Here is a 57,671-nt window from a genome sequence, read left to right as displayed (position 1 = left end):
GTCGGAATCGTGTTGGCGGTGTAGCCGAACTTGCCCAGGTCGAAGTAACCACCCTCCAGCGCAAAGTGGGGACTGAACTGGTACCCGCCAAACAGCTTGAAGCCGGTGGATCGGTCCCGGTCGTTGATGGAAGTGGTTGTGAATCCCTGCGCCTGCAAGCCGCTGGTGATGCGGGGGTCATCGATTTCTGCACCGGTGCGACCTGCGTTGGCGCCGGCATACCAGCCGGTTGATTGAGCGGTGGCCAGCGGATGGGCGAAAAAGGCGAGTGTCAGCAGGCTCAGGGCGCCTGCGCTGGTGTTGAGTGTGGGTTTCATGGTGTTTCCGGGGAGTGTGTGGAGCGCGTGATGTCTCAAGGCGCAGGTACGTTGATCACGGTGTTCACCATGGTGACCGACGCGTCCAGCGACAGCGCGCGGCCATTGAGGGTGGTGATGGCCACGTTGCCCGCGGTGGAGAAGCTCACGCCGGTGCGCGCGATGATGGTGCCTTCCATGGTGCCGCCGCCACCGGCGTTGATGGTGGCCGCGCTGCCGACCTGCCAGTACACGTTCCGCGCCTGCGCGCCGCCAGTCAAAAGCACGCTTTGCGGGAATGCCGCACCCGGGCCGCCCACCGTCAGGGTTTGGGCCATCTGGAACACCCAGACCGCATTCGGGTTGCCCTGCGCGTCCAGGGTCAGATTGCCACCCTGGATCATGAAGGTGCCACCGGCGGCCTTGTAGATGCCGGGGGCCAGCGTGAGGTTGGCCAGGTTGCCAGCGCCCGCATCCACACCACCCGGCAAACCGGCCAGCGTGTTGAACGCCACGAGTGCATCGGCCCGGGCCGCCAGTGCGATGGCCTCCGTGGCGGCCGTGCCCTCGGACAGGCAAGCCCCCGTGGGAGGCGGCGGCGCGGTGTTGATGTTGCCGGACACCACGCCTTCGTTCACGCCCGCCACCACGGTGTAGGTGCACCCGGGTTTGTTGTTGCGAAAGCCTGTGATGGCCGTCGACACAGCCGTCGTCCCGATGTCGCCATTGATGACTGTGAACGGGCCGTCGTTGGTCATGCCGGCCGAGCCACCGAAAGCGCCAAAGGTGGAAGCAACCCCCAGCGGAACAAAGGAGCCGCCGGGCGGTGCGACAGGTGTCACCGAGACGAACGGCGTGGTTCCCGAGCCGTCAATGCCGAGGACGGGGTCACCTCCGCCGCACGCGGCCACCAGGGTGCTGATCATCAAGGGGGCTAGCCACTTCCAGGGGAGGTGGCGGGTGTGTGTGTGTGTCATGGGGGGTTCTCAGTCAGGGGTTCTTGGGACCAGGCCCACGCGCCGCTCTCCCGGCGGTGGACACCTTGGGCAGACGCGCCATGCCGAAAGGCTTGCACGTGCCTGCTGCAACCAAGCATGGATATCCCGTGCATGAGCGTCTGTTGGGCAACGCACTCTCGTGAACGAACGTCGTGAGCCGACGGCTTCGCGCGTGCAAATCACCACAGACAACGAGGACTCTTTTGCTGCTGACAGAATGGTCCGTTCGTTCACTTGCCGCCGTCTGGAGTTTTCATGTCCACCACCGCCCGTTTCGCGCACCCCTTTGCCAACACCGTCAAAGCCTTCAAGACCGCATCGGGCAAGAGCGGGCGGCTGTATTCGCTGCCGGCGCTGGCCAAACAATTTCCCGACATCCAGCGCCTGCCGGTGTCGCTGCGCATCGTGCTGGAGAGCGTGCTGCGCCATTGCGACGGTGAGCGCGTGATGCCCGAACACGTGGCCCAGCTCGCGCAGTGGAAGCCCAACGGCGAGCGCACGCAGGAGATCCCGTTCACCGTGGCGCGTGTGGTGCTGCAGGACTTCACCGGTGTGCCGCTGCTGGCCGATCTGGCCGCCATGCGCAGCGTGGCCGAGCGCCTGGGCAAGGACCCCAAGAAGATCGAGCCGCTGGTGCCGGTGGACCTGGTGGTGGACCACTCGGTGATGGTGGACCACTACGGCACCAAGAGCGCACTCGACCTCAACATGAAGCTGGAGTTCCAGCGCAACAACGAGCGTTACCAGTTCATGAAGTGGGGCATGCAGGCCTTCGACACCTTCGGCGTGGTGCCGCCGGGCTTCGGCATCGTGCACCAGGTGAACCTGGAGTACCTGGCGCGCGGCGTGCACATGAAGGGCGGCCTGTACTACCCCGACACGTTGGTGGGCACCGACAGCCACACCACCATGATCAACGGCATCGGTGTGGTGGGCTGGGGCGTGGGCGGCATCGAGGCCGAGGCCGCCATGCTGGGCCAGCCGGTGTATTTCCTCATGCCCGACGTGGTGGGCTTTGAGCTCACCGGGCGCCTGCGCGAAGGCGTGACCGCGACCGACCTGGTACTCACCGTCACCGAGATCCTGCGCCAGCACAAAGTGGTGGGCAAGTTCGTCGAATTCTTTGGCGAGGGCACGGCATCACTCGCACTGCCCGACCGCGCCACCATCGCCAACATGGCGCCCGAGTACGGCGCCACCATGGGTTTCTTTCCAGTGGACGGCAAGACCCTCGATTACTTCCGCGGCACCGGCCGCAGCAAGGCGGAGATCGAGGCCTTCGAGGCCTACTTCCGTGCTCAGGGCATCTTCGGCGTGCCGGGTGCGCCGGGGGCATCCATCAAGGCCGGCGAGATCGACTATTCGCAAGTGGTCACGCTCGATCTCGGTCAGGTCACGCCCAGTCTGGCCGGCCCCAAGCGCCCGCAAGACCGCATCGAGCTGGGTAACGTGGCCCGGCAGTTTGCCGAGCTGTTCAGCAAGCCCAATGCGCAGAACGGCTTCAACCGGCCTGCGGCCTTGCTGCACACGCGCCACCAGCCGCGCAGCGCCGACGAGGTGGACCCGGCGGCGCCTGGCGATGAGCCGGCCATCCCACCAGGCGCGCCGCGCTTCGTGGCCGAAATGGAGGCCAACAAGCCCGCGCTGGCCACCGCCGCCGCAGTGGCAGAGCCCACACCGGTCGAGGCCAGCAAAGGCAGCAAGCTGAGCATCGGCAACGGCGACGTGCTGATCGCTGCCATCACGAGCTGCACCAACACCTCCAACCCCGGCGTGCTGCTGGCCGCCGGCCTGCTGGCCAAGAAAGCGGTGGAGGCGGGCCTGAAGGTCAAGCCGCACATCAAGACATCGCTCGCCCCCGGCTCGCGCATCGTCACCGAATACCTCACGCAGACCGGCCTGCTGCCCTACCTGGAGAAGCTGGGCTTCGCACTCGCGGGCTACGGCTGCACCACCTGCATTGGCAACGCGGGCGACCTCACGCCCGAGCTCAACGAGGTGATCACCAGCAACGACCTGATCTGCGCGGCCGTGCTCTCTGGCAACCGCAACTTCGAAGCGCGCATCCACCCCAACCTGAAAGCCAACTTCCTCGCCAGCCCGCCGCTGGTGGTGGCCTACGCGATCGCCGGCAACGTGATGACCGACCTGATGACCGAGCCCCTGGGCAAGGGCAAGGGTGGCAAACCGGTGTACCTGGGCGACATCTGGCCGACCAGCGACGAGATCTACGACCTGATGAAGTTCGCCATGAACGGACGCGCCTACCGCGAGAACTACGCGCGTGTGAAGGCCGAGCCCGGCAAGCTGTGGGAGCGCATCAAGGGCGTGAGCGGCAACGCCTACACCTGGCCCGAAAGCTCCTACATTGCCGAGCCACCGTTCTTTGACTCGTTCGAGCTGGCCATGCCTGCGGCCACCGAGCCGCCCGCAGTGAAGGGGGCTCGCGTCATGGCGCTGTTTGGCGACTCCATCACCACCGACCACATCTCGCCCGCCGGCAACATCGCCGAGAACTCTCCGGCTGGCCAGTGGCTGCTGGCGCGTGGCGTTCTCAAGGCCGACTTCAACAGCTACGGCGCGCGCCGCGGTCACCACGACGTGATGATGCGCGGCACCTTCGCCAATGTGCGCATCAAGAACCTGATGCTGGCGACGGGGGCCGACGGTTCGCGCGAAGAAGGCGGCTGGACGGTGTACCAGCAGGAAGGCGTGGGCCACGGCCAGAAGATGAGCATCTTCGACGCCGCCATGCGTTACCAGGCCGCGAACATTCCCACGGTGATCTTTGCCGGCGAGGAATACGGCACCGGCTCCAGCCGCGACTGGGCCGCCAAGGGCACGCAGCTGCTGGGCATCAAGGCTGTGGTGGCGCGCAGCTTCGAGCGCATCCACCGCTCCAACCTGGTGGGCATGGGCGTGTTGCCGCTGCAGTTCAAGGCCGGCGACTCGTGGGAGAGCCTGGGCCTGCGCGGCGACGAAACCATCGATGTGCTGCCGCATCCCGAACTCACGCCCCAAAGTGATGCGCAACTGGTGATCACGCGCACCGATGGGTCGCGCAAGACGGTAAGCCTGACCCTGCGCATCGACACACCGGTGGAAGTGAACTATTACCGCGAGGGCGGAATCCTCCCCTACGTGCTCAGGCAATTGTTGAGCGCTTGAGCCGGATGCCGCAAAGCGGCATGATGTGTTTTCAGCCGCAACAGGAGCCGCCATGCGAAAGCCTGCCTTGTACAGCCCGTCACGCCGAGCAGGCACCGCGCAGCCCGACGCGGACGCTCGCGCAGGTGGGCAGGCCCCGGTGGTGGACGTTGTGGCGCCCCCGCCCGCGGGCCGATTCAGGCGCTTGCGGGCCGCATCGTCCAGCGCTGCTTCGAAGCCGCGCGTCATGTGGTCGGCCATGGCTGTGCTCGCGGCGCTGCTGGCCGCCAGCGTGTGGCAAGGCGGCGTGAACGGCCCCAAGGCGCTCACGCAAAAGGACATCGACGCGGCCGTGCTGCGCACCCTCACCACACAAAACCTGCCCTCACGCGCCGCGCGCGCCGCCGAAAAGATCCGTCCGGCCGTGGTGCGTGTCATGTCCTACGGCAAGAACGCCGAGGGCAAGGAGGTGGAGCAGGGCGTGGGCACCGGCGTGGTCATCACCGACAAGGGCATCATCCTGACCAACCTGCACGTGGTGCAAACCGCCATGAGCGTCAGGATCGTGTATGCCGACGGCTCCGAGTCGCCCGCCACCGTGACCGGCGCGCAGCCGCAGAACGACCTGGCCGTGTTGCAGGCGCAGATCATTCCCGACGACCTCATCGCCGCCACCATGCGCTCCACCAACGATCTGGTGCCGGGCGAGGACGTGGTGGCCGTGGGTTTTCCCTTTGGGATCGGCCCCTCGGTGTCGTCCGGCGTCATCTCGGGCTTTGACCGCGCGTTCAAGTCGCCCGAGGGCGTGCAGGAAATCGGCAACCTGATCCAGTTCGACGCGGCGGCCAATCCCGGCAATTCGGGCGGCCCTCTGGTCACCATGGACGGTGAAGTCATCGGCATCGTCACCGGCATCCTCAACCCCACCAGCCACCGCACCTTCGTTGGCATCGGATTTGCAGTGCCCATCGAGAGTGCAGCGTCCGCCGCCGGTTTGCCACCCTTCTGAATTTTTCTTCACCGTCACAGGAGCTTCCATGGACCAGAACGCCGCCCCCGACACCGCCCAACTCATGGAGCAGATCCTGTACGAAGTGAAACGCGTGGTGGTGGGGCAGGACCGGTTCCTGGAACGGGTGATGGTGGCCATGCTGGCCCAGGGCCACCTGCTGGTTGAAGGCGTGCCGGGCCTGGCCAAGACGCTTACCGTGAAGACCCTGGCCAATGTGGTGCAGGGTCAGTTCAAGCGGATCCAGTTCACGCCCGATCTGGTGCCTGCCGACCTGGTGGGCACGCGCATCTACAACCAGAAGACCGGTGACTTCAGCACCTCGCTGGGCCCGGTGTTCGCCAACCTGCTGCTGGCCGACGAGATCAACCGCGCGCCGGCCAAGGTGCAGAGCGCGCTGCTGGAGGTGATGCAGGAGCGGCAGGTGACCATCGCCGGCGAATCGCACAAGGTGCCCAGCCCGTTCCTCGTGATGGCGACGCAGAACCCGATCGAGACCGAGGGCACCTACCCGCTGCCCGAGGCACAGGTCGACCGTTTCATGATGAAGGTGCTGGTGGACTACCCCACCGACGAAGAAGAGTACGTGATCGTCGAGCGCGTCACCGGCCCCGCCGTGCAAGTCAATGCCGTGGCCACCACCGATCAGCTCGCGGTGCTGCAGGCGCAATGCCGCCAGGTCTATGTGGACCCTTCGCTGGTGCAGTACGCGGTGAAGCTGGTGTCGGCCACGCGCACACCCGAGAAGCACGGCCTGAAGGATCTGGCGCGCTTCATCACCTTCGGCGCCAGCCCGCGCGCGACCATTGGCCTGGTGGAGGGCGCACGCGCGCTGGCCATGTTGCGTGGTCGCAGTTATGCGCTGCCCGAAGACATGACCGACCTGGTGCCCGACGTGTTGCGCCACCGCGTGGTGCTGTCCTACGAAGGCCTGTCCGAAGGCCTCACCTCCGAATCGCTGATTGCAAAAATCATGAAACAGATCGCGCCGCCGGCCCGCCCGCTGGAACACGAACAGCGCGCCGCCTGAACCCGAGCACCGCACCATGTTCTTCAAGCGCCTGTTCGGATCCGATCGCACCCCGGCGGGTGCGCAGGCCAAAGCCGCAGGCATCGCGCTGGCCACACCGGTCACGCAACGCGCCGACGCCTTGCTGCGCCGGCTCGAATGGACCGTGTTGCGCAAGCTCGACGGCCTGCTGCAGGGCGACTACAAAACACTCATGCGCGGCTCGGGTCTGGATCTGGCCGACCTGCGCGAATACCAGCTGCACGACGACGTGCGGCACATCGACTGGAACGTGACCGCGCGCCTGCAGCAGCCGCACGTGCGCGTGTTCACCGAAGACCGCGAGATGGCAGCGTGGTTCTTGCTCGACCTCAGTCCTTCGGTGGACTTCGGTTCGGGCAACCAGCGCAAGAGCCAGGTGCTGCTCGACTTCACCGCCGTGCTCGCGCGCTTGATCGGGCGTCACGGCAATCGCGTGGGCGCGGTGCTGTATGGATCGCGCGGCCAACCCGTGGTGGACGCGGTACTGCCTGCGCGCGGCGGCCGCACCCAGGTGCTGCGGCTGATGCAGATGGTGCTGCAGCCACCGAAGAAAGACGCCACCGTGAAGGACGGTGTGACCCAGCTCTCCGACCTGCTCAAGGCCGCAGTGCACACCGTGCGCCAGCGCGCCACCGTGTTCGTGGTGTCCGACTTCATCAGCGAGCCCGGCTGGGAAAAGCCGCTGGGTGAACTCGCGCGCCGCCACGACGTGGTGGCTGTTCGCCTGCTCGACCCGCTGGAGCTCAACCTGCCCGACCTCGGGCTGATCCCGATCCGCGACGCCGAGACCGGCGAACAGCTGATGGTCGACACGCACGACGCGGGCTTTCGCCAGCGCTTCGCGCGCATCGCCGCACAACGCGAGGCGCAGTTGCGCGAGAGCCTGGCGCGCGCCGGGGTCGACACGCTGGAGCTCTCCACCGACGACGACCTGGCCGAAGCGGTGGTGCGGTTCATCGACCTGCGCAAGCGCCGCCTGCGCGTCGGAAAACACGCGCAGGCCGGCCGCAGCATGCCGACCCAGATGCCCAGCCGCGACCGCGGCAGCTTCAGCATTCCCCGTGAAGGAACACGACCATGAACATCCCCGTCACCTTCCTGTGGCCGCAGCTGCTCTGGCTGCTGCTGACCTTGCCTCTGCTGGTGCTGTTGTATGTGTGGCTGCTGCGTCGGCGCAAGCAGGCTGCGGTGCGTTTTGCCAGCCTGGCGATCGTGCGCGAAGCCATGGGCAAGGGCCCGGGCTGGCGCCGCCATGTGCCGCCGGTGCTGCTGCTGCTGGCCATTGCCACCATGTTGCTGGCCTCGGCACGCCCCATGGCGAGCATCGTGTTGCCGTCGCAGGAGCAGACCATCATCCTGGCCATGGACGTGTCGGGCAGCATGCGCGCCGAAGACGTGCAGCCCAACCGCCTGGTGGCCTCGCAAAACGCCGCCAAGGCCTTCCTCGCCGAGCTCCCGCGACATGTGAAGGTCGGCATCGTGGCGTTTGCCGGCTCGGCCCAGGTGGTGCAGCCCGTGACCCTCAGCCGCGAAGACCTCGTGACCGCGATCGACAAGTTCCAGCTGCAACGCGCCACCGCCATCGGCAGCGCCATCGTGGTCTCGCTCTCCGAGCTGTTCCCGGGCCAGGGCTTCGACATCGGTGCCATGACCTACAACCGCAACAGCGACCCGTTTGCCCCCCAGGGCCGCGCCATCGACCAGCCCAAGACCGAACCCAAGGCCTTTGTGCCGGTGGCGCCGGGCTCGTACAGCTCGGCCGCCATCATCCTGCTCACCGACGGCCAGCGCACCACCGGCGTGGACACCGCAGAAGCCGCCAAGATGGCCGCCGACCGCGGGGTGCGCGTCTACACCGTGGGCGTGGGTACGGTGGACGGCGAAATCATCGGGTTCGAGGGCTGGTCCATGCGCGTGCGGCTGGACGAGGACAGCCTGAAGGAAGTGGCCCGCACCACGCAGGCCGAGTACTACTACGCCGGCACAGCCGACAACCTGAAGAAGGTCTACGAGACCTTGAGCTCGCGCCTGACGGTCGAGAAAAAGGAAACCGAAATCGCCGGCCTGCTCGCACTGGTGGCGTCCATCCTCGCGCTGTTCGCGGCGGGGCTGTCGGTGTTGTGGTTCAACCGGATTCTGTGAGGGCGCCGCCGGGCGGCACCGGCACAATCCCCGCATGAACCAACAAGTGATCGTCGCCGGTGGGGGCATCGGTGGACTGGGCTGTGCCTTGGCGCTGGCACGTCAGGGTGTGCCGACCGTGCTGCTGGAGCAGGCGGCGGCGTTTGGCGAGGTGGGGGCGGGGCTGCAGCTCGGGCCCAATGCCACGCGGGTGCTGGCCGACTGGGGTCTCTCCGATGCGTTGCAGGCCACTGCGGCTTTTCCCGAGGCGCTTCGGGTGCGTGACGCCCACCGGGGCAACGAGCTTGGGCAACTGCGTCTGGGCGCTATGGCGATCGCTCGCCATGGACAGCCTTACGCCACGTTGCACCGGGCCGATTTGCATGCGCTGCTGCTGGCTGCCGTGCAAGCGCACGAACTCACAGAACTGCGTTTGAACACGCGGCTCACGGCATTCGACGAAACCTCGGGCGGTGTGTTTGCCACGCTGGACGACGGCAGCACGCTGTCCGGCGAAGCCCTGCTGGGCTGCGACGGTTTGTGGAGCCGCGTGCGCTCGCAGTTGCTCGGCGCCCAGCCGGTGCGCGCCAGTGGTCACCTGGCCTACCGCGGCATGGTGCGCGCGGCCGACCTGCCCGCCGCGCTGCGGGCCAACGTGGTCACCGCCTGGCTCGGGCCGCGCATGCACGTGGTGCACTACCCCGTGCGTGGTGGCGAATGGGTGAATGTGGTGGCGGTGGTGCACGGCGTGCTCGGGCAGGGCCATGGCGGTGAGCCGGGATCGGACCCGCAGAGCTGGACGCACGAAGCCCGGGCTGCCGACCTCCAGCGCTCACTCGGCCCGGCCTGTGCGGACCTGCTGTCCATGATCGACGCTGCGCCCGCGTGGTCGCTCTGGGCCTTGAACGACCGCCCTGCCATGAACGGAGCGCACGAGCACGCGCAGGGCCGGGTGGCCCTGGTGGGCGACGCAGCGCATCCACTGCGGCCCTACCTGGCGCAGGGTGCGGCGATGGCGATCGAGGACGCATGGACGATCGGACGCCTGTTGCAGCCAGCGCCGGCCCCCATCAACTGGCCGTCCGTGCTGTCCCGTTTTGCCGAGACCCGCTGGCAACGCAATGCACGTGTGCAGCAGCATTCGCAGCGCAACGGCCGCATCTTTCACGCCACCGGCCTGGTGCGCTTCGGACGCGACACGGCCATGCGTTGGCTGGGCGAAGCTTTGCTGGACAATCCGTGGCTCTACGACGGGCCGCCCGAGCCCGAGCAAGACCCCGCTCCTTCACCCCGTTCCAAGAGGAAGACATGACCCTGAAGTCCACCACCAACAGCGGAATCACCCGCCGCCACGCCCTGGCCACTGCCACAGCCCTGGTGGCTGCCACCGTGTTGCCCACCGCGCATGCGCAAGCCACCTGGCCCAGCCGGCCGCTCAAGATCGTGGTGGGTTTCCCCGGCGGGTCCTCGCCCGATCTCATGGCGCGCCTGCTGGCCGAGCCGCTGTCGCAGGCGCTGGGCCAGCCGGTGGTGATCGAGAACCGGCCCGGTGCCGGCGGCAACATCGCCGCAGCGCAGGTGGCCCGTGCCACCGACGACCACACCATCGGTTTGATGATCAACGGCAACATGACGATCGCCAAGATCCTCAACCCCGACACCACCTACGACCCGCTGAAAGATCTCACGCCGGTCTCGTTGATCGCGGTGGCGCCGCTGGTGCTCAGCGCACCCGCTGGCAGCCCCAGTGGCGCCGCTTTCTTTGCCGCGGCGAAGCAGTCGGGCACCAGCTGGAACTACGGCACGCCCGGTGTGGGCACCGTGGCCCACCTCGGCATGGAGTTGCTCAAGAGCCGCGCCGGCATTGCGCCCGTGCACGTGCCGTACCCCGGCAATCCGCAGGTGATCACGGCCCTTCTGGGCAACCAGATCCAGATGTCGATGCTGCCCCCAGGCCTGGCCATGGCTCAGGTGCGCGCGGGCAAGCTCAACGCGATTGGTGTCACCTCGGCCGGTCGCAGCAGCGTGGTGCCCGAACTGCCCAGCCTGGCGGAAGCGGGCGTGAAAAACCTGCAGCTGGAAATCTGGAACGCGGTGGCCGCGCCCAACAGCCTGCCCAAGGCCCACGTGGACCGCCTGGCCACGCTGCTCACGGACATCGTTCGCCGCGAAGACATCCGCCAGAAGATCTTTGCGCAGGGCTGGCAGGTGGCAGGCACCTCGCCCGAAGGCCTGCGCCGTCGCATTGAAAGCGACACAGCCGTGATGGCCGACGTGATCCAGCGCAACAACATCCGGCCCTGAACGGGACTGAACGGGCTCGCGCCCGGATGCAAACAGGCGGCTTCGGCCGCATGTTTGCATTTGTAAATCCGTCGACAAAAACGTAGTTGTTCGTCTCCTTTGAACCAACAGGCGTTATAAAAACGTCAAATAAATCACACCTAAGTTGTAACAAAACGACAAGGTAGTGATCTTAAAAGGTTCATTGTCATAACGGTTTGACGACTTCTGGGGAGGGGGCGGCATGCGTCGTTCACAGGGCTACCTGCCCGCGTTTTCTGCCGGTTTCGGGACGTGACGCCATGGCCAACGTGCTGGCGATCCATTCGGTCTGCAGTTCGATTGCGACCTTCCTGAACAACACATACCCGGTGGCCACCAATGGCATGACCATGCCGTCTTGCGACTTCGTGGTGTTGTCTTCGCAGGAGATGGCCAACCCGCCGACCGAGGGCAACCGGGTCAGCCTCTACCTCTACCGCGCCACGGTCAACGAACACAGCCGTCAGCAGCGACCCTCACGCGCGCCGCAGGCCCGGCCTGCGCCGCTGAGCCTGGATCTGCACGTGTTGCTCTCGGCCTGGGGCGACACCGCCCTGGACGAGCACATCCTGATGGCCTGGGCCATGCGGCAGTTGCACCTGTTCCCGCTGCTCGATGCCTCGTCGCTCACCCCCGAGCCCGCCTGGGACGCCGACGAGGTGATCCAGATCGTGCCCGCCGAGCTCTCCACCGAGGACATCATGCGCATCTGGGACGCGCTGGAGCCTTCGTACCGGCTCTCGGCGTCCTACATCGCACGCACCGTGCGGCTGGACCCCGACGACTTGCCCGAGGCGGTGCCGGTGGTCGCCAGCCGATTCGCCTACAGCGTGGGGGCAGCCTCATGACGCTGCTGCTCAACGCCCGCGAGGTTGAACGTGCCGAACGCCGCGTGCTGGGTGCCTTGCGCTGTGTGGACGCCACCACCGGCGCGGCGCTGGACCGGCCCTTGCGCGTGCAGGCAACCGACGGCGTGCGCGTCCAGCGCAACCGCAGTGGCCTGCTGGTCATCCAAGAATGGTTGCCGCTGGCCCACCACGCAACCGCCTTTGCCACGGCGCCCGATGACGTGGCGGTGGGCTCGCTGGCCTTGATGCTGACCGTCTCCGACCCGCAGGGCGACTACTTGCCTCGGCTGGTGCGTGTGGCGCTGCCGCGCGACGCCAATCCGGCCAACGCCGACCAGCCCGACTCGCTGTTTCGCCCGCTGACTGTGCCCATGTACCCCTCGTCCACGGGCCGGGTCGGCTCCAACTGGGCCTGCATCAGCGTGAGCGTGTTCGAACAAGGCAGCGGCGATGCGCTGGGTGGCGTGCTGCTGCGCGTGGTGACCGCGGGCGCGGTTCGCGCGCTCGGTTTGAGCGACTGGCGCGGCGAAGCGCTGGTGCCGGTGGCCGGTGTGCCTGTGACCACCTGGTCCACCGAGCCGGGCGCCGTGATCGTCACGCAGATCCCGGCCGAACTGCAGGCCGTGGCCGACCCCGCCAGTGTGGTGCGCACACCCCAGGCGGTCGTGCAACTCGGTCGCGTGCCTTCTGCCTTGCCGCTGGTGGACCCGGTGGCCATTGAAACAGCGCGCGCTGGCCTGCCGCAGGCCAGCGCCGTTGTCAGCCTGGCGGCCGGTCGACCGCTGCACATCTCCCTCGGGATCGACCTGCCCTGAGGACCTTCGCGATGTTCCCACCCGCACTTCACAAGGAGAAACACCATGCCTGAATACCTCGCGCCAGGCGTTTACGTCGAGGAAACCAGTTTCCGCGCCAAGAGCATCGAAGGGGTGGGCACCAGCACCACCGCGTTTGTCGGGCCCACCCGCAAGGGCCCGTACCGGGTGGACAACGACACCCCCGAGTCGCCCGAGTTGCTCACCAGCTACGGCGACTTCGAGCGCATTTACGGCGGGTTTGCCGATCTCTCGCTGGGCGATGGCGTGCCCGGCACCAACTACCTGGCGCATGCGGTGCGGGCGTTCTTCAACGAAGGCGGTTCGCGGTTGTACGTCTCGCGCGTGGTGGGGGCCGACCCGGAGGTCGCAACGGTGGAGATCATCGGAGGAGCAGATGAAGGTGTGCGCTTCATTGCGCGCTTTCCCGGGGCGGCGGGCAACGGCCAGGTGGTGGTGCGTGAAGCCTCCACGCCCGCGTCGGAAACCACCCTGGCCAACGCGCCTGCCGGCAGTCTGGTGCGCGCCACGTTGGCGGGCAACCCGGCCTTGCTGGTGCGCGTGGCCAACAGCTGGCGCCCGGCGGCCAATCTCGCGGGCGACGCGGTGGCGCAGGCCGACGTTCTCGCGGGCGCCCCGCATCTGATCACGGTCTCGGCGTTGACCATCGACGGTGACGGCAACAGTCTGAGCTTTGAAGACATGGGGCTGGCCAACACGCACCCGCGCTGGATCGGTCATGTGATGTCGGCCACACCGTCGCGACGCAGCGACCACCTGCAAAACTTCTATGCCGTCGACGTTGGATCCGCCGTCTCACCTTCGGAGCTGCACGCGGGTCTGTTCAATGGCGCGGCCAACAATGCTGCGGGCCAGCCCGAGCGCGTCTGGACGCTCACCGGGGGTGAAGATGGCGGCGAACCCACCTCGACCAACTACGCACTCGCGCTTGCCGAGATCGCCTCGCTGGAAGACGTGTCCATCGTCGCGGCGCCCGGCAGCTCGGCCTACGGCGTGGACGACGACGACAACCCTCAGGCCATTGCGAGCGCAGTGATCGCGCACGCCGAAGGCCGCCGCGCCTACCGCATCGCCGTGCTCGACACACCGCCGGAGCTGCTGCCCACCACGGCGCGCACCTGGCGCGGACTGTTCGACTCCAAGTACGGCGCCATGTACTACCCGTGGGTGGTGGTGTCCAACCCGCTGGCGCGCCCGGGCCGCGAAGACATTCCGAAAGAGATCGCGCTGCCGCCCTCGGGTTTTGTGAGCGGCATCTACGCGCGCAACGACGTGCAGCGCGGCGTTCACAAGGCGCCGGCCAACGAGGTGGTTCGCGGCGCGCTGCGGTTCGAGATCGACGTGAACTTTGCGCAGCAGGAGCTGCTCAACCCGGCCGGTGTGAACTGCCTGCGCTTCTTCAGCGGGCGCGGCAACCGTGTCTGGGGCGCGCGCCTGATCTCCAGCGACCCGGAGTGGAAATACGTGAGCGACCGGCGCTACTTCAACTACCTGGAGGCGTCGATCGACCGCAGCACGCAGTGGGCCGTGTTCGAACCCAATGGCGAGCGCCTGTGGGCCAACATCCGCCAGACCATTGCCGACTTTCTCTACAACGAGTGGCGCAGTGGTGCACTGCTCGGCACCTCGCCCGACGAGGCGTATTTCGTGCGCTGCGACCGCAGCACCATGACGCAGAACGACCTGGACAACGGTCGCCTCATCTGCCTGATCGGCGTGGCCATCATCAAGCCGGCCGAGTTCGTGATCTTCCGCATCGGCCAGAAAACGGCCGACGCCCGCGAGTGACATCCCGTCTCACACGACCCATCAGGAGCTGAACCATGGCCAACCGCACCACGCCCTACGGCGCCTTCAACTACCTCGTCAACTTCGATGGCGGCGAGGTCTTCGGCGGCTTCTCCGATGTCAGCGGCATCGGCACCGAAGTCACCGTGGCCGAGTACCGCAACGGCAACGACAAGGAAAACCACGTGCGCAAGGTCGCCGGCATCCACAAGGTGTCCGACGTGACCTTGAAGCGCGGCATCCTCAACAGCAAGACGCTGTTCGACTGGATCAGCCAGACCCGCACGCAGGGCCCGGCCGCGCAGCGCAACGTGACCATCACCCTGCTCGACGAAGCCCACACCCCCGTTCAGACCTGGGTGCTGCGCGGCGTGATCCCGATGAAATACACCGGGCCCACGCTGGCGGGCAAGGGCGGGGGCGACGTGGCGATGGAGGAAATCGCCTTGTCGGCCGAGGCCATGGAAATCACCGCCTGAACCAGGCCTGGCGGTACCCATGAGCCTCGTTTTCGAAACCGCGGCGCCCGCCCTGCGCACCGCACCGGAACGCACCGATGTGGCGTGTTTCGTGGGCTTCGTGGCGCGGCGGCGCGAGCAACCGCTGCCCATGTCGGTGGGCCGCCAGCTCATCGACGCGGGCTGGGTGAACGGGCCCTGGCGCAAGGGAACGGACGCGCTGGAAGCGCTGGACAACGTGCCGGTGGTGATCGACAGCTGGGCACTCTTTGACCGCCTCTTTGCCTGGGACGAGCGCCTGGTGGGCCGCGCGCCCGACGCGGTGAGCGGTGCGCCCTCGCTGTGCGCCACCTACCTCGGTGCGGCCGTGCGCAGCTTTTTCGCACGGGGCGGTCAGCGCGCGGTGGTGGTGAGGGTGGGCGATCCGTGGGCATTTCTGGAATCGGCGTCCAACCGCGCGGCCAAGCGGCGCGCCCGCCTGGCCCGGCTCATCCCCGGCTTCAGCGACCGCGACCCGGTGGGCGAGGTGTTCGAGCCCATGGACCCGCGCACCTGGCGCGGCATCGGCCATGTGGTCGGGCTCTCTGAAGCCAGCCTCTTGTGTTTGCCCGACCTGCCCGATGCGTGTTCGACCGAACCGCAGGCGCCGTCGATTTCCGTGCCGTTGCAGCCACCGGTCGAAGGCTTTGTGGAATGCAGTCCCGAGGAACCGGCACTGCCCAGAGACGCGGGCCTTCGTGCCCTGCGCGCGCCGCGCCTGGACGGTCCGGGATACGGCCCCTGGCGCGTGGCCGTCGCCAGCGTGCGCGCGTTCCTGGCGCAGCACCAGCGCGAAATGTTGTTCGTGGGTGCGTTGCCCTTGCCACGCGAAGACGCGCGCCGGCCGCTGAGCGACGGCGGTGTTCATGCGCACAACGACATGCTGGCGTTTCTGCGCCGCAGCGGTGTGCTGGAAGCCGAAGGCCGTGTGGACGCGAGCGGCCTGTCGATCGCCAGCGCCTTCGTGCAACTGGGCTACCCCTGGCTGGCCACACGCGCCGCACAGGATTTGCCCGAAGGCCTGGAGCCACCCGATGGCGCGCTGGCGGGTCTGATCGCCGGCAGTGCACTGGTGCGCGGCACCCATGCCAGCGTGGCCGGCGACACGTCCATGCCGGCGCTGCGTGACTTGCAAAGCGCTGTGCCCCTGCCCGGTTGGGGTGCGGGCCCGCAGTCGCCGAGTGCACAACTGGCCGGGCGCGTGTGCCTCTTCACCCAGCAGGCCGGTGGCTGGGCGCTGCAGTCGGACGTGACCACCACCCCGGATGCGGCCTGGCGCAGCGGCGGTGTGAGCCGCCTCATGGCCACGCTGCTGCGCGCGGCGCGCCTGCGGGGCCAGAGCGTTCTGTTCGACGGCAACGGCCCCGAGACCTGGACACGGCTGGAGCGCAGCCTTGAAGAACTGCTCAAGGGTTTCTGGCGGGTGGGCGCGCTGGCCGGCGCCACGCCGACGGATGCGTTCAGCGTGCGCTGCGACCGCAGCACCATGACGCAGAACGACATCGACAACGGGCGGCTCGTGACCGAGATCACCGTGTTGCCGGCGCACAGCATCGAGCGCATCACCGTGGTGCTGGCGCTCGCAGCGGCGGGTGTGAACCACGCCCGTGTGCGGGAGGCGGCGTGATGGCCATCGGTGCGGAATTTTCTGCCAGCGCCTCGGCCCAGGTGTCGATCGGCCTGGGCACGGGAGCCGGTGCGCCTGCGGGCGCCAAAGCCTCGGCGCCGCTGATCCCGTTCCGTTTTCAGTTGCGCTTTCGCCAGTCGGGCGCGGGGGCGGCGCAGGGCAACGAGGTCGACTTGTGCCAGGGCGCCTTTGCCGAATGCACGGGTCTCGAGGCCACCATGGAACCCAAGGTGATCCGCAGCGGCGGTGTGAACCATGCGGCCTTCCAGCGCGCGGGGCAGGTGACCCACGCCACCGTGATCCTCAAGCGCGGCATGACCGACAACCGCCACCTCTGGAAGTGGTTCGCCATGGTTTCGGGTGGCGACTACGCCGCGCGCATGGACGTGGACATTCACATGCTCGATGGCGCGGGCACCAAGGTGATGACCTGGTCGCTCGCACGCTGCATGCCGGTGAAATTCAAGGCCGCCGATCTCAATGCCCGCGCCACCGAGGTGGCGGTGGAAGAGCTGCACCTGGCCCACGAAGGCCTCACCCTCGGTTTTCCCAAGGCCTGAGCATGACCGAACGTGCCATTGCCGTTGCCGAATTCAAGACGCTGAGTCCGGCGCCCAAGCAGGTGGTGAAGGTGCACTTCAACCCGGCCTCGCTGCAGTACACCGTGTCCAACACGCTGGGCCCCGCCGGCCAGGGCGCGGGCAGCCGCCAGTACGTGAGCGCCACCGTGGCCAAGCTCACCATGGACCTGGTGTTCGACACCACCGCTGAAAACCTCAGCGGTGAGGTCAAAGGCGGGGAAGACGTGCGCAGCACCACCGACAAGATGGCGCAGATGCTCAAGCCCTTTGGCGGCGAGAACGAGAAGACGCCGCCTCGCGTGGAGTTCAGCTGGGGCGCTTACCGTTTCGTGGGCACGGTGGAGCAATACAAGGAAACGCTGGATCTGTTTTCGCACGACGGTGTGCCGCTGCGCGCGGGCATCAACCTCACGCTCTCCAGCGACGCGCCGAACTTCGAGAGTGCGAGTGCGCCGGCCTCGTCGGCAGACCGGAAGCCGAACTCCGCGATGGAGGTGCCCGGGGGTGCCGGGCCGTCGGGTGTGGCCGCAGCGGGTGGGGATCCGCGTGCGGCGCGCGCCGTGGCCAGCGCCAACGCCTCGGCCAGCTTGCGCTTTGGCGGCAGTGCATCGCTGCTGGTGGATGCGAACGTGTCGCTGGGCGCACCGGCTGCTTTTGCGTCGGGCTCGCTGTCGCTCGGGGCGGGCGCTGGTGTGGGCATCGGTGTAGGGATCGGGGTTGGCTTGGGGGCCAGCGCCGGCGCCGGTATCGGCGCCACGGCCGGGGTCGCGTTTGCCGGCCTGCGCGTGGGTACCGGGGCCGGCGCCAGCGCATCGTTGCCCAACGCCCAGGCCCTGTTGCCCGCTGGGCAGGTGAGCGTGGGTGCCACCGGATTTGCGCCGGGTGGCATGGCGCGCGGATCGGGCGCCGACAGCCTGGGCACCGACGTGGGGGCTGCAGCCGACCTGCAGGCCCGTATCGCCTTTGACTGAACGAACACGGGGAGACACACATGCCCATCACGTTTGAAGAAGTCACCGCCGAGGTGCCGGCCGAGAGGCCCAGTCCACCCACGGTCCAGGCCAACGAAGCCGCCTCACCCGACGACCCGCGTGCGCTGGAGGCGATGCAGCAGGCGCTGGATTTGCGCGCCGAGCGCATCTGGCGCCTGCACACCGACTGAGCTTCGCGCCATGACCGAAGCCGCTCTCAGCCGACAAGCCCTTTACAGCGCGCGCCCCACGCTGCGGATCGCGGGGCAGGCCGATGTGCGCTTGTCCAACCTGTTGATTGCCATGCGCATGGACGAAAGCGAGGGAGGCATGAGCCGGCTGGAGTTGCGCCTCTCGAACTGGGTGGGTACCACGGCGGGCGGCACCGAACAGGCCTTTGGCGCGCAGTCCGACCTGAAGCTGGGCGCCGATCTGGCGGTGTACGCCGGTGACGTGCAGGCACCCACGGAGGTGTTTCGCGGCAAGGTCAGCGCCATCGAGCTGCTGTTCAGCATGGGCGGCGCGCCCGAGATCACGGTGCTGGCCGAAGACGCGCTGCAGGCCGCGCGCCTGGCGCGGCGCAGCAAGGTCTACACCGACCTGTCGCCCGCTGATGTGGTGCGCGAGGTGGCCGGTGCGCTCAACCTGCGCCCCACCGTCACCGGCCTCACCAGCCCGGTGGACACCTGGGCGCAGATCAACGAAAGCGACCTGTCTTTCTTGCGCCGCCTGCTGGCGCGGTTTGACGCCGACCTTCAGATCGTGGGCGATGAGCTCCAGGTGTCGCCGCGCGGCGATGTGGCGCGTGGCGAGGTGGAGCTCGCGCTGTTCGGGCAGCTCATGCGCGCCCGCGTGATCGCCGACCTGTCGCAACAGGTCACCGCCACCAGCGCAGCGGGCTGGAACCCGGTGGACGGCAGCGCGGTCAGCCATGAGGCCACGCAGATCACGCACAGCGGGCCGGGCAGCGGGCGCAGCGGCTTGTCGTGGCTCGACGAAGCGTTGGGCTCGCGCCAGGAACACATCGGGCATCTCGCGGTGAGCAGCGACGCGGAGGCGCAAGCCGTGGCCACGGCGGCGCTGGACCAGCGCGCGCGCCGCTTTGTGCGCATCGAAGGACTGAGCGAAGGCAACCCTGCGATCCGCGTGGGCACCACGGTGTCGGTCACGGGCTTGTCGCCGCAGTTCGACAACCGCTACTTCGTGTGCGCCGCGTCGCATGTGTACGACCAGACGGCGGGATACCGCACCGAGTTCAGCGGCGAGTGCGCGTATTTGGGAGAAGGCACATGAAGCGCGACGGCCTGTTCGACCGACCCGCCGCCTGGCTTCAGGCCGGCGCGCTGGCGCAGGTGGTGTCGCTCGACGATCCCGCCGGCCGCAACCGCGTGCAGGTGCGCCTGTTGGCGCACGACGGCGTGGGCGACCAGGACGCGCCGCTGTGGGCGCGCGTGGTGGCGCCGTTTGCGGGCAACGACCGGGGATTTTTCTTCCTGCCCGATGTGGACGACGAGGTGCTGGTGATCTTCATGAACGGCGACGCACGCCACCCGCTCATCATCGGCGGACTGTGGAACGGCAACTCGCCATCGCCCGCCGATCTGGCCAACGGCCAGCACCGCACCAAGCGCCTGAAGTCGAAGAACGGCGTGGCCATCACCATCCTCGACGAAGATGGCCAGGAGACGTTGACGCTGGAGACCCCCGGCGGACAGACCGTGACGCTGCAGGACGGGCCGGGCACCATCACGCTGGAAGACGCCAATGGGAACCAGGTGGTGATGGAGGCGGCGGGCATCAGCGTCACGGCCTCGGCCAAGGTGAACGTGAGCGCCGCACAGGTGGACGTGACCGCGGGCATGGTCAAGGTGGACTCGGCCATCGCCGACTTCTCGGGCATCGTGAAGTGCGCCGTGTTGCAGACCAACGCCGTCATTTCCACCAGCTACACCCCGGGCGCCGGGAACGTGTGGTGATGCCATGGCACGCACGCTGACGCAACTTCCCCACGATGTGGCCCTGGGCGCGCCGCGCGGCGTGGCCCCGGGCGGTGCGCCGCTGCTGCTGCAGCGGTCTGACGGCGACTTCATCGACGCCGTGCTCGACGAGATCACCAGCACCGAGGGCCGCGCCAGGCTGCTGGCCACGCGCGCTGCGGCCCGCACCCAGCGCCAGGTGCTCAAACTCTTCCAGCCCATCCAGCGCCAGCACCACCTCGCCGTGCTGGAAGCCTGGTGCGACACGCCGGGCACACCGCGCCTGGACCCCGCGCGCGTGGAGTCGGCCGGCCTGGTGGTGCGCCGGGTGCGCCGCGCCGGCAGCGCCACCGAAGAAGGCTGGATGCGATCACGCGGGCGCCTGCGTGGCTGGTTGCCGGTGCAACGCATCGGTGGTGCATCCAACGACCCGGCGAGCCAGCTGCGGCTGCACAGCGGCCGCACCGGCGTGGCCGACATCGACCACGAGCTGATGCAACTGGCCCTGCAGCGCGAGGACACGCTGCTCGACGAGCACGTGGTGCCGATGTTCGTGGCACCGCCCGATGTCTGCAAGGCCGCGGGCAAGACGGTGTACTACGGCCTGGTGCCCACGGTGAGCGGCGAGCAGGCCGAGACCGCGCCGGTGTTCGACGAGGCCAACACCTTCGGGCCCGAGAGCGCCGATTTCCGCCACCACCTGGTGCAGGCCCTGCGCGGCGAGGCCATGGACTTCCCCCTGGACGGCGAGACCCTGAACCCGGTCTGGACCGAAGCCGCCGAGATCGCCACCACCGTGCGGCCCAACGGCCTGAGCACCGAGCACTGGAACCGCCTGCACCCCGGCGGTGGTTCGCGCAGCAGCATGCAGCGCTTCCTGCGTTTGTTGCGGCAGTTGGACAGCGAGTTCAACGCCTTTGCCGGCAACTCGGCGGCGGCACAGGCCTTGCGTCAGCAGCTCGCGGCCATCGCGCTGCCGCTGAAGCTGCGCGAAGGCGAGACGGTGGCGCGCACGGTGAACGCCGAGACCTTTTTGCGCCAGGCCGTGCAGGTGCTGGTGCAGCGCGACGAGCAGGTGGCGCGGCCCGAGATGCCCGTGCGCTGGCCTGCGCTGCCCGGCCACCAGGCGAGCGCCTTGCGACTGGCGCTCTCGCGCGCCTTGACCGAACGTTTTGCCCAACTCAACCTCGCGCCGGGCCGTTTTGACGACGCGGGCGCGCAGTACGTGGTGCGCGCCTTCGTGCGGCTCAAACCCGAGTGCGGTTGTCCGGCACGCATCGTCTGGAGCGAGGCCACGGAACCCTTTGTGATCGCACCCTGGTTCGAAGGATCGGGCGCGCCGCCGGTGCGCATCGACCTGCCCGACATCACCGCGCCCGGCCTGCTCGCCTCGCTCAAGCCCAACGTTTCGTTCGCTGTGCCAGCCGCCTTGCAGAACCTGTTGGGCGGCAACCCCAAAGACCTGATGGAAGGCAAGAAGCCGCCGGAGGGCGGCATCACCATCGGATGGATCTGCAGCTTCAGCCTGCCCGCGATCACGATCTGCGCCTTCATCGTGCTCAGCATCTTTCTCGGCCTGCTCAACCTGATCTTCAGCTGGCTGGCCTTCATCAAGATCTGCATTCCGTATCCGAAGAAGGGCGACTGATGAACGCGACCTCCGCTCCCATCGGATTTCCCTTCCTCGGCCTGCCCGACGAACACGGTCAGCTCGGCTGGCCGGCGCTGGAGAAAAGCGTGCGCGATGGCATCCGCATCGTGTTGAGCACGCGCCCGGGCGAGCAGCTCATGCGCCCCGAGTTCGGTGGCGGGCTCGACCGGTTGCTGCACGAGCCCAACACCCTGGCCACACGCCGGCGCATCCGCGATCTGGTGCAGGCCTCGCTCACGCGTTGGGAGCCACGCATCCTGCTCGACGCGGTGGAGGTGTGGGACGTGCCCGACGCCCCGAGCCACCTGCGGGTGGAGATCCAGTACCGGCTGGCGCGCACGGGCGCACCCAGCCGCATGAACGTGAACGTGCAGCTGGAGAACTAGATGCCGATCGTCCCGCCCAGCCTCGATGACCGCCGCTTCGACGACCTCGTTGAAGACCTGATCGCGCGCATTCCCGCGCACACACCCGAGTGGACCAACCCGCGCCAGGGCGACCCGGGGCGCACGCTGCTGGAGCTGTTTGCCTGGCTGGGTGATGCACTGCTGTACCGCGCCAACCTGATTCCCGAGCGCCAGCGCCTGGTGTTCCTCAAGCTGCTGGGCCAGGGTTTGCGCGCGGCGCAGCCGGCGCGCGGCATCGTGGGTCTGTCGTACGCGCAGCCGCTGGCCGATCTGCGCGCCAGTTCGCTGCTGTCCGGTGCGCGGATCAAGGGCGCGCAGCCTTTCGAGACCCTGGGTGAGACCACCGTGCTGCCGGTCACCGGCGAGGCCTACATCAAACGCAAACTCAGCGACGCGGAGGCAGCGCGCATGGCCGACGTGATCAGTGGCCTCTCGCGCGTGCACCGCATCAGCGGCGCGGTGCAAGGCTACGAAACGCTCGCGGTGTTTGGCGAAGGGCGCGCCGAGGTGGGTGGCTTCGATGTGTTCGAGCGCTCGACCGACCGCGCCTTGTGGATCGCCTTGCTCGCACCCGCTGCGTCCGCCCCGCTGGAGCAGGAAGCCGTGAACGACAGCGTGCGCACCGCGCTCGGCGGAGGTGACACCGGTGTGCCCTCGTTGCTCTCGCTGGGCATCGTGCCCGCGCTGCCCTTGCCTGCGTTGTTCGAAGAGGTGGGCCCACTGGCCGAGGTGCCGGTGATCTGGGAAATGGTCACGCGCCGGCCCGGTACGCAGGCGCTGGATTACCTCACGCTGGAGCCGCTGCCTGGCAGCGACACCTCGCGCGGGTTCACGCGTCCGGGCATGCTGCGCCTGCCGCTGCCCGGCGCCGACGACATCTGGGTGCCCTCCAACCAGGTGGGCGTGAACCCGCTGGCCGGTGTGGGCGACGCACCGCCCCGGCTGGACGACGCGGCGCGTGCCGCGCGCCTGGTGGCGTGGCTGCGCGTTCGTCCGCGCCCGGGCAGCCAGGTGCAGCGCCTGCCGCTCACCTGGCTGGGCATCAACGCCGCCGAGGTGGACCAGCGCGTGACGCTGCAAGGCCAGGTGCTGGGCACCAGCACGGGTGCTGCGGACCAGAGCTTTGCCTTGCCCGCCGCTTCGGTGGACCCACAGACGCTGGTGGTCGAGGTGGAAGAACCCGGCGGTCGCGGCTACCAGCCGTGGCAGCGCGTGGACGACCTGGCCGCCATCAGCGCAGACCCGATGGTGGCGCGTGAAGCCGGCGCATTTGAACTCGATGCCGAAGCCGGCACCCTGCGTTTTGGTGACGGCGTGCGCGGCCGCATTCCCGAGCGGCTCATGCGCGTGCGTCTGGCGCGCGGGCGCTTTGGCGGCGGGCGTGCGGGCAACCTCGCACCCGGCAGCCTGAGCGAGATCACCGCCACACTGATCAACGGCCAGCGCGCCCCGGCCATGAAGGTTCACCAGCCCTTGGCCATGGACGGTGGCGAAGACGCCGAGACGCTGCCCCAGGCCGAGCGGCGCATCCCGGCCACGCTGCGCCACCAGCAGCGCGCGGTGACCGCCGACGATTTCAAACGCCTCGCGCTGCAAACGCCCGCGGCCGACGTGGGCCGTGTGGAGGTGATGCCGCGCTTCAAGCCGCGCGACCGGCGTTTCAACGTGCCCGGCGTGGTGAGCGTGGTGGTGCTGCCGTCGGCCGCCCTCGCGCCTGCGCCCAATCCGCGCCCGGACCGGCCCTTCATCGAGCGTGTTCACGCCCACCTCTCGGCGCGTGTGCCGCTGGCCACCGAGCTCTACGTGATCGGCTGCGAATACGTGCCGCTGGGCCTGTCGGTGGCGCTGCGCCTGCGCGAAGGTTTTGCGCGCGACAAGCTGCTGTACGAGGTGCGCGAAGCCCTGCGCCGCCTGCTCTGGCCGCTTGCGCCCGGCGGGCTTGATGGAGAAGGCTGGGCGCTCGGGCGCCCGGTGCGCGAGCGTGAACTGGAGGTGGAGGTCTCGCGTGTGGCCGGCGTGGCCGAGGTCACCGGACTGCAGCTGTTTGCGCGCCACGGCGCGGCTGGTCAGCAGGACTGGGCGCTGCTGCCGCGCAACCAGGCCGGTGGCCAGCAAACCTTGAACCTGCAGCCCTGGCAGTTGCCCGAGTTGTTGTCCATCGTGGTGGTGGAGGGCGCGGAGGCGCCGACGAACCTGCGCGCCTTGCCCAACCCGTTTGCGCAGGCCAATGCCGTGGCCGTGCCGGTGGTGCCGGAGCTCTGCTGATGGACGCCAACGGCTCCCGCTTCTGGTCGCTGCACGCGCCTGCCCACTGGCCGACGCTGGGGCAGGGCCTGGGCCATGTGCGCTGGCATGGCGACTGCAGTGCGCTGTGTCTGGCCTCCGAGCGTGAACTGGAAGCGCCGCCGGACATGGCGGCCAGCCGAAGCGCCGCGCTGCTGGCCCTGAACGAGGTGCCGCGCGCGCTCGATGCGCAGGGCGTGGTGTGCAGCTGGCACGCGCCCAGCCAGGCCGTTGTGGTGCGCAGCGCCCACCTTGCGGAGGCCGCCATCGCGCTCCCGCTGGACGCCGTGCCCACCGACCTCTGCGTGGCCAGCGACGGTGTGCTCTACGTGGCCTTGCCCGGGCGTGTGCTCATGCACGACTTGCGGCGTCGCTGGGCCGATGCGGAGGTGTCCGAAGAAGGCTTTGCGCCCTGGCGCCTGGCCGCCCACCCCGAGGGGGGGGTGTGGGTGTTGGAGCGCGGCAGCGGCCGGTTGGCGCGATTGAAGGGCTACCCGCTGCCCAGCCAGACACCCGCCGCCGACGCCTGGGCGCCCGGCGTGTTCCGTCCCGACCCGGAGAACTGCCGTGCGCCCGCGATGGTGGTGGTGCACCCCGGCTGGGGTGGCGTGGCCGAGCCGTTCGCGCTGGCCTGCCACGCTTCGGGCGGCTTGCTGCTCATGGGCTGGAACACCGCCGGTCGGGCCTGGGTGCGGCGCTGGGATGAGGCGACCCGCACACCGGGCCCCATGCGCGCGCTGCGTGGCGCGGTGCATGCGCACGCGCTCACGTGGCTGACAAGCGAACGCATCGCGCTGCGCATGCCGGGCCGGGTGGACGCACCCGCGTTTGCCATCGACGACAGCCCCGCGGGCGAGCTGCCCGCGCTGGGAGAGGTCTTTCCGCTGGCGGGCGACCGGCGCGAGGCAGCGTTTGTGCACCGACCCGATGGCGTGGCGCACTACCCCGTGCGCGAGGACGCCGCCGAGCCGCTGTTTGCGCTGGCGCTGCCCAACCTGGCGCGCAGCGGCACAGCGGCCAGCTTCACCACCGAGGGTGGGCAACTGCTTGCGCAACTCATCGACAGCGGCACGCCCGCCACCACCTGGCACCGCATGTTCATGGAGGCCAGCATTCCGCCCGCCTGCGGCGTGGTGGTGTGGCTCGCCGCCACGAATGACCCGCAGCCACCCGCGCCCGAGCGGCTCGATGCCTGGCACCCGCACGCGTTTGGCCGCGATGTGCGGACCATCGACCCCGCCGCGTCCGGGCCGCATGTGCCGCACGCGGTGTGGGAGCGTGCGCCGAGCGAGTTGCCGGCGCACCCGGGACTCGCGCCGTGGCCACCGCAGCGCGGTTTGCGTGGCCTCTTTTCGGTGCTGGTGCAGAACGCCCGAACGGCGGTGCGTTCGCTCAGCGGCCGCTATCTGTGGGTGCGCCTGAGCCTGCACGGCGACGGCCGCGCAAGCCCCGAGGTGGTGGCGCTGCGTGCCTGGGCCAGCCGCTTCAATTACGCCGAGCAGTACCTGCCGCGCATTTACCGCGAGACCCTGTTTGGCGATGCCGCGCAGCTGCCCGGCGAGCGGCTGGACAGTGTGGACGAGGGCTACAGCCTGGGCCTGGATGTCGGTGGCGCACCCGAGGTGGCACTGTTGCTGCGCCTGGCCACCGCCGGCATCGTGCTGAGCGATGGCGCGCAGGTGGTGGTGGAGCACCCCGGGCGCAGTTGGCTGCTCAAGGACGGCGGCAGCGCACGCTGCTGGCGGCTTTTGCTCGACGGCCACGCCATCGGTGTGTACCGGCCACAGGCTTCAGCGGCCGATTTTCTGGCGCGCAGTCTGGCCAACGTGGAAGGGGTGCTCACGCAGCTCGAAGACCGCGTGGCCCACGCTCACCTGCTCACCGACCCGGCCAGCACGCCGGCCGAGCACCTGGACTGGCTCGCGAGCTGGGTCGGCCTGGCTTTTGACGCGGCCCTGCCCGAAGCGCGCCGCCGCGCCTGGTTGCAGGCCGCGCCCGAGCTGGCGCGCTGGCACGGCACGCGCCGCGGGCTCGCGCTCGCGCTGGACGTGGCCACCGGCGGCGGCGTGAGTGGTGGTGAGGTGGTGGTGCTGGAAGACTTCCGCCTGCGCCGCCTGCTCGCCACGCTGCTCGGTGTGGACCTCGCCGATGAAGACGACCCCTTGCTGCCGGGCCTGCAGGTCAGTGGCAATTCGGTGGTGGGCGACACGCTGGTGCTGGGCGACCAGGCGCGCGCCGAGCTCATGGCGCTGTACCGCGAGGAAGCCACCAGCGAGAGTGAGGACCAGAACATCGCCGACTTCTACGGCCGTCTGGCGCACCGCGCCACGGTGCTGGTGCACCGCGAGGTGGACGAGGTGGACATCGGACTCATCCGCCGCATCGTGGTCCTGGAGTCGCCCGCGCACGTGCAGGTGCGCGTGGCCACCGCGAGCTGGCCCTTCATGGTGGGCGTGGCCAGTCTGGTGGGGGTGGACACGTACCTGGCGCGCGCCGTGCCGCCGCGCCCGGTGCGCGCGCAGCGCTCGGTGCTGGGCGGTGGTGACTTCGTGCTCGGCCCGACCACGCTGGACCCGCGCCTGCGCGGCGAGGCAGCACCGCCACCCGTGGAGACACCAACACCGCTTTCCATCCCGCGCAAAAGACCCCGATCCCGCAAGGAGTGACCCATGAGCACCGCCACCACCTTCAGCACCGCCGACCCGCTCACGCGCCAGCCGCTGGGCGAGCGCCCGGTGTATGCCACCGGCATGCTGCTGGACGCGCAGGATTTTCTGGACGAGCAGACCTACCACCGCAGCCAGCTCGCGCGGGCGCTCGGTGCGGTGGCCGGCAGCGGCACGCTGGCCGGGCTGCGGGTGGAGCACCGGCCGGCGGTGGAGACGGGCCCCGACGCGGGGCCGGAAGAGATTCAGGTGAACGCCGGTCTTGCCGTGGACCGGCTGGGTCGCCTCATCGAGCTGCCGCGAGCGGCCTGCCTGCGCCTGCAGCGCTGGTGGGACGCCGAGGCCGCGCGCAGCAGCCTGCAGCAGGCCGACTACACATCGCCGGGCCGCTTCATCTCGGCGCGCGCCCAAGCCGGTGTGGCGCTGCCCGCCCGCGCCGTGGTGGCCGACGTGTTCCTGCGTTTTGTTGCCTGCCCGCGCGGCCTCACGCCGGCCTTTGCCAGTGGCCCGTTTGATGCGCTGAATGCCGTGAGCGTCTCGCGCCTGCGCGACGCCTACGAACTGCACCTCGTGCCGCGCCACAACCTCACCGACACAGGGTTGGGCCTGCCGCTGCGCGCGGGCGCGTTCACCTTGCCGGTGGAGCAGGAAACGGCTGCTGAAGCACTGGCGCGCGAAGCCGCCATGGACAACCCGTCGGCCGACGCCGACGAACGCCGCGCCGCGCTGCAGGACGCCGTGCTGCACGGCTACCACCGCACGGCCGATGAACTGCCGCGCGGCCCCGAGCACCCGCCCACGGTGGACGCCAGCGCGGTGTTCATCGCCCGCGTGCTGATTCCCGTGGAGCCTTCCGACCCCACTGTCCGCGCGGGTGGCGCCGTGCTGGTGGACAACCACAGCCGCCGTTTCTTGCCGGGCCTGGGCGTGCTTGCGCGCTGGACAGGACTCTGAGCCTTTCATGTTTTCCCATCCCCTCACCGGAGCACGCCATGAACCCGAACACCGGCACCGCCCGCGAGCCGATCGCCTCCGACCAGGTGCAGACCCTGCGAGACGCAGGCGTGTTGATCGAAGACCACCGGCGCGGGCGGCCGCGTTACTTCGACGGCCGCTTTCTCGCCGCACGCGACCTGATCCGCGACCAGCAGTATTTTCTGACCCGCGAGGCCGACCTGGGTCAGGCCGCGGGCAGTGGCGTGGCCACGGGCTTGTTTGTGCAGGAAGGCGGCCAGCCCCAGACGCTGGTGGTCTCCAGCGGGCACGGCGTGACGCCCTCGGGCGAACTGGTGCTCCTGCCGCGCAACATCGATGTGCAGCTGGCCAACCTGCCGGTGGCCGAGCAACTCTCCGCGCGCTTCGGCCTGTCGCGCCTGCCGCAGCCGCCGTTGCGCAGCCGCACCGGCCTGTTCGTGCTGGCCCTGCGCCCGGTGGAATTCACCGCCAACCCCATCGGGGCGTACCCGACTTCCATCACCGGCCAGCGCACGGTGGAAGACGGTGACGTGATCGAGGCCACGGCGGTGGTGCTCGTGCCCTGGCAGGACGACGGCGGCGCCGATGCGCTGGACGCGCGCCGTGGGCGCGCAGCGCGCGCCATCTTCACCCAGGGCACCTCCGCCGGTGTGTCGGCCAATGTGTTGCCGCTGGCCATGATCGCGTTGCAGAACAACACCGTGGTGTGGATCGACGAAGCCATGGTGCGGCGCGAACTCGGCGCCGACCGGGGCGATTTGCCGGGTCTGGGTTTTGCCCCGCGCGGCCTGCGGCTGGCACACCTGATGCAGCACCAGGCGCACCTGGCCGACGTGGCCCCGCCCGGCAGCACGCGGGGCTTTCCGGCCATCACGCACTTTCCCGCGCTGCCGCCGGCCGGGCCCTTGCCGGCGGGTGTGATCAACGCGGTGGACTTCACGCAGAACTACTTTCCGGCGGAGGTCGATGTGGACTTCACGATCATTCCGGAGGACGAACTTCCCGCGCTGGTGGAAGAGGCGCTGGCGCTGCAGCCCATCGACCTCACCGCACCCGCCGAGTCGCTGGACTCGACCGCGGTGATGATCCTCGCGCCGGTGCCGCGCGTGGAGTGGCGCGCGGTGGCCGCGCGGGTGGGGCAGGGCGCCACGCTGGCGCAGCGCGTGGTCAAACCCGCCGCGCCCAACCTGATCGCGCAGCGCCGGCCGTTCGAGATCCTGCAGAAGCTGCGCTTGCCGCGTGAAGCACTGCAAAGCAAGGCGCTGGGCCCGGCCGATGCGGAGTGGCAGCGCCTGGCGCGTCTGAACAACCTGTGGTTCGTGCGCCGACGCCACCTGGCCTACCGCGACGACCTGGCCGGCAGCTACCGCGAGATTGCCGGCAACGACGAGCGTGTGATCGAACTCAACCTCAACACCCGCATCACCCAGCTCGGGCTCACGCCGCGCCACGACGCGGTGTTGAAGGTGGCCACGCCTGCGGCAGCCAGCACCGTCATCGGCCTGCTCGCGGGCAAACGCTACCTGGAGTCGCCGGTGCTCACCGCGGCCGCACTCGGCTTGCTCACCGACGCCATCGCGACCACCGAACAACTGACCGGCAAACCGGCGCTGGACAAGACGCAGGTGCTGGGCGTGGCCGCGGTGCTGGGCGAGCCCGAGAAGAACGAGGCGCTGTGGGCGCTGATCCAGCGCGAGAGCAAGACGCCGATCCCGGCCGACGAACTGCTGCGCATCGCCAGCAACGCCGAGTGGAACGTTCAGCCGGTGGACCCGCTCACGCTGGAAGAGACCGTCACCAAACGCATGGACAGCCTGGGGCTGATCGACGTGTGGGCCGAGGTGTTCAAGAACTCGTCGGCCAAGGCCCTGGCCACCGAAGTGCAACTGCTCGCGAGCAAGCGCTACGAGGCTTCGCCAGCGTTGAGTGCCGCTGCACTGGGACTGCTGCTCGAACACGTGCAGCGCGACGGTTCGATCAAGGACCCGGCGCTGGTGACCGAGGTGGCCAACAGCCTGCTGGAGCCGATCGCCAGCGACGTGCTCAACAAGTACCTCCAGACGGAGCTGCGGCGGCCGCTCGACGCGGACACGCTGCGCGGCCTGGTGAAGTCGGTGGACGAGTGGCGGCCCAAGACCGAACGCATCACCCGCCCGACGCGCGCCATGGCGCCGGCCAGGGCGGCTGTCCGCAAGACCACCACCGGGAGCACCGCTGCGAAGAAGACACCTGCCAAGAAGGCACCCGCGAAGAAGGCGGCGCCTTCCAGCAAGCCGTCCTGAGCGGCCCGGCCACCCGACCCATCTTCACCCGGGAGACCCGACGTGAGCATCGAACGCATTGACCAACCACTGCAGGGCGAGCGTGTGGTGGCCCTGTCGCCGGAAGACGCAAGCCGGGCCGCGACCGACTGGCGCCGCCGGCCCAACCTGTTTGCCGGGCGCACGCTCACCGACGCGACACTGCAGGGCCGCCAGGCCTGGCAGGCCGGGCACCTGCAGCACCGCGCCCGCTCGCTCACCGCAGGCGTGGTGCGCGGCCTGGAGGTGTTTGCCTTGCCCGGCTCCGGCGGTACGCGCCTGCTCATCGAACCGGGCCAGGGCCTGGCGGTGAGCGGTGAAGACGTGGTGCTGGTGCGCCGCACCGAATGCCGGCTTGACGACCTGCCGGTGGTGGCGCCGCCGGCCTGGCTGCAGGTGCAGGGTGGTGGGCCGGGCGAGGCGCTGGAGCCCGACGGCCTGGGGCTGGTGAATGCGCGCGATGTGCCCGACGGCATCACGCTGGTCGACCTGCGCTCGAGCGCGGGAGACCGTTTCCCGCGCGTGGGCGTGCTGGTGCTGCAGCCGGTGCTGGTGGACACCGCCGAGTTCGACCCGACCGACCCCTGCGACCGCTGCCCCTGTGGTGAGGACGGCAACGCCGACAGCCCGGTGGCCGCGTTCGAGGACTGGCGCATGCACGACGGCACGCGCCTGCTCTGGTACCCCTGGCCGGTGGAGTGGCGCGCGCTGCCATTGACCACGCTGCGGCTGCGCAACGCGCTGGCCCACACCGTGTTCGATGCCGAAGCCGCGCTGCGCCATGGCGAAGCGCTGCCGTGGGAAGACTGGGGCGTTCCGCTGGCGCTGGTGGGCCTGAGTGACGCAGGCACGGTGCAGTGGGTGGACCGCGCTTCGGTGGTGCGCCAGGGAGGTCGCGCACGCGAGTCGCGCCTGCAGCGCTTGACGGGTGCTTTGAGCGGCGGCGCGCTCGGCGCCAACAGCCGCCTGCCCGCGCTGTGGCAGGCCCGCATCGAACAGTTTGCGCAGCAGATGGCCGAAACCCCCGAACCGCTGCCCGCGCCCAACGTGCTGGCCGATCCTTACCTGCGCCTGCCGCCGTGCGGGCTCATGCCCAGGAGCGCGCTGGACCTCTCCACCGTGCTCACCCAGCCCACGCTCAGCAGCCCGTTTTTTCCGCCCGGCTTTGAACTCGACGCGGTGCCGGTGCCGATCGAACAGCTCGACCTGGCCATGCGCGAGGCCGCGCCGCTGGCCAGCTTCGACCTGTCGGCTCCCGAGCGCCTGCGCCTGCTGGTGCCGGTGACGCAGGCCTCGTGGGAGCCCAGGCTGTTGCACGCCGAGGTGGTGGACCCGGCGTTCGCCGAGGCGCTGGCCGAGTTCACCGAGCGCCGCGCGCGCGAACTCGGCGGGCGGCAAGGCCTGCGCCTTGAACAGGCCCATCTGGTGCGTGCACTCACCGGGCGAGCGCAGGTGGTGCCCGAGTGGGACGACGACCCGCTGGCGCTGGACGAAGAAAGCCTCGCACCCTGGGGTCCACCCCCGCCGGGTGGCGGGCACGTGAGCACGCTGCAGAGCGGCGCCCACGCCCACCTGTTTGATGGCGCGTTGCAAGGCTTCACGCCCACCGCGGCCGAAGCGATGTACGCCTGGGTCTGCCTGGACCCGGACAACCCACCGCGCTGTCTGATGCTGCAGTGGCGCGACGCCACCGGCTGGGCGCACCGCGCCTACTGGGGCGAGCCGCTGCTGACCTGGGGCCGCCCTGCCACGGGCGCACACCCGTTCAAGGTGGCGGGGCATTTTCATGTCGGCGACTTGCCGCCCGCCGGCCGCTGGGTGCGCATCGAGGTGCCGAGCAGCCAGGTGGCCCTGGCCAACGTGGCCGTCAATGGCGTGTCGTTCGATCTGTTCGACGGGCGCGCGGCGTTCGGCCCCACGGGTGCGCGGTCACCGGGGACGGGCGAGCGCCCCTGGTTCGGCCACGTGTTGCCCACCGGCGCGCGACAAGACGGCAACGAGCCCTGGCAGCTGCTTTCGCACAACGACCTGTGGGCACCGTTCGAAGCAAACGACGGCCTGCAGCCCACGCAGCCCGCGCTGGTGCCGGCCGGCGGTGGCCATGTGGAGGCCGCGCAGCCCGGCATCCACCAACACTACCTGGAGGGCGCCACCGCCACGCTGGGTGCCATCGGGTCCACCGACAACTTGTTTGTCTGGGTCTACCTGGATGCAACACGGCCGCCGCGCGAACTCATGATCCAGTGGAAGGTGGGGCCCAACTGGAACACCGATGGCCGGCGCGCCTACTGGGGCGAAGACCTGATCGCCTGGGGCGTGAACAACAGCCCGAGCCGCCGGCCCCAGGGCGCGCTGCCCAGGCTCGGTGAGTGGGTGCGTCTGGAGGTGCCGGCCAGCGAGCTCGCCATCGGCACAGCGGCCATCAACGGCATTGCCTTCACCTTGTTCGACGGCTGCGCGGCCTTCGGTGGCTGCGGCAGGATCGCGCAGGCCACCACCAGTCCGCCCGGTGTGCGGGCCGAGACGGTCTGGTTCTCGGGCGCGCCACCCGCTGGCGCCAGCCTGTTGGGCAGCTGGACCTGGCTTACGCCGCTGGAGATGGTCGAGCCCACGCCGGCGGCGCGCGTGGGGCAGGCCAGTGCGGTGGCCGGCCTGATGGCCGATCCGGTGATCACGGCCCTGTCGGAACGTGAGCAGGCGCAGTTGCCCTTGCGGGGACTGGAAGGTTTCATGGCCTACCTGCGTGCGCGCATCGACCGGGCCGACGACATCACCGACTTCGGCTTCACCCACATGCAGGTCGACCTGCACCGCATCCGCCAGATGATGATGACCACGTCGGACGCAAGCCGCCTGGCCATCTCGCCCGCGCTGGCCTCCATCGCCAAGTCCGACAGCGCGCTCAATGTGCAGGTGCAGATCAAGGAGTTCATCACCAAGGTGAAAGCGCCGCGGCCCGCTGGCGCCATCACGCCGCCGGCGCCCGCACCGGCGCCGGTGTCCCGGGCGCTGGTGGGCGCGTTTCAGCAGGTGGCGTTTGTGAGCCCGGTGCAGCAGGTGCAGCAGAAGAGCCAGATCCAGTTGCTGATGGCGCCCAGCGCACCGGTGAACATCGTCTACGCCAACCCGGTGCTGGGACTGAGCGAGGTGCGCACCGCGGCCATCGCCGAGCGCCTGAAGAAACCGCCGTCCACCGAAGCGCGCGACTACGCGCTGGCCAACCGGCAACGCACCGTCAAGGAGCTGGTTGCCCTGCTCAGGCAATTCACCGCCGAAGACAACGGCACGGAGCCCGCGCTGTTCAGGGACTTCCAGATCGGTGGTCTGCCCGACGACCCGTTTCTCAAGGGTGCTCCCGTGTCCGCGGACGGGCGACCCCGGCAGCCGTTGAGCTTTTTCGACGGCAACAGCGACCGCCTCGCGCAGTTGCTGGTGGCGCCCACCATCACAGACGCCGACGAGTCCGCGCTGTTCACGCAGACCGTGGCGCTCTCGGACAACACCATCGCCATCCTGCGCCAGCTCGAAGGGCGCCTGGCGGCCTACCGCAGCGCGCTCACGCGGTGTGAGCAGGCCCTGGCCACGCTGCAAGGACACATCCGGTCGGCCGACATGCGCCTGCGCCAGGCCGACGACCGACTGGCCGAAGCGCGGCACGACGTGGGTGTGGCGCGTGCACTGCTCGAAGAAGAAAAGGCCCGCGTGGAGGCGGTGAACGCACGGCGCAGCCGCGTGCTGGCCGAAGAGGTGCAGTACCTCGCCTTCGTGCGCCCGCGCGAGAGCAGCAACCTGCTGGCCACACCGCGGCGCGTGCTCGACCCCGGCCTGCTGGAGGCGCCGGTGCCGGCCTGCCTGCGCGAACACGACGATGTGCCCGACGAACTCGATGAAATGCTCAAGGTGCTGCGCGAAGCACCGGCGGCGCACTTTGTGGGCGCACCGGCCATCCTGCAGAAGATCGACCGGCCCGAACTGCTGCTGCGCACGCTGCAGAGCGCGCAGTTGCGCAGCACCGTGATCACGCAGCGCGTGATGCCCACGTTCAACACAGCAGCGGGCCAGCTCGGTGTGCACATCGGCCAGATGCTGGTGCGCCAGACGCAGGCGATTGCGGTGCGCGCCGAGGCCGTGCAGCGGCTGGACATCCAGCGGCTCTCGGCCAACTCGTGGCAGACCGTGCAGCGCGAAGCGCAGGCCGTGATCTCGCTGGGCGACATCATCGATGGGGACCACGGCAAGGGTGAGGTGACGCGCCGCGCGAGTGAACTCTTCGAGCGCATCGCGGGCGTGTGCGCCTGCCTGCACGCCGAGTTTTCCGGCGTGCTGCCGGCGGTGCGCCTGGAGTGGGCCGAGGTCATGTCGCAGTTCGACGAAGCGCCCAACTTGCGCAACCTGGGCGGCCTGCCCCGCTGGAGCAGCATCCCTTATGTGGACCGCCGCCAGATGCAGGCCTACGTCGACTTCCTGTTCGACCAGGTGCCACCGACGAACGAGGCGGCGGTGGCCCTCATCAACGATGTGGTGCGCATGGCGCTGCTGCTGGCCAGCCACGCACCAGTGGGCCGCATCGTGGCCGGGCGCATGCCCAGACCGGCGACTGCGGTGCGCGTGGGCAGCCGCATCCCGCTGACCGCGCTGGACCACAGCCGCCTTCGCGTGGGCATGCAGGCCATGATCTACAAGGGCAACACCCTGATGGCGCGCGCCATGGTGGAAGACGTGGGGCAGGGCGAGGTGTCGGCCCGGCTGGTGCACACCAGCAGCGTGCAGATCGACCTGGACACCGACGTGCGCGTGCACTTCGACCAGGCCAAGGTGCTGAGCAGTGCCTCGGCACGCAAGGCCGGCCTGTTCAAGGTTTGAGGCGGGCTGCGTCATGGGTGCCGCCGACCGCACCGTTCAACACCTGCACCTGCGCGCCCCCAGCGCCCAGGCCGCGGTGCGTGCGGTGCACCGGCTGGAAGACGCGCTGCGCTGCGCCAGCCTGCCCGATGCGGGCGAGCGTGTGCTGCTGGTGCGCCGGCTGCATCTCGGCCGCTTGCCGGCCGGTCTGTCGTCTCAGAGCCTGTCGCTGCTGATCGAACAGCGCGTGCTGGCCGCAGGTGGCAGTTGGGTGCACGGCGAGCAGGCAGCGGCTGAGCAATCGCACACCGTGTACTTCGCCAGCCGACTGCAGGCTGCGCAGGCTGCCGTGCGCCGCCGCGCCGGAGGGCGCAGCCTGGACGCGTGGCACTGGCGCCTGGCTTTGCCGGGCGTGCTGCTGGCGGCCAGCGACCCGGCATTTCTGCACAGCGTGGTGGCCCTCCTCGCCCGCGAGGAGATCGCTCCGGTCAGCTTGCCCGCGCTGGTGGCCGACACCGTCGCCGCCGGCCACGCGCCGTGGCTGATCCGACATGTGTCGGAGGAAACGTCGGCCATTTTGCTGGCCATCGGTGGCGTGCAGCGGCAGGTGCTTGTGGTGGAGCGGGAGTGGGCCGCTGCCGCACGTCAGCCGCTGGAACCTGCTACATGCCTTGAAACATCACGGTCGATGGGGTTTCGCTACCGCGGCGCCAGGGCACAGGGACGCAGCGCCGAGATAGACCTGCAAGCCCCGCTGTGGGTGCATGCCGTGCTGCGTGCGGCGAACTGGGTGCCCACCAGCGCGGTGGTGACCGTCCCCGGAGCAGCACCAGCATCTTCAACGTCGGCCAAGGCACCTGCAAGCCGTCGGCGGGTGGCCGTGCGGGTGGCACCGTCCACCGCATCGGCTCCACCAATCGCCAGCACACCGCGCCCGCCAGCGGCAACCAGCGAAGAGAGGGTGCGTGACAACCCGCCACCCGCTGCGCGGCAGGTTCGTGCAAGGTCGCTGGTTGCGGCAGACCACGCTGCCGGGGCAGCCGACGCCATGGCGCCACCGACCCAGGTTGCCTTTGACGATCTGGCGCCCACCGGTGTGGGTGGCCTGCTGTTCCTGATCCCGGTGCTGGAGCGCCTGGGTTTTGGCGAGTGGCAACGGCAACACGCGGGCAGACCGCTGGCGGGCTTGGTGCTGCGCCAGATGTTGCAGCGCATGCGTGTGCCCGCAGACGATGCCGCGTGGGCCCTGGTGGCCAGCCTGCCCATGCCACCGCCGCGGTCATCCACCCGCTGGGAAGCACCTGCGCTGTGGCGTGACGAGGGCATCGACATCGCGCACGATCCCGCCAGCAGCGTGCAAGCCGACGAGATGGCGCGCCGCTGGCGCCTGGCCTGCAGCCGCTATTTGCGCCGCGTGGAGCGCATCGGTATCGGACTGGCCCGGCTGTGTCTGCGCCCGGCGCGCGTTCGCTGGAGAGCCACCCACATCGATGTCCGCTTTTCGCTTGCTGCCGCCGACCTGCGTGTGCGTCGGGCCGGGCTGGATGTGGACCCCGGCTGGGTGGACTGGTTGCAGCGCGTGGTCCGCTTTGAATACACCACGGAGGGCACGCCGTGAATGCGCCGCTCACGCCGGCGCTGGCTCCTCCACTGGCCACCCGCCTGCTCGCCTTGCTCGCGCCGCAAGACGGCAACAGCCCGCCGCCCGCCGCGCAGTGGTTGTACGCCCAGTCGGCTCTGTTCGCCGGTGGCCCAGCCGATCCGGGCGCCATGGTCGCCCAATGGCTGGCCCACCCGGTCAACGAAGACCGCGCGCTGGCGCAGATCGCACACCGCCTGTCGCTGAACGTCACCGAGTGCATGGCGCTGGTTCTGTGCCACGCGGTCAGCACCAACGCGTATGCCAGCCGTGCGCTGGCGTGGTTGCAGGGCGGCGACCGCACCGCCAGCCCCAGCCCTGGTTTGCTGGCCAGCCTGGATGCGCGTTGTGGCCGCTCTGCCATGCAATCGCTGGCGGCCTTGCTCGATGGTGAGGCGTTGGCCAGCGGGTTGCTGCAGCTCGATGGCCATGAGCGTGCCTTGCCCGACGCGCGCCTGCACATTCCTGTGCCGCTGGTGCTGGCCTTGTCGGGCGGTGCCGGGCGCTGGCCCAACGTGTCGATGGACACCCGCGACCTGGCGCCGCTGGCACCCGGGATCCTCGCCGAGGCTGGCCAGCGCGCAAGCCGCCTGGGCGCTTCGGAGTGCCTGATCGTGCGCAGCGGACATCCGCGCGAAGCCCGAGCGGTGTGTGCTGCGGTGGCGCAGGCGCTGGGCAAACGGCCCGCATTCATCCACGGGGAACCGCCGCCGGGCGTGGTGCCCTGGCTGATGCTGCACGACGCGATCCCCGTGCTGCTGGCCGAGCTTGCGCCGGGTGAGCGCCGCGCGTTGCCCGACTTCGCGGTGGGCCGTTTTCCGCTGCTCGTGGCGTGTGGTCCCGAGGGCAACGCCGATCTGCGCGGGCAGTGCGCGCCGTCGTGGACGGTGCCCATCCCCAGCGACGACGAGCGGGCGGCGCTGTGGCGCTGGCACCAGGCAGACCCCGAAAGCGCGTGGCAACTGGGCGCGGCACACCGCCACTGCAGCGCACGCATCGAAGAGCTCGCGCGCGCCACGCGCAGCGCCACCCAGACGTCCGGCGCCGCAGCAGTCACCTTGTCGGCGGTGGCGCAGGTGGCGCGCCAATCGGGGCAGGGCGCTCTGGGCAGTCTGGCCGAGCTGATGCCCGAAGACATCGACGAACACGCGCTGGTTTTGCCCGCCGCGTTGCGGCGCGATCTGCAGGACCTGGCCGCGCGCTGCCGAGCCCGCGAAGGCCTGGCCGATGGCCTGGGCATCGCTGCCCGCAGCCGCTACCGGGCGGGCGTGCGCGCATTGCTGGTGGGCGCATCGGGCACCGGCAAGACCTTGGCCTGCGCCTGGCTGGCGACCCGGCTGGGCATGCCGCTCTACCGTGTGGATCTGGCCAGCGTCACCAGCAAATACATCGGCGAGACGGAGAAGAACCTGGGTGAGCTGTTTGCGCGTGCTGAAAGCGCGGAAGTCATCATTCTGTTTGACGAAGCCGATGCGCTGTTTGGCAAACGCACCGATGTGAAAGACGCCAACGACCGGTTTGCCAACCAGCAGACCAACTACCTGTTGCAGCGCATCGAGGCCTATGACGGCATCGTCTATCTCACCAGCAACAGCCGGGCGCGGTTTGATTCGGCATTCACACGCCGCCTGGATGTGATCCTGGAATTTCCGATGCCGGCAGCGGACGAGCGGCGCGACCTCTGGCTGGCCCACCTGGGCCTTGCACACGATCTGGCCATGGCCGACCTCAACCGCCTGGCCGCCAACTGCGATCTGGCGGGCGGCCACATCCGCAACGCCTGCCTGATGGCGGCTGTGGCGGCGCGTGCCGAGCGGCGCCCGGTGGCTTGCGACGATGTGCTGCGCGGCATCACGGCCGAGTACCGCAAGCTGGGCAAGCAGCTGCCCGCCGGGTTGAGCGAACGCCCGGGAGGTGGCTGATGGCCGAGCACGCGACGGGGCGGCGCGAGCGCGACCCCTCGCGCCGCCGCCGCCGGGGCGCTGCCGACCCGGCCGCAGAACACGAACGTGCGTTGCTGCGCTCCCGCCTGGACGCGGAACTGGAGGCCGCGCTGGCGGACACCCGCGCCGCGTTGCCCCCCTATCTGGTCATGCAGGGCACGCTGGCGGATGCCCGGGTGGTGGAGATTCCGGGCGCGCGCAAGGAGGGCGGGTTTTCACCGCTGGAGCAAATGCCACGGCTGGAGGCGGGGCTGGATGCAGCGCCGATCCCGGACGTTGATGTGGATGTGGAGGCTCCCGCCGACGTGGCAACGTTGGTCGACGCACCCTCGGCATCTGCGCGTGTCGATGCCGGCAGCGACCCGGCAGCGCCCGTGGCCGACACCCCGGGGCCCGATCACGAGCCGGTTGCCGTGGCCACCGACGATGTCTCCCGCACCGATGCCGCTGACGGCGACGCACCGGCCACCGATGCTGTGCCGACCGACGCCGCACCGACCGACGCGGTGGGCGATGCCGCAGAGCCTGGTGACGTTGACAACCCCGATCTCGGCCTGGCACCTGACACGGAGGCGGTGCTGGACGACGGAGGCGAGCCCGAGCTCGATGAAGCGCTGGCCGTGGCGGATGAAGAGTTTGCATGGGAGGACGCGCCTGCCGAAGACGTGCCGGGCGAAGTGGACCCGATGGCCGAGGGCGATGCTGCAGCCGAAGCGGGTGGTGCGGAGCCTGCCGAGGCCACCTCAATGGCGGACTTCCAGGCCGCCGTGAGCGCGCGCGCAGCAGCGGTGCCGCGCCCGGCCATCGCGCGGGGCGGCGGTGCTGTGGCCACCGCCGCAGCGACCCGCGAAGAAGAGATCCGCTTCACCGAAAGCACGGTGCCCGACGCCGCTGCCGAACTGATGCCACCGGTGCCCGAGGGCATGACCCTGCCGCCCGAGGTGGCCGAGGACAACCCGGTGCCGCAGGCCATCGAGCGCGTAGAAGAAACTGCGGGCCACACGCTGCCCGAGCAAGGCTTCGTGGTGCTGTACCAGACCCCGCTGGGCAACACGCCGCGCCTGGGCGCACGACCGGTGTCCGCCGAGCAGTTGCGCGCGGCGCACCAGGTGCTGGACGAGGGCCCGCAAATGTCCATGCCGGACGATCCGCGCCAGCCGCTGATCGATCTGCGCGAACGCATGCTCAACCCCGAGCCAGTGGCGCCCACGGCATCCGGCGAAACCACCCTGGTGCCGCACCCGCCCGCGCCGGTGCCCACGCCGACTCCGGCTGCGCGCACCCAGATGGCGCATGTGTTCGCACGGCTGCTGGCCCGACCGCAGAGCGAAGCGCAGGACATGGTGGGGCGCGCCCGCACGGCCGCGTTTCCGGGTGGCGCGCTGGACCGCGAGCTGCCCGGGTACGGGGACGATCCCCATGTGGCCAACCTGGCCGAGGAACTGAACACCCAGTACCGCGACATCGCGCGCCAGGCGGGGGTGGCCGCTGGCGACCTGGACCAAGCCATTGCGCAACGCCACGCGGTGCTGGAAGAGGAGGAGCTGGCCGCCCGCGAAGAGCTGATGAGCAGCACCACCGACGCCAGCACGCTGGTGTGCACCGCGCACGACGGCCTGTCGTCCACCATCGCCAGCGAGGCAGAGCGCATCAACACCACCGCCGATGCGGTGTCTGCCTCCAGCACCGGCGAGTCCCACACCGATCACATCCACGCCACACGCGACCGCTTGTTGGGGCAGGTGACACGGCGCACGGCCGAAATCGATGCCGCCTACCGGCGCGCCAAGGAGGACCGCGACCGCGAACTGGACAACACGCAGACCCAGCGCATCGACGCCTACCGGGCGGCGGCGCAGGTCGACGATTTTCAGTTGAACGCCATGGCCGCCTTGCCCGCCGAGCGCCAGACGCGGCTGCGCGAGATCTACACCACGCAGACCGGATCGGCACCGGTGCAGGAGAGTGGTCTGTCGCAGATCGAGATCAACACCCTGGTGGCTGCCAGCAACACCTGGGCCGACGAGCGTGCGGTGATGGTGCGCACCGCGGTGCGCGGCTTCAAGCAGACTGTCACCGAGAACACCAACGGCTGGCGCACGGCCACCAGCGACGCCGCTGAAGCTTCGCGCGAGGAGATCCGCCGCTGGGACGAATCCGAGAGCGGCGAGACTCGTTCGTGGTGGGACGATCTCTGGAACATGGTCAACGACTGGGTCGACCAGGCCCACGCCAACACCGAGGCCTGGCAGTCCCAGCTCAACCAGCAGCACGCCAGCGAGGTGGTCACGGACCTGAACCTGATCGACCGGCTCTCGCGCGCCGCCGATCGCGGCATCACCGCCGAGCAGGAAACCCAGCTCAACAGCCTCACCGGCGATCAGCGGCAGATCGTGCAGGCGTTCTTTCGCGCCCAATCCGAAGGGCGCAGCGTCGATCCCATCACCATGGTCGCGGACCTCACGCGCGCACGCATCTGGAACGAGCGCCGTGCCAACCTCATCTCGCGCATCGAAGACACGTTTCTGGCCGACAACGAGGTTCCGTACGCCACCATCGGCCAGGTGGTCGGGCGCGATGTGCACGGCCTGGCCAGCAACCTGTATGCGGCCTTCCACGGCAACTGGGGCTGGCTCAGCGAAGCCGGCACCGACGAAGACGCGGTGTATGCCGCACTCGATGGCCTCAACCGCGTGCAGTCGCTGGCGCTGCGCAACGTCTACCGGCGGCGCTATGGCGTGTCACTCGACTCGGAGGTTCGCGACGAGTTGTCGGGTGGCGAGCGGGACCGCGCCGAAGCCCTGCTGTCGGGCAACCGGGCCGAGGCCGCTGCGGCGGCGCTCTACAGCGCCATGCACGAAACCTTTCTGGGCACAGGCGCGGGCACCGATGAAGACACGATCCACAACACCCTGCGCGGGCTGAACGCCGAAGAGCGCGCCGAAGTCACACGCATCTACCGCGAGCGCTATGGGCGTGAGCTGGCAACCGACACCCGCGGTGAGCTGGACGACTGGGCGACCGTGGGCACCTGGGAGGCCGATCGCGCCGAGGCCGAGCTGGCGGGCAACCTGCAACTGGCCGATGCCATCGAGATCGATCAGGAACTGAGTGGCTCCTGGTTTCACTCGTCGACCACGACCACCGTGGCCTCGGTGTACGAGCGCGTGCGCCGCGAGGTTCAGGCGCAGGCGACGCGCGAGAACCGCGACAGCGCCTGGATGGAGGCAGAGATCTCGCGCCGCACGGCGGGCATCGAGCGCGAATACAACGGCCGCTACGCCGAGACCTCCGGCACGCTCGACGAGGCCATCGACGCCGGCACGCGGTCCGAGCGCTTGTTCTGGGGCAGCACGCCGGAGAACGAACGCGCCAGTGCGGACTATCTGCACGCCTTGTCGCGCAACGACATGGCCACGGCCGATGCGGCGCGCATCCGCATCGAACGCACCTCGCTGACCTATGCCGACGACGACGTCATCAACGCAACCGTCGGTTCGCAGTACGACCGCGCGCTGGTGGCCGAACGCCTGGACTACGCACCGGAGAGGCGCCGTGCCCTGATGGCCGAGCTTGATGCGCGCGAGCGTGCAAGTGGGCGCGTGATGACCGCCGCCGAGCGTTGGGCCGAGCAGCAGGAGATAGAGCGCACGATCGAGCGCGAAATGATCGCGCGTGCACGTGACGTGGCGAGCACGAATCTGGATCGCATGGAGAGCGAGTACAGCGACCGCTACGGCGAATCCGCGCGCACCGCCATTCTGGAGAGCACCAGTGGCGTGTCCAACGATCAGGCGAAGACCCTGCTCGCCCAGGGCGGGTACCTCGACCCCTACCAGACGTTCGACTACGCCACGCGGGGGGTGGGGACCAACGAAGGTGCTGCAACGCGGGCATTTGCCGGCCTCACACGCGCGGAGATCGCCGAGCTGGATGCGCGCTGGCAGCGCGAGCACGACGGCGAAACCCTGCGCGAGGCTGCCGCCTCCGAGATGAGCGGGCGCGAGTGGCTGGACGTGGACATCGCGCTGGACGGTGCGGCTGAGACCATCGACGACCAGATTGCCCAGATGCGCCGCCGGGTCGAATTCGAGCGCCCCACCAACGGGGTGGGGGCCTTGCTGGCCACCGAAGAGCGCGCCGTGATGGAGGCGCAACTCGCGCATCTGGAAGCCATGGCCGCGCGCATGCGGGCGCCGCCACCCGGCAGCGACGCAGAAGCCCAGCGGCGTGCCCGCGACGGCATGCTGGCCGACTTCGACACGCAGAACGCGCTGATGCAGGAGACCATCGAGCACCACCGCCAGCGCAGCGACGCGATGGTCGATTCGATCACCACCGTGGTCGGCATCGTGGTGGCGGTGGTGGTCGGTGCGGTGGGCTCGATCTTCACCGGCGGCGCCGCAGGTGCGGTGGCGCTGGCCATCATTGCGTCGCTCTGTTCCACCGCCGCCACCATGGGCACCAAGGCCTTGCTCAAGGGCAACGCCTACGGCTGGGAGGACATCGCGGTCGACATCGGGGTCGGCCTGGTGGATGCGGTGGTGGCCGCGCTGACCGCCGGCATGGGTGACCGGCTGCTGGGTCTGGCGCGGCCTGCGGGCGCCGGCGCGGTGCGCAGCGCCACGGCCACCGGTTTGCGCGGCGCCTGGCAACGCGGCGTGGGCGCGCTCAACCGGGGTGCTGCGCATCTGGGCGAGCAAGGCCTGGTCACGCGCGGCTTGCGGCCCAGCGGTTTCCTGCAGCGCATGGTGTCCGAAGAAGCCTCGCTGCTCAGCCGCGGTGCCGCGCACGCCATGGCGCAGACAGCAGAGAATTTTGTACAGTCCCTGCCCAGCACGGCGATGGCCGTGGCGCTGGACGACAACACCTGGAGCGGCCCCGGCAATCCGCTGCTCAACCTGATCTCCGGCACCGCCCAGGGTTTGGGGCCGGGTCTGGTCATGGGGCTGGGCTTCTCGGGTGCGAGTGCAGGCTTTGGACACATCCGCGGCGCCCTGGCCATGCCGCGCCTGGGGGTGGACACCCACCTGCGCCTGCCCGAGCGGGTGGCGCCGGGCTCGCCCGAGTACCACGCCCGCATGACCGAATGGCAGGTCACGCACCCGGGGCGGCCCGAGGCCGAGTTCCAGGCCCACATCGACCGCGAGTTCCACAGTGCCATGCGCGAAGCGGAATACCAGCAGGCCGTGCGGCGCGAGGTGGCCACGCAACTCGAAGATGCCCTGCCCCCCGGTGATCGCGCGCTGGCGGCCGAGCTGCCGGTGACGGTGGTCAGCGACCTCGAGTTCCGTCGCGTCAACCAATGGCGCACTGGTGACGCGACGGTGGTGGTGCGCGATGGTCAGGTGCATGTGGTGGTTCGCGAAGGTGCTTCCCCGCACGCGGTGCGGGCGCAGCTGGAAGCGCACATGGCCACCTTGCGCAACGTGGAGCCCGGCAGTGGCGGCCGGGTGGGTGATCCACGCGCCGCCTTGCCGCGCGACCTGCGCGGGCGCCTGCCGGTGGAAATCGATCCCGAGTTGCCGCCCCGCACCGTGCGCGTCGAGCACGACCCCTTGCCCCGCATCGTGGTCGGTCCGGGCGCGCGCGCGGCGGACATCCGTCTGCACGTCGAGACCGCGCGCAATGTCTTGCAACTGCATGGCGCTTACGGTCGTGTGCGCCACCTGCTGGACGGTTTCGCCGACTGGGCCTTCCTGCACGGTGAGCCCACGCCCGGCACCCGTGCGTGGGAGGCCCGGCAAGAGCTGCGCAAGCTGCCCGACATCATTGAAGCGCGCATGCGCGAGGCATCGAGCCCGGACCTCACGATCCGCCAGCGCACCGACATCGAGGCGGACGTGGCTCACCTGCGCGAGCAACTGGCCACCCACACGCGCACGCTGGCCGAGATGGACCTCAGCCCGGGGCGGGGTTTCGTGGCGGCCGAGGGCCGTGTGGTTCCACCGCGCGCCGAACTCGACGCTGCCCACCAGCGCTGGCTGGACCAGATGCGCGCGGCCATCCGTGGCGAAGGGCCGCCGCCGTTGCCATGGCGTGGGCCGGAGCCGCAGCTCGACGCCCAGGGCACCTGGCGCGGTCACGACCCGGCTGAGGCCTACGCGGCCTACCGCAGGGCCTTGAGCGAAGGCGGCAACCAGTACGAAGCGATCCTGACCCGCGACCGCATGACCGGCGAATACCACGTGATGCTGGGACGCGAAAACTCGGTGGCTCCGCCCGCCGGTGGCGCCGGCCGATCCTGGGAAACGGTGATGCACTTCCATCCCAACGCGGAAGGTGCACTGCGCTACACCTTGCCTGCGCAGCAGGACCTTCACCTCGCGATGATGGCGCTATTTGCCGATGCCCATCCGGGCGGTACACCCCACGTCGAGTTTGTCGAATCGATCATCAACGGCGAGCGCACGCGGGTCGCCATCGTCGTCGACGCGCACGGCATGCATCTGGAGATCGGGCGCGGGGCCGGGGGCGTGGATGGCCCGGTTGCGGTCTCCGAGGTGGTGCCCATCGGTACGCTCGACGACTACCTCGTGTGGTGGCGTACCCAGCACGAAGGCACGCCGGTGGCCCGGCGGGACCCGACAGAGGACCGCTGGGTTCCGCCGGAAAGCCAGGCTTACCGGGACCTGATGCGCAGTGCGGCGCGCACCGTGGGAGACCCGGAACTGGCCAGCCGCATCGAGGCCGGCGCGCCGGAGCATGCGGGCATACCGGCTGCACCGCACACGATGGCTGGTGAAGCGGGCAACACGCCAACGGTGCCTGACGGGCGCACGGTCGCCGAACCGCGTGTGCGCAGCCGCGAGGGTCGCGAAGGCCATCTGCGCACCGCCGAGCAACGCGTTCAGGCGGCCGACGCACGCGTGGAATCGGCGCGCCAGCGCGTGGCTGCTGCCGATGCACGCGCCTCGCTGCCCGAGCTCGAAGCACGCCGGCGCGCGGCCGGCGAAGACCTCGCAACGGCACCCGCGGCACGTCGTGCGGAAGCGGATCTCGCCCGTCGGCGCGCAGCGCACGAACTCAACGAGGCCCGCAAGACCGTGGGCCGTGCACGCGCGGAGGCTGCTCGGGCCGGCGAGGACCTTCAACGTGCGCTGTCGGAGGCCAGCGCGGCGCGCGGCGAGCACGCCGCCATCCGCGCCACCCACAGCGAGATCGCCCGGATCGACGCAGAGCGAAGCCGCATCCTCGCGCAACACGGCTGGATGACCCCGCCCACCAGCCACCCCGACCATGCCCGCATCAGGGCGCTGGATGCGCAGATCGAGGGCCTGCAGGCCCGCATGCGCCAGCAGGTCACTCTGGCGGAGAACCTGGCGACCTGGCGCACCCACGAAGGCTTTGTGAGTGCCAGTCTGCGCGAGCAGAACCCGGGGACCGTGGTGGCCGAGCAGGTGCGGCTGGAAGTGACGCTGAGCGATGGGCGCAGGGTGCTCATCGTCCCGGACAATCTGGTGCAGACCGGCCCCGACACCTTCCGCATCGTGGACGCCAAGTTCTCGGAGAGCGCCAGCATCGCGCGCCATGGCAGCACACCGGGTTACACCCGCGGCCAGGCACTGGCCTACCCCGAGATCGCGAATGGCGACATCCGGTCGGTGAGGGTGGTCAGTGAGAATTCGGCCAACAAGATCGGCTTGTCCGACGGCGACGACATCCAGCTCGACACCCACATTGAAATCCACACCAACAACCCGGATGGCTCGGTGCGGGTGATGCCCTACGCGCCCCCGCCTTGAGCAATTGCCCATGAACCACGCCTTCCTGGCCCGACTCGACGAGCTGCTGTTGCCGCATGGCTTCACTCGTGCCGGTCCGGCGGTGTACCGGCGCGACTGGCGCGGCGGTTTTGACGCCATCGTGCCGATGACGGTGGAGCACCCCGGCGAGACCCAGCTCGATTTTTCGCTCAATATCCGCCAGGACGCTGTCGAACGCCTGCTGGCGCGCCTGGACCCCGCCAGCAGAGGGCCGGGGCTGGACACGCCCACCACCATCACGCACATGGGGGACATCCGGCCACGCGGCATCACGGGCGACCTCCGCCGCCGGCTCCACTCGCCCGAAGCGCTCGTGGCCGCGTTGGACGATTTCGTGGCCTTTTTGCGCGATGCGGGCGCCACGCATTTCAGCCGCCTGCGCGACCCCGTGGCCATGGAGCGGGCGTTCAACGCCGACCCTGCGGCGCCGTGCGTCCACTGCCGCAACGAAGTGCGCCGGGTGCTGCGCGGCGTCACCCTGGCGAGCCTGCACGACCCGGCGGGGCTGGACAGGCTGGTCGATGCCTACCGCGTGCATTGGGTGAAGGCCTGGGACCCGCAGCGCCTGGTGCCAAGGTTCGAAGCGGTGGTGGCTGGTTTGCGCGCGAGGGCACCATGAACGCCATGGCCACCGACCCACCCGCGGGGACCACCGAGAGGGTCTTTGTGCTGGAACGGAGCACCCCGCCGGAGCGCCTGTCCAAGGTCTTCGAATCCCTTGGCTGGCAGACGATCGAGGACCTGCCAGCCCCGGCATCCCAACCAGTCGACGAACGCCTGGTCGGCCAGTGGACGAATCGGCGCGGCGGGCATGCCGAGCTGGTCGATGACGGCTTCATCCTGATCCTGCATGTCGGTGACGCGGAGCAGGCCGAGCTGACCAGCCTGGCGCAACTGCCGGCCTGGACGAGCGAGGCGGTGGCGCAGCGGCTGGCGGCGGTCGATGCGAGGGTGGTCATCGAAGGCATCCGCGCCGCCGCCCTGATGCGCGACCCCGCGCTGTTTGCGCCGCTGGCACACCTGCGTCACCGCGCCGAGGAAGCGATAGGGGTCGAGGCCGTGGCGGCCATGCAGCACCTGTTGCCCGGTCTGTTGAGCGAGGGCAGCCGATGGATGCGCGAAGCCGCAGCGCAGCGGCAGGGCGCGCATCCGCTGTGGAGCGCCTTCGGCCCCGCGTGGTTGCGGCGGCAAATCCTTCGCTGGCTGTTGAATGACAACACGGGCGCCTCGCCGGGTGTGGCATCGGTGCTGCGCGCTGCGCTGGCCGACCCCGACTGGGAGGTGCGCGTGGGCGCCATCATCGGGGTCACACGGTGGCGGGTTCGGCCACTGGCCGGGCTGGTGGAACACTGTGCGCTGCCATCGGTGAGTCGCGATGGGCCGGACGTGCAAGACCGTGCTTTGCTGTGCGAACTGCGGCGGGTGGCTTGCGCCTTGCTGGCGGGCCGGGTGCCGCCTGTGCTGGATGAACATGCCTCGCCAAAGCTGCAGGTGATGGACCGTTTGGCTCAGTGTCTGCAGGTGCCTCTGGCTGCACAGGACGTGACCGACCACATTGCGTTGATGGTGCACGCACTGACCACGCCCGTGCCGTCGGTGCCGCCGCAGCCGTGCGACGGAGCGCCGTCCTTGTCCACGGTGTGGGTGCCGGACGGGCCGGCATTTCGGGGCGATGGTCTGTCCGGGCCCATCGAGCTGCTGCAGGTGGCGGGCTTTCATGTGGCTGTCGATCCGGTCCAGGCAGACACTGGCGCGCGGCTGTTCAGCGCGGCGGCTGTGCAAGCCTGGCTGGATGGCGAGGCGGGGCGGTGGCGCCTGCCCAGCGTGGCGGAATGGTTGGGCACCGTGCGCGGCAACGACGGGCGCCTGTACCCCTGGGGCAACGGGTGGCAGCACGATGCAGCGCAGTGTCCCGGCCCCTGGGGCACCTGGGGCCATGGCGAGCACGCGGAGTGGGCTGTCGATTCCACTGGAGATGTGTGCCGCTGTGGCCCTTTGCCCAGCCAGGTGCAGCCCGCCGATGGGCTCGCGCTGTTGCGCCCTGTGCTGTTGCAACGCGATTGATGATCGCGCAGGGCGGGCAACAGGTGCTCAGAGGTTGGTGCGCAGCCGCCAGATTTCGGGAAACAGCACCACGTCCAGCATCTTGCGCAAATAGCTCACGCCACCGGTGCCACCGGTGCCGCGCTTGAAGCCGATCACACGTTCCACCGTGGTCACGTGGCGGAAGCGCCAGAGGCGGAAGGTGTCTTCGAGGTCGGTGAGCTCTTCGCCGAGCTGGTACAGATCCCAGTGTTCCTTGGGGTTGCGGTACACCTGCAGCCAGGCTTGTTCGACCGCGTCGCTGGCCTCGTAGGGCTGGGTCCAGTCGCGTTGGGTGTGGCTCGTGGGCACGGCAATGCCGCGGCGCGCGAGCAGGCGCAGGGCTTCGTCGTACAGCGACGGGGCTGCGTACGCGGCCTGCACCACGGCCAGCCGCTCGGGGCTGTGGGCATGCGGTTTCAGCATGGCCGCGTTCTTGTTGCCCATGGCGAATTCGATGCAGCGGTACTGGTGGCTCTGGAAGCCGCTGGACTGCGCGAGGTAGGGGCGCAGCGCGCTGTACTCGGGCGGTGTCATGGTGGCGAGCACGTCCCAGGCATGCACGAGTTGCTCCATGATTTTTGAAACACGCGCGAGCATCTTGAACGCGGGTTGCAGTTCGTCGGCCGCGATGTGGCGGATGGCTGCGTGCAGTTCGTGCAGCATGAGCTTCATCCAGAGTTCGCTGGTCTGGTGCTGGATGATGAAGAGCATCTCGTCGTGCGCGGGCGAGAGCGGCTTTTGTGCGCTGAGGATGCTGTCCAGCTGCAGGTAGTCGCCGTAGCTCATGTCGCGGCTGAAGTCGAGCTGCGCGCCTTCCTCGCGCACGATGTCTTCGGGCTTCTGCGGTTCGGAGTGGTTGTGCGGGCACATGGTCAGGTCACCGCGTGTTTCTGGTTGAACTCGTCGCGCCGCCACTCGCCGCTCTCCAGCACCTGTTTCAGGTGTTCGACCGAGTGCCACACGTCTTCGAAGCCGATGTAGAGCGGTGTGAAGCCGAAGCGCAGGATGTCCTTGTGCTGGCCGGAATCGCCCGCGCGGAAGTCGCCGACCACGCCGCGTGCGATGAGGGCCTGCACGATGGCATACGCGCCTTCATCCCGTGTCAAGCAGACCTGCGAGCCGCGTTGTGCATGGTCCAGCGGTGTGGCCAGACCAATGCCGTGGCCCTGGCAGCGTTCGTCCACCAGCGAGATGAAGAGGTCGGTGAGCGCGAGCGACTTGGTGCGCAGCGCGGCCATGCCACCGAGGGCTTCGGCGGCCAGCAGCGTGTCCACGCCGCAGTCGAGCGCGGCCAGGCTGATCATGGGTTGTGTGCCGCATTGGTAGCGCGTGATGCCAGGCGCGGGCTGGTAGTCGGGTGTGAACGCGAAGGGTGTGGCGTGGCCCCACCAGCCGGCGAGCGGTTGCCAGAAGCGGTCGGTGTGGCGGGGGTTCACCCAGACGAAGGCCGGTGCGCCCGGGCCACCGTTGAGGTACTTGTAGCCGCAGCCCACGGCGTAGTCGGCGCCCGCGCCGCTCAGGTCCACCGGCACCGCGCCCGCACTGTGCGCGAGGTCCCAGAGCATCAGCGCGCCGGCGGCGTGGGCGGCGGCGGTCATGGCGGGCATGTCGTGCATGGCGCCGGTGCGGTAGTTCACGTGGGTGAGCATGAGCACAGCGACCTCGGGTGTGAGGGCGGATGCAATCTCGTCGGGCTCGACCAGCACCAGTTCAAATCCGCGCTCCTTGCACAGCGCCTCGGCGATGTAGAGGTCGGTCGGGAAGTTGCTGCGCTCGCTCACGATGCGTTTGCGCTGCGGGTGGTCGGCGGTGCTCAGGTTCAGCGCGGCGGAAAGCACCTTGAAGAGGTTGATGGAGGTGCTGTCGGTGGCCACCACGGTGCCGGGTGCCGCGCCGATCAGGCGTGCGATCTTGTCGCCCACTGTGCCGGGCATGGCGAACCAGCCGTTCTTGTTCCAGCTCTGGATCAGGTCGACTCCCCATTCGCGGGTGACCACGTCGGCCACGCGGGCGGGGGCGCTGCGCGGCATCACGCCGAGCGAGTTGCCGTCGAGGTAAATGGTGCCTTCAGGCAACAGGAACAGGTCGCGCAGGGCGCGCAGCGGGTCTTGCGCATCGAGTGCGCGGCAGTCTTGGAGGGTGGTGGTCATGGGAGTTCCCGGAGGATGGCGCGCACGGGGCTGGCGTCGGCGGTGGTGAGTTTCAGGGGCAGTGCGATCAGCTCGTAGTCGCCCTCGGGCACGTCGTCGAGCAGCAGGTTTTCCAGCACGCGCAGGCCGCGGCGGCGGATGGTCTGGTGGCTGTCCAGCGTCTTGCTGTTGGCCGGGTCGATGCTGGCGCTGTCGATGCCGATCAGCAGCACGCCAAGGTCGGCGAGTTGCTCCACGGTTTCGGGCGCGAAGGCGGGCAGGTCGTTGTCGAAGGCGTCTTGTGGCTGGTGTTCATAGACGCGCAGCAGCACGCGTTGCGGCAGGTCGGTGAGCGCGTGCGCGATGTGCTCTGGCTTCACGAGCGGGCCACAGCCGATGGCGTGGATCACGCGGCAGGGGCCGAGAAAGGCGTCGAGCGAGACCTCGCCGATGGCCGCGCCGTTGGCGTCGTAGTGCAGCGGCGCGTCGGCGTGGGCGCCCACGTGGGGCGAGAGCGTGATGGCGCTCACATTGACCGGGCAGCCCGGGCCGATGGTGGCGGCCCAGGTCTGGGTGTAGGCCGTGTCGCCCGGAAACACCGGGGCATGGGCGTGTATGGGTGGGGAGATGTCCCAGCGTTTTTTCATGGTGCGCTGAAGGTAGCACCGTGAAAAAAACCGTGGTGTCGGTTAATCCCAACAAGCCTCAAAAATGCTTGAGGTTTGAAGTAACTGGATGCTCAGTCCGCGCCGTCGACCGGCGGCATGCCGTGGCGCTGGCGGGCGCGGGTGCAAGCCTGGCTGCCTTCTTCGAACTCGCGGCAGGGCGATGGGCGCCACTCGTAGATGCCGCAGCCGATCTTGACGCCGAGCTGGCCGTTGAGGGCGGCGCAGCGCGGTGGTGAGTGGTCGGTGCCGCGCATGCGCATGGTGTTGTCGGTGACCTCCACCGCCAGACCCGAAGGGACCGAGCCGCCCAGGTCCTGCATCTCGTGCACCGAGAAGTCGACACGGAAGCAGGCGCAGCAGGCGCCGCACAAGGTGCACGCACTCACGGTGTGGTGGCTTTGGCGACGGCAGGCGCCCGGTACAGCAGCACCTTGAGCGAACGCTCGTCCGACACATCGGCGAACACCGCCGGGTTGGCCAGGCGTTCCTCAAATACCAGTTCGGGCGCGGCCTCCTGCATCTGGTCCATCAGGAAAGCCGGGCTGAGCTGTGGCGCATTCAGGCACAGCAGCACGCGGCCTTCGGGTCGCAGCAGATCGGGCAGGCGGCGGATGAGCTTGATGTAGTCCTGGGTGGCGACGAAACTGCCCTTCTGGTGGCTCGGTGGATCGATGATCACCAGGCCGTAGGGGCCGCCGCGCGTGATCTTGCCCCAGGTCTTGAAGATGTCGTGCACGAGAAAACTCGCACCTTCCTTCAGGGCGTTCAAAGGGTGGTTTTGCTGGCCAATGGCCATGGCACCGGCGCTCATGTCCACGTTGACCACCTGCTTCGCGCCGCCTTGCAAGGCCACCACCGAAAACGCGCAGGTGTAGGCGAACAGGTTGAGCACCTTGTGGCCCGCTGCGTGTTCGCGCACCCACTGGCGGCCTTCGGCCATGTCGAGAAAGAGGCCGTGGTTCTGGCCTTTGAGCACGTGCACCAGGTAACGCGCGCCGCGCTCGCTGACCACATGCGGTTCGGGCACGCTGCCTGCCATCAGACGGGTGTTGACCTGGCCTTCGCCGCGGCACTGGAAGACCCAGTTCAAAGCTTCGCCCGGTGCGATCTGGCTCCAGCGTGCTTGCAGCGCTTCACCAATCACGGCAAGGGTGTCGTCGGCCACCGGCTGGAAGCTGGTGAGCAGCCAGACTGGTGGAAACGCGTCCAACGTCCACTGCTCGTTGCCCGGGTGCAGGCCGCCGCGGCCGTGGAAGACCCGGCGCGCGTCGGTGCCGGGTTCGATGCGCGCGATCGCGTCGAGCAGCGCTTGCATCAGGCCAGACGGCCGAGCAGCAGGAATTCCATCAGCGCCTTCTGCGCGTGCATGCGGTTCTCGGCCTCGTCCCACACCACCGACTGCGGGCCGTCGATCACCTCGGCGCTCACCTCTTCGCCGCGGTGCGCGGGCAGGCAGTGCATGAAGAGCGCGTCGGGCTTGGCCTGGCGCATCATGTCCTCGTCCACGCACCAGCGCTTGAAGGCTTCGCGGCGCACCTCGTTTTCGGACTCGAAGCCCATGCTGGTCCACACGTCGGTGGTGACCAGGTCGGCACCGGCGCAGGCTTCGCGCGGGTCCTTGAACACCTTGTAGCAGTCGCGGTTGCTGATGCCGGCGAGCACCGGGTCGACCTCGTAGCCGCTCGGCGTGCTCACGTGCACCGTGAAGCCCAGCAACTCGGCCGCCTGCAGCCAGGTGTTGGCCATGTTGTTGCCATCGCCCACCCAGGCCACCACCTTGCCTTTGATGGCGTCCAGCGGCTGGCCACTGGCGGCGGGCCGGTATTCGACCAGGGTGAAGAGGTCGGCCAGGATCTGGCAGGGATGGAACTCGTTGGTCAGGCCGTTGATCACGGGCACGCGCGAGTGCGCGGCAAACGCTTCGATCTTGCTCTGCTCGTAAGTGCGGATCATCACCAGGTCGACCATGCGGCTGATGACCTTGGCGCTGTCTTCAATGGGTTCGGCGCGGCCGAGCTGGCTGTCGCCGGTGGTCAGGTGCACCACCGAGCCACCCATCTGGTACATGCCGGCCTCAAAGCTCACGCGGGTGCGCGTGCTGGCCTTCTCGAAGATCATGGCCAGCGTGCGGTCGGGGTCGGCGAAGGGCTGGTACTTCTCGAAGGCCTTGAACTTCTTCTTGATGTGGGCGGCGCGCTCCAGCACGTGGGCGCATTCGGCCGCGCTCAGGTCCTTGAACTGCAGGTAGTGGCGAATCGTCATGTCGGGCTCTGCTCGGCAAAGAAGGCGTGGATCAGCGGCAGCAGGATGGCGAGCACCTCGTCGGCCTCGGCAATGGTCATGATGAGCGGCGGCACCAGGCGGATCACGCTGTCGGCGGTGACGCTGATCAGCAGGCCGGCGTCGGCGGCGCGTTGGGTGAGGGCGCCGCAGGGCTGGGTGAGCTCGACGCCGATCATCAGGCCCTGGCCACGGATCTCTTTCAGGCCAGGGTGACCGCCCAGGCTTTTTTCCAGTGCGGCGCGCATGTGTTCACCCACGCGCTCGGCGTTGGCCAGCAGGCCATCTTCCTCAATGATGCGGATGGTTTCCACACCGGCGCGCATGGCCAGCGGGTTGCCGCCGAAGGTGGTGCCGTGGTTGCCCGGCTGGAAGATGTTCGCGGCCTTGGGGCCGGCCACGACCGCGCCGATGGGCACGCCCGAGCCCAGGCCCTTGGCCAGTGGCATCACGTCTGGCAGGATGCCCGCCCACTGGTGGGCGAACCATTTGCCGGTGCGGCCCATGCCGCACTGCACCTCGTCGATCATGAGCAGCCAGTCCTGGGCATCGCACAGGGCGCGCACGTCTTTCAGGTACTGCGCGCGCATCGGGTTCACACCGCCTTCGCCCTGGATGGTTTCGAAGAACACGGCCACCACGTTGGGGTTGCCCACCGTGGCCTTCTTGAGCGCCTCGATGTCGTTGGCCGGCACGCGGATGAAACCCTCCACCAGCGGACCGAAGCCGGCCTGCACCTTGGGGTTGCCGGTGGCCGAGAGCGTGGCGATGCTGCGGCCGTGGAAGGCCTTCTCGTACACCACGATTTCCGGGCGCTCGATGCCCTTGTCGTGGCCGTACTTGCGCGCCAGTTTCAGGGCGGCTTCGTTGGCTTCCAGACCGGTGCTGCAGAAGAACACGTTGGTCAGACCCGAACGCTCCACCAGCATCTGCGCCAGGCGTTCCTGGTCGGGCACGTGGTAGTAGTTGCAGCAATGGATCATCTTGGCCACCTGGTCCTGCAGGGCAGGCACCAGTTTGGGGTGGCCGTGGCCCAGGGTGTTCACCGCGATGCCGGCCAGCGCGTCGATGTACTCCTTGCCGTTGACATCCCACACGCGCACGCCTTTGCCGTGCGACATCGCGATCGGCAGGCGGCCGTAGGTGTTCATCACATGGGGCGAGGCGACGGGATTGAGGGCGGCGTTCATGCGGTGACTCCGGGAAATGGGGGCGCTGAAATGCGCTGGAGAGGCCAAAAAGAAAGCGGCTCAACGAAGGTTGAGCCGTCGAAGCGCGATTTTAGGCGCAGCGCCCGGGCATCATCATTGCTTGTTGGGCATCGCTGAAATGCGCGGCGACCGGGTCTCCGGACCCCGGGTTATCCCTCGTTTCAAGTCTTATATAAGATAGAATACCTGACGCTTCTGCGGTCGAGCGATCCTCGTTGCCGTGGCGGTTTTCTCCTCTGCACGGCCCTCCATCCGAAGGCTTCTCCCGATGGTTTCACCGACAGCCAAACAAGTCTTCATCCAGGGCATCACCCAGAACGGCCGCACCTTCCGGCCGAGCGACTGGGCCGAGCGTCTGGCCGGCGTCATGAGCCCGTTTCGCCCGGGCGGCGCCCAGCCCGGCAGCCACCTGAGCTATTCCCCCTGGTGCGTTCCCAACACCATCAACGGTGTCAAGTGCGTGGTGGTCCATGTGGACCTGCGCGAAGCCGAACCCATGGCCTGGGACTTCTGCATGAATTTTGCGCGGGACAACGATCTGCAGGTGGCCGAGGCTTGTTTGTTGCCCGACCCGCCTCGTTCTTCCTGATTTTTTTCCGGCTGGTTCGGTCATCGGCAGCCGCGGAGCAGAGCGCCGCTCGCTCACGAACCCTCGAGGTTCAGGCACAAAGTCTTCGAAACACGCAGGAAAGTAGAAGCCGGACGCAAAAAAGCCGTCTTTCGACGGCTTTTTTGCTTTTGCTGGCAGCGCACCCGTTTCAAACGGCAGACCCTTTCAGGTCCGGGCTGGTGGTCTGGCGGGGCCAGACCGGTGGGGTTCAGGCAGCGGCTGCTGCGAGGCCCTTGACTTTGGTCGACAGGCGGCTCTTGTCGCGAGCGGCCTTGTTCTTGTGGAAGATGCCCTTGTCGGCAACGATGTCCACCACTTTTTGCATCTTGGCGAACAATTCGGTCGCCTTGTCCTTGTCACCGGCCAGAACGGCTTTTTCCACGTTCTTCACAGCGGTGCGGTACTTGGAACGCAGCGAAGTGTTCGCGGCGTTGATCTTGACGTCCTGGCGTACGCGCTTGCGGCCAGACGCCAGACGGGGGTTCTTTTTCTTCGGCTTGGTTGCCATGGTGTGATTCCTTCAATGTTTGGGGATGATGCCAGCAAAGCCCGCGATTTTAGCACGGGCTGAAACGCCGGCAAGCCTGCTGGCGCTGGCCGGGCAGGGCGTCGCTACACTCGCGCCGTGACCCTGTTCAAATCCGCCTCCCTCGTCTCCCTGCTCACCCTCGCTTCCCGCATCACGGGATTGGTGCGCGAACTGCTCATGGCGGCCACCTTTGGCGCCAGTGCGCTCACCGACGCGTTCAACGTCGCCTTCCGCATCCCCAACCTGCTGCGCCGCCTGTTTGCCGAAGGCGCGTTCAGCCAGGCCTTTGTGCCCGTGCTGGCCGGTGTGCGCGAGAAAGAGGGCGACGACGCCACCCGGGCCATGGTCAACCAGATCGCCACCGTGCTGGCCTGGGCGCTCACCTTCACCTGCGTGCTGGGCGTGCTGGGCGCACCGGTGCTGGTGTGGGCCATGGCCAGCGGCCTGAGCGAAGAGGGGTTCAACGCCGCGGTGTTCATGACGCGCTGGATGTTCCCCTACATCGCCTTCATGTCCTTCGTGGCGCTGTCCGCCGGCGTCCTGAACACCTGGCGGCGCTTTGCCGTGCCGGCGGCCACGCCGGTGCTGCTCAACGTGGCCATGATCGCCGCCGCGTACTGGGGTGCGCCGTGGTTGGCCACGCTGGGCATCGAGCCGATCTTTGCCATGGCGGGCGGCGTGCTGCTCGGGGGGGGCCTGCAACTCGGTGTTCAACTGCCTGCGCTGCGCAAGCTCGGGATGCTGCCCCGCGTGAGCCTGCGCTGGTCGGGCGTGAAGGCTGCCTGGGCCCACCCGGGCACGCGCCGCGTGACCACGCTCATGTTGCCTGCGCTGCTGGGTGTGAGCGTGGCGCAGGTTTCCCTGCTCATCAACACCCAGATCGCGTCTCACCTCGCCACCGGCAGCGTGAGCTGGCTGACCTACGCCGACCGTTTGATGGAGTTCCCCACCGCCATGCTGGGTGTGGCCCTGGGCGTGGTGCTGCTGCCGCAACTGGCCGCAGCCAAGGCGGCCGACGACACCGTGCGGTACAGCGGCTTGCTCGACTGGGGCCTGCGCCTCGTGGTGCTGCTGGCCGTGCCGTGCGCCGTGGCGTTGCTGACGTTTGCTCAGCCGCTGGTGGCCGTGCTGTACCACTACGGTGCTTTCACCGCCGCCGACGTGGGACGCACCGCTTCGGCTCTCATGGGCTACGGCGCCGGCCTCATCGGCCTGATCGCCATCAAGGTGCTCGCGCCCGGCTTTTACGCGCGGCAGGACATCCGCACGCCGGTGAAGATCGCCATCGTCGTGCTCATCCTCACCCAGGTGCTCAACTACCTGCTGGTGCCGCACCTGGCCCACGCCGGGCTGGCGTTGGCCATCGGCATCGGTGCCATGGTCAATGCCTTGTTCCTGCTGATCGGCTTGATGCGGCGCGGCGCCTACAAGCCTTCGCCGGGATGGGCGCGCTTCGGTTTGCAGGTGGTGGCGGCCAGCGCGCTGCTGGCGGTGTTCCTCATGTGGGTGGCCGCGCGCGTGAACTGGCTCGGATTCGAAGGCCAGGCCCTTCAGCGTGTGGGCTTGCTCGCGCTGTGTGTGCTGGGCGGTGTTTTGGTCTATTTTCTTACCCTGCT

Annotated in this window: 41 protein-coding genes (2 of these 41 only partly in view); 31 read left to right on the top strand and 10 right to left on the bottom strand. The window is 68.8% G+C overall.

Annotated features, from left to right (window positions below):
- Positions 1 to 317, bottom strand: partial view of an OmpA family protein gene (locus tag BSY239_RS12240; protein ID WP_069047098.1) — the 5' portion only. It extends 832 nt beyond the left edge of the window; the window shows 317 of its 1,149 coding nt (coding positions 1-317); its start codon is at positions 315 to 317; its stop codon lies off the left edge, out of view.
- Positions 318 to 352: 35 nt separating this feature from the next.
- Positions 353 to 1,273, bottom strand: coding sequence for an ice-binding family protein (locus tag BSY239_RS12235; RefSeq protein WP_083239946.1), 921 nt, complete (start codon positions 1,271 to 1,273; stop codon positions 353 to 355).
- 276 nt (positions 1,274 to 1,549) lie between these two features.
- On the opposite strand from BSY239_RS12235, the gene BSY239_RS12230 reads away from it, so the two are divergent.
- The 29 genes from BSY239_RS12230 (at position 1,550) to BSY239_RS12095 (ending at position 48,607) form a co-directional block, all read left to right on the top strand.
- On the top strand, positions 1,550 to 4,462 hold the full coding sequence (locus BSY239_RS12230) for an aconitate hydratase (protein ID WP_069047096.1): 2,913 nt from the start codon (positions 1,550 to 1,552) through the stop codon (positions 4,460 to 4,462).
- Positions 4,463 to 4,514: 52 nt separating this feature from the next.
- Positions 4,515 to 5,450, top strand: coding sequence for a S1C family serine protease (locus BSY239_RS12225; RefSeq protein WP_069047095.1), 936 nt, complete (start codon positions 4,515 to 4,517; stop codon positions 5,448 to 5,450).
- Positions 5,451 to 5,478: 28 nt separating this feature from the next.
- Positions 5,479 to 6,480, top strand: coding sequence for an AAA family ATPase (locus BSY239_RS12220; protein WP_069047094.1), 1,002 nt, complete (start codon positions 5,479 to 5,481; stop codon positions 6,478 to 6,480).
- 16 nt (positions 6,481 to 6,496) lie between these two features.
- On the top strand, positions 6,497 to 7,582 hold the full coding sequence (locus BSY239_RS12215) for a DUF58 domain-containing protein (protein WP_083239945.1): 1,086 nt from the start codon (positions 6,497 to 6,499) through the stop codon (positions 7,580 to 7,582).
- Positions 7,579 to 8,643, top strand: a complete 1,065-nt coding sequence (locus BSY239_RS12210; RefSeq protein WP_069047093.1) for a VWA domain-containing protein — start codon at positions 7,579 to 7,581, stop codon at positions 8,641 to 8,643. The genes BSY239_RS12215 and BSY239_RS12210 overlap by 4 nt, the downstream gene beginning before the upstream one ends.
- Positions 8,644 to 8,677: 34 nt before the next feature.
- Positions 8,678 to 9,934, top strand: coding sequence for an FAD-dependent monooxygenase (locus BSY239_RS12205; RefSeq protein WP_069047092.1), 1,257 nt, complete (start codon positions 8,678 to 8,680; stop codon positions 9,932 to 9,934).
- Positions 9,931 to 10,926, top strand: a complete 996-nt coding sequence (locus BSY239_RS12200; RefSeq protein WP_069047091.1) for a Bug family tripartite tricarboxylate transporter substrate binding protein — start codon at positions 9,931 to 9,933, stop codon at positions 10,924 to 10,926. Before BSY239_RS12205 ends, BSY239_RS12200 begins: the two co-directional genes overlap by 4 nt.
- Positions 10,927 to 11,207: 281 nt before the next feature.
- On the top strand, positions 11,208 to 11,795 hold the full coding sequence (locus BSY239_RS12195) for a DUF4255 domain-containing protein (RefSeq protein WP_069047090.1): 588 nt from the start codon (positions 11,208 to 11,210) through the stop codon (positions 11,793 to 11,795).
- Positions 11,792 to 12,610: a hypothetical protein gene (locus tag BSY239_RS12190; protein ID WP_069047089.1), complete on the top strand. Its 819-nt coding sequence runs from the start codon at positions 11,792 to 11,794 to the stop codon at positions 12,608 to 12,610. Before BSY239_RS12195 ends, BSY239_RS12190 begins: the two co-directional genes overlap by 4 nt.
- Before the next feature lie 45 nt (positions 12,611 to 12,655).
- Positions 12,656 to 14,419 (top strand): phage tail sheath subtilisin-like domain-containing protein, encoded by a 1,764-nt coding sequence (locus tag BSY239_RS12185; RefSeq protein ID WP_069047088.1) that lies wholly within the window; start codon positions 12,656 to 12,658, stop codon positions 14,417 to 14,419.
- Positions 14,420 to 14,454: 35 nt separating this feature from the next.
- On the top strand, positions 14,455 to 14,898 hold the full coding sequence (locus tag BSY239_RS12180) for a phage tail protein (protein WP_069047087.1): 444 nt from the start codon (positions 14,455 to 14,457) through the stop codon (positions 14,896 to 14,898).
- Positions 14,899 to 14,917: 19 nt separating this feature from the next.
- Positions 14,918 to 16,543, top strand: coding sequence for a hypothetical protein (locus BSY239_RS12175; protein ID WP_069047086.1), 1,626 nt, complete (start codon positions 14,918 to 14,920; stop codon positions 16,541 to 16,543).
- On the top strand, positions 16,543 to 17,103 hold the full coding sequence (locus BSY239_RS12170) for a phage tail protein (protein WP_083239944.1): 561 nt from the start codon (positions 16,543 to 16,545) through the stop codon (positions 17,101 to 17,103). The genes BSY239_RS12175 and BSY239_RS12170 overlap by 1 nt, the downstream gene beginning before the upstream one ends.
- A 2-nt stretch (positions 17,104 to 17,105) precedes the next feature.
- Positions 17,106 to 18,095 (top strand): CIS tube protein, encoded by a 990-nt coding sequence (locus tag BSY239_RS12165; protein ID WP_069047085.1) that lies wholly within the window; start codon positions 17,106 to 17,108, stop codon positions 18,093 to 18,095.
- Positions 18,096 to 18,115: 20 nt separating this feature from the next.
- The gene (locus tag BSY239_RS22440) at positions 18,116 to 18,286 is read left to right on the top strand and encodes a hypothetical protein (protein ID WP_156775469.1); all 171 of its coding nucleotides are present in this window, start codon (positions 18,116 to 18,118) and stop codon (positions 18,284 to 18,286) included.
- Positions 18,287 to 18,296: 10 nt separating this feature from the next.
- Complete coding sequence (locus BSY239_RS12160; protein ID WP_069047084.1) at positions 18,297 to 19,388, top strand: phage late control D family protein; 1,092 nt, start codon at positions 18,297 to 18,299, stop codon at positions 19,386 to 19,388.
- The gene (locus tag BSY239_RS12155) at positions 19,385 to 20,071 is read left to right on the top strand and encodes a phage baseplate assembly protein V (RefSeq protein ID WP_069047083.1); all 687 of its coding nucleotides are present in this window, start codon (positions 19,385 to 19,387) and stop codon (positions 20,069 to 20,071) included. The genes BSY239_RS12160 and BSY239_RS12155 overlap by 4 nt, the downstream gene beginning before the upstream one ends.
- Before the next feature lie 4 nt (positions 20,072 to 20,075).
- Complete coding sequence (locus BSY239_RS12150; protein WP_069047082.1) at positions 20,076 to 21,719, top strand: hypothetical protein; 1,644 nt, start codon at positions 20,076 to 20,078, stop codon at positions 21,717 to 21,719.
- On the top strand, positions 21,719 to 22,108 hold the full coding sequence (locus BSY239_RS12145; RefSeq protein WP_069047081.1) for a GPW/gp25 family protein: 390 nt from the start codon (positions 21,719 to 21,721) through the stop codon (positions 22,106 to 22,108). Before BSY239_RS12150 ends, BSY239_RS12145 begins: the two co-directional genes overlap by 1 nt.
- The gene (locus BSY239_RS12140; protein WP_069047080.1) at positions 22,109 to 24,394 is read left to right on the top strand and encodes a putative baseplate assembly protein; all 2,286 of its coding nucleotides are present in this window, start codon (positions 22,109 to 22,111) and stop codon (positions 24,392 to 24,394) included.
- Positions 24,394 to 27,078, top strand: a complete 2,685-nt coding sequence (locus BSY239_RS12135) for a phage tail protein (protein ID WP_069047079.1) — start codon at positions 24,394 to 24,396, stop codon at positions 27,076 to 27,078. Before BSY239_RS12140 ends, BSY239_RS12135 begins: the two co-directional genes overlap by 1 nt.
- 3 nt (positions 27,079 to 27,081) lie before the next feature.
- On the top strand, positions 27,082 to 28,032 hold the full coding sequence (locus BSY239_RS12130) for a hypothetical protein (RefSeq protein WP_069047078.1): 951 nt from the start codon (positions 27,082 to 27,084) through the stop codon (positions 28,030 to 28,032).
- Positions 28,033 to 28,070: 38 nt separating this feature from the next.
- A complete protein-coding gene (locus tag BSY239_RS12125; RefSeq protein ID WP_069047077.1) occupies positions 28,071 to 30,335 on the top strand; it encodes a hypothetical protein in 2,265 nt (754 codons plus the stop codon).
- Positions 30,336 to 30,377: 42 nt separating this feature from the next.
- A complete protein-coding gene (locus tag BSY239_RS12120; protein ID WP_069047076.1) occupies positions 30,378 to 35,216 on the top strand; it encodes a hypothetical protein in 4,839 nt (1,612 codons plus the stop codon).
- A gap of 13 nt (positions 35,217 to 35,229) precedes the next feature.
- A complete protein-coding gene (locus tag BSY239_RS12115; protein ID WP_069047075.1) occupies positions 35,230 to 36,813 on the top strand; it encodes a hypothetical protein in 1,584 nt (527 codons plus the stop codon).
- A complete protein-coding gene (locus BSY239_RS12110; RefSeq protein ID WP_069047074.1) occupies positions 36,810 to 38,756 on the top strand; it encodes an ATP-binding protein in 1,947 nt (648 codons plus the stop codon). The genes BSY239_RS12115 and BSY239_RS12110 overlap by 4 nt, the downstream gene beginning before the upstream one ends.
- Entirely contained in the window at positions 38,756 to 46,522 is a 7,767-nt protein-coding gene (locus BSY239_RS12105; RefSeq protein ID WP_069047073.1) for a hypothetical protein, read from the top strand. The genes BSY239_RS12110 and BSY239_RS12105 overlap by 1 nt, the downstream gene beginning before the upstream one ends.
- A gap of 10 nt (positions 46,523 to 46,532) precedes the next feature.
- Positions 46,533 to 47,162 carry a hypothetical protein gene (locus tag BSY239_RS12100; RefSeq protein WP_069047072.1) on the top strand — a complete coding sequence of 210 codons (630 nt, stop codon included), beginning with the start codon at positions 46,533 to 46,535 and terminating at the stop codon, positions 47,160 to 47,162.
- Positions 47,159 to 48,607, top strand: coding sequence for a hypothetical protein (locus BSY239_RS12095; protein WP_069047071.1), 1,449 nt, complete (start codon positions 47,159 to 47,161; stop codon positions 48,605 to 48,607). Before BSY239_RS12100 ends, BSY239_RS12095 begins: the two co-directional genes overlap by 4 nt.
- A 27-nt stretch (positions 48,608 to 48,634) precedes the next feature.
- Here BSY239_RS12095 and kynA read toward each other — a convergent pair whose 3' ends face one another.
- The 7 genes from kynA to BSY239_RS12060 all read right to left on the bottom strand — a co-directional run bounded on the left by kynA (position 48,635) and on the right by BSY239_RS12060 (position 54,895).
- On the bottom strand, positions 48,635 to 49,498 hold the full coding sequence (gene kynA, locus BSY239_RS12090; protein ID WP_069047070.1) for a tryptophan 2,3-dioxygenase: 864 nt from the start codon (positions 49,496 to 49,498) through the stop codon (positions 48,635 to 48,637).
- Between the two features lie 2 nt (positions 49,499 to 49,500).
- A complete protein-coding gene (kynU, locus tag BSY239_RS12085; protein ID WP_069047069.1) occupies positions 49,501 to 50,778 on the bottom strand; it encodes a kynureninase in 1,278 nt (425 codons plus the stop codon).
- Entirely contained in the window at positions 50,775 to 51,404 is a 630-nt protein-coding gene (gene kynB / locus BSY239_RS12080; RefSeq protein WP_069047068.1) for an arylformamidase, read from the bottom strand. The genes kynU and kynB overlap by 4 nt, the downstream gene beginning before the upstream one ends.
- Before the next feature lie 92 nt (positions 51,405 to 51,496).
- Positions 51,497 to 51,811: a YkgJ family cysteine cluster protein gene (locus BSY239_RS12075; RefSeq protein ID WP_069047067.1), complete on the bottom strand. Its 315-nt coding sequence runs from the start codon at positions 51,809 to 51,811 to the stop codon at positions 51,497 to 51,499.
- A complete protein-coding gene (locus BSY239_RS12070) occupies positions 51,808 to 52,740 on the bottom strand; it encodes a class I SAM-dependent methyltransferase (protein WP_069047066.1) in 933 nt (310 codons plus the stop codon). Before BSY239_RS12070 ends, BSY239_RS12075 begins: the two co-directional genes overlap by 4 nt.
- Positions 52,740 to 53,687, bottom strand: a complete 948-nt coding sequence (argF, locus tag BSY239_RS12065) for an ornithine carbamoyltransferase (protein ID WP_069047065.1) — start codon at positions 53,685 to 53,687, stop codon at positions 52,740 to 52,742. The genes BSY239_RS12070 and argF overlap by 1 nt, the downstream gene beginning before the upstream one ends.
- Positions 53,684 to 54,895: an aspartate aminotransferase family protein gene (locus BSY239_RS12060; protein ID WP_069047064.1), complete on the bottom strand. Its 1,212-nt coding sequence runs from the start codon at positions 54,893 to 54,895 to the stop codon at positions 53,684 to 53,686. The genes argF and BSY239_RS12060 overlap by 4 nt, the downstream gene beginning before the upstream one ends.
- Positions 54,896 to 55,184: 289 nt before the next feature.
- Between BSY239_RS12060 and BSY239_RS12055 the strand changes: the two genes are divergently transcribed.
- Complete coding sequence (locus tag BSY239_RS12055) at positions 55,185 to 55,505, top strand: DUF3579 domain-containing protein (protein ID WP_069047063.1); 321 nt, start codon at positions 55,185 to 55,187, stop codon at positions 55,503 to 55,505.
- A 229-nt stretch (positions 55,506 to 55,734) separates the two neighbouring features.
- On the opposite strand, the gene rpsT is transcribed toward BSY239_RS12055, so the two are convergent.
- Entirely contained in the window at positions 55,735 to 56,034 is a 300-nt protein-coding gene (rpsT, locus tag BSY239_RS12050; RefSeq protein ID WP_069047062.1) for a 30S ribosomal protein S20, read from the bottom strand.
- Between the two features lie 117 nt (positions 56,035 to 56,151).
- Here rpsT and murJ point away from each other — a divergent pair, with 117 nt between their 5' ends.
- Positions 56,152 to 57,671 carry the 5' portion of a murein biosynthesis integral membrane protein MurJ gene (gene murJ / locus BSY239_RS12045; protein WP_069047061.1) on the top strand. The gene runs 40 nt beyond the window's last position, so only the first 1,520 of its 1,560 coding nucleotides appear in the window; it begins with the start codon at positions 56,152 to 56,154; the stop codon falls past the right edge of the window.

This window comes from Hydrogenophaga sp. RAC07 (assembly GCF_001713375.1).
GTDB lineage: Bacteria > Pseudomonadota > Gammaproteobacteria > Burkholderiales > Burkholderiaceae_C > Hydrogenophaga.
Note: the sequence above shows the minus strand (reverse complement) of the source record. Positions and strands in the feature narration are given on the sequence as shown.

Excerpts from the sequence above, each read along its gene's own strand:
- BSY239_RS12235 (WP_083239946.1), bottom strand. The coding sequence starts at position 1,273 with ATGACACACACACACACCCGCCACCTCCCCTGGAAGTGGCTAGCCCCC.
- BSY239_RS12230 (WP_069047096.1), top strand. The coding sequence starts at position 1,550 with ATGTCCACCACCGCCCGTTTCGCGCACCCCTTTGCCAACACCGTCAAA.
- BSY239_RS12225 (WP_069047095.1), top strand. The coding sequence starts at position 4,515 with ATGCGAAAGCCTGCCTTGTACAGCCCGTCACGCCGAGCAGGCACCGCG.
- BSY239_RS12220 (WP_069047094.1), top strand. The coding sequence starts at position 5,479 with ATGGACCAGAACGCCGCCCCCGACACCGCCCAACTCATGGAGCAGATC.
- BSY239_RS12215 (WP_083239945.1), top strand. The coding sequence starts at position 6,497 with ATGTTCTTCAAGCGCCTGTTCGGATCCGATCGCACCCCGGCGGGTGCG.
- BSY239_RS12210 (WP_069047093.1), top strand. The coding sequence starts at position 7,579 with ATGAACATCCCCGTCACCTTCCTGTGGCCGCAGCTGCTCTGGCTGCTG.
- BSY239_RS12205 (WP_069047092.1), top strand. The coding sequence starts at position 8,678 with ATGAACCAACAAGTGATCGTCGCCGGTGGGGGCATCGGTGGACTGGGC.
- BSY239_RS12200 (WP_069047091.1), top strand. The coding sequence starts at position 9,931 with ATGACCCTGAAGTCCACCACCAACAGCGGAATCACCCGCCGCCACGCC.
- BSY239_RS12195 (WP_069047090.1), top strand. The coding sequence starts at position 11,208 with ATGGCCAACGTGCTGGCGATCCATTCGGTCTGCAGTTCGATTGCGACC.
- BSY239_RS12190 (WP_069047089.1), top strand. The coding sequence starts at position 11,792 with ATGACGCTGCTGCTCAACGCCCGCGAGGTTGAACGTGCCGAACGCCGC.
- BSY239_RS12185 (WP_069047088.1), top strand. The coding sequence starts at position 12,656 with ATGCCTGAATACCTCGCGCCAGGCGTTTACGTCGAGGAAACCAGTTTC.
- BSY239_RS12180 (WP_069047087.1), top strand. The coding sequence starts at position 14,455 with ATGGCCAACCGCACCACGCCCTACGGCGCCTTCAACTACCTCGTCAAC.
- BSY239_RS12175 (WP_069047086.1), top strand. The coding sequence starts at position 14,918 with ATGAGCCTCGTTTTCGAAACCGCGGCGCCCGCCCTGCGCACCGCACCG.
- BSY239_RS12170 (WP_083239944.1), top strand. The coding sequence starts at position 16,543 with ATGGCCATCGGTGCGGAATTTTCTGCCAGCGCCTCGGCCCAGGTGTCG.
- BSY239_RS12165 (WP_069047085.1), top strand. The coding sequence starts at position 17,106 with ATGACCGAACGTGCCATTGCCGTTGCCGAATTCAAGACGCTGAGTCCG.
- BSY239_RS22440 (WP_156775469.1), top strand. The coding sequence starts at position 18,116 with ATGCCCATCACGTTTGAAGAAGTCACCGCCGAGGTGCCGGCCGAGAGG.
- BSY239_RS12160 (WP_069047084.1), top strand. The coding sequence starts at position 18,297 with ATGACCGAAGCCGCTCTCAGCCGACAAGCCCTTTACAGCGCGCGCCCC.
- BSY239_RS12155 (WP_069047083.1), top strand. The coding sequence starts at position 19,385 with ATGAAGCGCGACGGCCTGTTCGACCGACCCGCCGCCTGGCTTCAGGCC.
- BSY239_RS12150 (WP_069047082.1), top strand. The coding sequence starts at position 20,076 with ATGGCACGCACGCTGACGCAACTTCCCCACGATGTGGCCCTGGGCGCG.
- BSY239_RS12145 (WP_069047081.1), top strand. The coding sequence starts at position 21,719 with ATGAACGCGACCTCCGCTCCCATCGGATTTCCCTTCCTCGGCCTGCCC.
- BSY239_RS12140 (WP_069047080.1), top strand. The coding sequence starts at position 22,109 with ATGCCGATCGTCCCGCCCAGCCTCGATGACCGCCGCTTCGACGACCTC.
- BSY239_RS12135 (WP_069047079.1), top strand. The coding sequence starts at position 24,394 with ATGGACGCCAACGGCTCCCGCTTCTGGTCGCTGCACGCGCCTGCCCAC.
- BSY239_RS12130 (WP_069047078.1), top strand. The coding sequence starts at position 27,082 with ATGAGCACCGCCACCACCTTCAGCACCGCCGACCCGCTCACGCGCCAG.
- BSY239_RS12125 (WP_069047077.1), top strand. The coding sequence starts at position 28,071 with ATGAACCCGAACACCGGCACCGCCCGCGAGCCGATCGCCTCCGACCAG.
- BSY239_RS12115 (WP_069047075.1), top strand. The coding sequence starts at position 35,230 with ATGGGTGCCGCCGACCGCACCGTTCAACACCTGCACCTGCGCGCCCCC.
- BSY239_RS12105 (WP_069047073.1), top strand. The coding sequence starts at position 38,756 with ATGGCCGAGCACGCGACGGGGCGGCGCGAGCGCGACCCCTCGCGCCGC.
- BSY239_RS12100 (WP_069047072.1), top strand. The coding sequence starts at position 46,533 with ATGAACCACGCCTTCCTGGCCCGACTCGACGAGCTGCTGTTGCCGCAT.
- BSY239_RS12095 (WP_069047071.1), top strand. The coding sequence starts at position 47,159 with ATGAACGCCATGGCCACCGACCCACCCGCGGGGACCACCGAGAGGGTC.
- kynA (WP_069047070.1), bottom strand. The coding sequence starts at position 49,498 with ATGTGCCCGCACAACCACTCCGAACCGCAGAAGCCCGAAGACATCGTG.
- kynU (WP_069047069.1), bottom strand. The coding sequence starts at position 50,778 with ATGACCACCACCCTCCAAGACTGCCGCGCACTCGATGCGCAAGACCCG.
- kynB (WP_069047068.1), bottom strand. The coding sequence starts at position 51,404 with ATGAAAAAACGCTGGGACATCTCCCCACCCATACACGCCCATGCCCCG.
- BSY239_RS12070 (WP_069047066.1), bottom strand. The coding sequence starts at position 52,740 with ATGCAAGCGCTGCTCGACGCGATCGCGCGCATCGAACCCGGCACCGAC.
- argF (WP_069047065.1), bottom strand. The coding sequence starts at position 53,687 with ATGACGATTCGCCACTACCTGCAGTTCAAGGACCTGAGCGCGGCCGAA.
- BSY239_RS12060 (WP_069047064.1), bottom strand. The coding sequence starts at position 54,895 with ATGAACGCCGCCCTCAATCCCGTCGCCTCGCCCCATGTGATGAACACC.
- BSY239_RS12055 (WP_069047063.1), top strand. The coding sequence starts at position 55,185 with ATGGTTTCACCGACAGCCAAACAAGTCTTCATCCAGGGCATCACCCAG.
- rpsT (WP_069047062.1), bottom strand. The coding sequence starts at position 56,034 with ATGGCAACCAAGCCGAAGAAAAAGAACCCCCGTCTGGCGTCTGGCCGC.